At 65.3% G+C, this 57,671-nt stretch carries 47 protein-coding genes, 5 tRNA genes and 1 pseudogene (1 of these 53 cut by a window edge); 19 read left to right on the top strand and 34 right to left on the bottom strand.

All coding sequences use genetic code 11. From position 1 onward, the window contains the following. From lpxD to rpsB, 11 genes are all read right to left on the bottom strand, one after another. Positions 1-146 carry the 5' end (the start) of a UDP-3-O-(3-hydroxymyristoyl)glucosamine N-acyltransferase gene (gene lpxD / locus OKW26_RS26630; RefSeq protein ID WP_429355712.1) on the bottom strand. The gene continues 967 nt to the left of window position 1, outside the view, so the window shows 146 of its 1,113 coding nt (coding positions 1-146); the start codon lies at positions 144-146; the stop codon falls past the left edge of the window. A gap of 142 nt (positions 147-288) precedes the next feature. Next, positions 289-810 carry an OmpH family outer membrane protein gene (locus tag OKW26_RS26635; RefSeq protein ID WP_026225318.1) on the bottom strand — a complete coding sequence of 174 codons (522 nt, stop codon included), beginning with the start codon at positions 808-810 and terminating at the stop codon, positions 289-291. Positions 811-899: 89 nt separating this feature from the next. Then, on the bottom strand, positions 900-3,203 hold the full coding sequence (gene bamA, locus OKW26_RS26640; RefSeq protein ID WP_429355713.1) for an outer membrane protein assembly factor BamA: 2,304 nt from the start codon (positions 3,201-3,203) through the stop codon (positions 900-902). A 67-nt stretch (positions 3,204-3,270) separates the two neighbouring features. Then, positions 3,271-4,665, bottom strand: a complete 1,395-nt coding sequence (gene rseP / locus OKW26_RS26645) for an RIP metalloprotease RseP (protein ID WP_429355714.1) — start codon at positions 4,663-4,665, stop codon at positions 3,271-3,273. A 7-nt stretch (positions 4,666-4,672) separates the two neighbouring features. Continuing rightward, positions 4,673-5,878, bottom strand: a complete 1,206-nt coding sequence (locus tag OKW26_RS26650; RefSeq protein ID WP_184056899.1) for a 1-deoxy-D-xylulose-5-phosphate reductoisomerase — start codon at positions 5,876-5,878, stop codon at positions 4,673-4,675. Between the two features lie 10 nt (positions 5,879-5,888). Then, entirely contained in the window at positions 5,889-6,710 is an 822-nt protein-coding gene (locus OKW26_RS26655; protein WP_184056901.1) for a phosphatidate cytidylyltransferase, read from the bottom strand. Then, positions 6,704-7,483, bottom strand: coding sequence for a polyprenyl diphosphate synthase (gene uppS, locus OKW26_RS26660; RefSeq protein ID WP_184049130.1), 780 nt, complete (start codon positions 7,481-7,483; stop codon positions 6,704-6,706). Before uppS ends, OKW26_RS26655 begins: the two co-directional genes overlap by 7 nt. A 62-nt stretch (positions 7,484-7,545) precedes the next feature. Beyond that, a complete protein-coding gene (gene frr, locus OKW26_RS26665; RefSeq protein ID WP_184049127.1) occupies positions 7,546-8,106 on the bottom strand; it encodes a ribosome recycling factor in 561 nt (186 codons plus the stop codon). A 97-nt stretch (positions 8,107-8,203) separates the two neighbouring features. Further along, on the bottom strand, positions 8,204-8,917 hold the full coding sequence (gene pyrH, locus OKW26_RS26670) for a UMP kinase (RefSeq protein ID WP_090800588.1): 714 nt from the start codon (positions 8,915-8,917) through the stop codon (positions 8,204-8,206). A 222-nt stretch (positions 8,918-9,139) separates the two neighbouring features. Then, positions 9,140-10,021, bottom strand: a complete 882-nt coding sequence (gene tsf / locus OKW26_RS26675) for a translation elongation factor Ts (protein WP_090800589.1) — start codon at positions 10,019-10,021, stop codon at positions 9,140-9,142. Positions 10,022-10,238: 217 nt separating this feature from the next. Then, positions 10,239-10,991 (bottom strand): 30S ribosomal protein S2, encoded by a 753-nt coding sequence (rpsB, locus tag OKW26_RS26680; protein ID WP_013089705.1) that lies wholly within the window; start codon positions 10,989-10,991, stop codon positions 10,239-10,241. Between the two features lie 555 nt (positions 10,992-11,546). Here rpsB and map point away from each other — a divergent pair. The 3 genes from map to OKW26_RS26695 are packed head-to-tail and all read left to right on the top strand — an operon-like array spanning position 11,547 to position 17,194. Beyond that, the gene (gene map / locus OKW26_RS26685; RefSeq protein WP_184056903.1) at positions 11,547-12,356 is read left to right on the top strand and encodes a type I methionyl aminopeptidase; all 810 of its coding nucleotides are present in this window, start codon (positions 11,547-11,549) and stop codon (positions 12,354-12,356) included. Between the two features lie 29 nt (positions 12,357-12,385). Beyond that, complete coding sequence (locus OKW26_RS26690) at positions 12,386-14,965, top strand: [protein-PII] uridylyltransferase (RefSeq protein WP_184056905.1); 2,580 nt, start codon at positions 12,386-12,388, stop codon at positions 14,963-14,965. Positions 14,966-14,971: 6 nt separating this feature from the next. Next, on the top strand, positions 14,972-17,194 hold the full coding sequence (locus OKW26_RS26695) for a pseudouridine synthase (protein ID WP_429355715.1): 2,223 nt from the start codon (positions 14,972-14,974) through the stop codon (positions 17,192-17,194). A 96-nt stretch (positions 17,195-17,290) separates the two neighbouring features. Here OKW26_RS26695 and def read toward each other — a convergent pair whose 3' ends face one another. The 5 genes from def to OKW26_RS26720 all read right to left on the bottom strand — a co-directional run bounded on the left by def (position 17,291) and on the right by OKW26_RS26720 (position 26,248). Next, the gene (gene def, locus OKW26_RS26700) at positions 17,291-17,824 is read right to left on the bottom strand and encodes a peptide deformylase (RefSeq protein WP_090800596.1); all 534 of its coding nucleotides are present in this window, start codon (positions 17,822-17,824) and stop codon (positions 17,291-17,293) included. Further along, complete coding sequence (ligA, locus tag OKW26_RS26705) at positions 17,824-19,887, bottom strand: NAD-dependent DNA ligase LigA (RefSeq protein WP_184056909.1); 2,064 nt, start codon at positions 19,885-19,887, stop codon at positions 17,824-17,826. The genes def and ligA overlap by 1 nt, the downstream gene beginning before the upstream one ends. A 166-nt stretch (positions 19,888-20,053) precedes the next feature. Beyond that, entirely contained in the window at positions 20,054-21,370 is a 1,317-nt protein-coding gene (locus OKW26_RS26710) for a cell division protein ZipA C-terminal FtsZ-binding domain-containing protein (RefSeq protein WP_429355716.1), read from the bottom strand. Between the two features lie 113 nt (positions 21,371-21,483). After that, positions 21,484-25,002, bottom strand: coding sequence for a chromosome segregation protein SMC (gene smc, locus OKW26_RS26715; protein ID WP_429355717.1), 3,519 nt, complete (start codon positions 25,000-25,002; stop codon positions 21,484-21,486). A 184-nt stretch (positions 25,003-25,186) separates the two neighbouring features. Further along, a complete protein-coding gene (locus OKW26_RS26720) occupies positions 25,187-26,248 on the bottom strand; it encodes a DMT family transporter (RefSeq protein ID WP_429355718.1) in 1,062 nt (353 codons plus the stop codon). A 304-nt stretch (positions 26,249-26,552) separates the two neighbouring features. Here OKW26_RS26720 and dapC point away from each other — a divergent pair, with 304 nt between their 5' ends. The 6 genes from dapC to cls all read left to right on the top strand — a co-directional run bounded on the left by dapC (position 26,553) and on the right by cls (position 32,908). Then, positions 26,553-27,773: a succinyldiaminopimelate transaminase gene (dapC, locus tag OKW26_RS26725; protein ID WP_429355719.1), complete on the top strand. Its 1,221-nt coding sequence runs from the start codon at positions 26,553-26,555 to the stop codon at positions 27,771-27,773. A gap of 73 nt (positions 27,774-27,846) precedes the next feature. Next, positions 27,847-28,674, top strand: a complete 828-nt coding sequence (dapD, locus tag OKW26_RS26730) for a 2,3,4,5-tetrahydropyridine-2,6-dicarboxylate N-succinyltransferase (protein WP_090800603.1) — start codon at positions 27,847-27,849, stop codon at positions 28,672-28,674. Then, positions 28,674-29,039 carry an ArsC family reductase gene (locus OKW26_RS26735; protein WP_090800605.1) on the top strand — a complete coding sequence of 122 codons (366 nt, stop codon included), beginning with the start codon at positions 28,674-28,676 and terminating at the stop codon, positions 29,037-29,039. Before dapD ends, OKW26_RS26735 begins: the two co-directional genes overlap by 1 nt. A gap of 141 nt (positions 29,040-29,180) precedes the next feature. Then, positions 29,181-30,320 (top strand): succinyl-diaminopimelate desuccinylase, encoded by a 1,140-nt coding sequence (dapE, locus tag OKW26_RS26740; RefSeq protein ID WP_429346400.1) that lies wholly within the window; start codon positions 29,181-29,183, stop codon positions 30,318-30,320. Positions 30,321-30,334: 14 nt separating this feature from the next. Further along, complete coding sequence (gene prmB, locus OKW26_RS26745) at positions 30,335-31,219, top strand: 50S ribosomal protein L3 N(5)-glutamine methyltransferase (protein WP_090800608.1); 885 nt, start codon at positions 30,335-30,337, stop codon at positions 31,217-31,219. A gap of 201 nt (positions 31,220-31,420) precedes the next feature. After that, on the top strand, positions 31,421-32,908 hold the full coding sequence (cls, locus tag OKW26_RS26750; RefSeq protein ID WP_184056921.1) for a cardiolipin synthase: 1,488 nt from the start codon (positions 31,421-31,423) through the stop codon (positions 32,906-32,908). Between the two features lie 10 nt (positions 32,909-32,918). Here cls and OKW26_RS26755 read toward each other — a convergent pair whose 3' ends face one another. Then, a complete protein-coding gene (locus OKW26_RS26755; protein ID WP_090800611.1) occupies positions 32,919-33,398 on the bottom strand; it encodes a glutathione peroxidase in 480 nt (159 codons plus the stop codon). 166 nt (positions 33,399-33,564) lie between these two features. On the opposite strand from OKW26_RS26755, the gene OKW26_RS26760 reads away from it, so the two are divergent. Next, positions 33,565-35,520, top strand: coding sequence for an ATP-binding cassette domain-containing protein (locus tag OKW26_RS26760; RefSeq protein ID WP_429355720.1), 1,956 nt, complete (start codon positions 33,565-33,567; stop codon positions 35,518-35,520). A gap of 108 nt (positions 35,521-35,628) precedes the next feature. After that, positions 35,629-36,684 carry a CaiB/BaiF CoA transferase family protein gene (locus OKW26_RS26765; RefSeq protein ID WP_429355721.1) on the top strand — a complete coding sequence of 352 codons (1,056 nt, stop codon included), beginning with the start codon at positions 35,629-35,631 and terminating at the stop codon, positions 36,682-36,684. A 70-nt stretch (positions 36,685-36,754) separates the two neighbouring features. Here the strand turns inward: OKW26_RS26765 and OKW26_RS26770 are convergent, their stop codons facing one another. The 3 genes from OKW26_RS26770 to alr form a co-directional block, all read right to left on the bottom strand. Continuing rightward, positions 36,755-37,033 carry a DUF2866 domain-containing protein gene (locus OKW26_RS26770; protein ID WP_090800615.1) on the bottom strand — a complete coding sequence of 93 codons (279 nt, stop codon included), beginning with the start codon at positions 37,031-37,033 and terminating at the stop codon, positions 36,755-36,757. Between the two features lie 153 nt (positions 37,034-37,186). Then, a complete protein-coding gene (gene radA, locus OKW26_RS26775) occupies positions 37,187-38,563 on the bottom strand; it encodes a DNA repair protein RadA (RefSeq protein ID WP_429355722.1) in 1,377 nt (458 codons plus the stop codon). Positions 38,564-38,566: 3 nt separating this feature from the next. Then, complete coding sequence (gene alr, locus OKW26_RS26780; RefSeq protein ID WP_184056929.1) at positions 38,567-39,637, bottom strand: alanine racemase; 1,071 nt, start codon at positions 39,635-39,637, stop codon at positions 38,567-38,569. A 218-nt stretch (positions 39,638-39,855) separates the two neighbouring features. Between alr and lplT the strand changes: the two are divergent. Together lplT and thiD are read left to right on the top strand one after the other, a co-directional pair. Continuing rightward, positions 39,856-41,164: pseudogene (gene lplT / locus OKW26_RS26785) on the top strand (lysophospholipid transporter LplT). A gap of 61 nt (positions 41,165-41,225) precedes the next feature. Continuing rightward, positions 41,226-42,032: a bifunctional hydroxymethylpyrimidine kinase/phosphomethylpyrimidine kinase gene (gene thiD / locus OKW26_RS26790; protein ID WP_187610460.1), complete on the top strand. Its 807-nt coding sequence runs from the start codon at positions 41,226-41,228 to the stop codon at positions 42,030-42,032. A 6-nt stretch (positions 42,033-42,038) separates the two neighbouring features. Here thiD and OKW26_RS26795 read toward each other — a convergent pair whose 3' ends face one another. From OKW26_RS26795 to tsaB, 4 genes are read right to left on the bottom strand one after another with little or no spacing between them, the layout of a single operon-like run. After that, positions 42,039-43,040 (bottom strand): DUF1853 family protein, encoded by a 1,002-nt coding sequence (locus OKW26_RS26795; protein ID WP_429355723.1) that lies wholly within the window; start codon positions 43,038-43,040, stop codon positions 42,039-42,041. Between the two features lie 26 nt (positions 43,041-43,066). Then, positions 43,067-44,050: a uracil-DNA glycosylase gene (locus OKW26_RS26800; RefSeq protein ID WP_429355724.1), complete on the bottom strand. Its 984-nt coding sequence runs from the start codon at positions 44,048-44,050 to the stop codon at positions 43,067-43,069. Further along, positions 44,037-44,531 carry a ribosomal protein S18-alanine N-acetyltransferase gene (rimI, locus tag OKW26_RS26805; RefSeq protein WP_184049061.1) on the bottom strand — a complete coding sequence of 165 codons (495 nt, stop codon included), beginning with the start codon at positions 44,529-44,531 and terminating at the stop codon, positions 44,037-44,039. Before rimI ends, OKW26_RS26800 begins: the two co-directional genes overlap by 14 nt. Next, positions 44,528-45,364, bottom strand: a complete 837-nt coding sequence (gene tsaB, locus OKW26_RS26810) for a tRNA (adenosine(37)-N6)-threonylcarbamoyltransferase complex dimerization subunit type 1 TsaB (protein WP_184056942.1) — start codon at positions 45,362-45,364, stop codon at positions 44,528-44,530. The genes rimI and tsaB overlap by 4 nt, the downstream gene beginning before the upstream one ends. Before the next feature lie 167 nt (positions 45,365-45,531). Between tsaB and OKW26_RS26815 the strand changes: the two genes are divergently transcribed. Further along, complete coding sequence (locus OKW26_RS26815; RefSeq protein WP_184056944.1) at positions 45,532-45,801, top strand: acyl-CoA-binding protein; 270 nt, start codon at positions 45,532-45,534, stop codon at positions 45,799-45,801. A gap of 169 nt (positions 45,802-45,970) precedes the next feature. Here OKW26_RS26815 and OKW26_RS26820 read toward each other — a convergent pair whose 3' ends face one another. Then, positions 45,971-46,294, bottom strand: a complete 324-nt coding sequence (locus OKW26_RS26820; protein WP_184056947.1) for a hypothetical protein — start codon at positions 46,292-46,294, stop codon at positions 45,971-45,973. Positions 46,295-46,302: 8 nt separating this feature from the next. Between OKW26_RS26820 and OKW26_RS26825 the strand changes: the two genes are divergently transcribed. Both OKW26_RS26825 and aceA read left to right on the top strand, forming a co-directional pair. Continuing rightward, entirely contained in the window at positions 46,303-47,916 is a 1,614-nt protein-coding gene (locus OKW26_RS26825) for a DEAD/DEAH box helicase (RefSeq protein WP_184056949.1), read from the top strand. A gap of 401 nt (positions 47,917-48,317) precedes the next feature. Continuing rightward, a complete protein-coding gene (aceA, locus tag OKW26_RS26830; protein ID WP_184057372.1) occupies positions 48,318-49,622 on the top strand; it encodes an isocitrate lyase in 1,305 nt (434 codons plus the stop codon). Positions 49,623-49,891: 269 nt separating this feature from the next. Here the strand turns inward: aceA and OKW26_RS26835 are convergent, their stop codons facing one another. Together OKW26_RS26835 and OKW26_RS26840 are read right to left on the bottom strand one after the other, a co-directional pair. Next, the gene (locus OKW26_RS26835) at positions 49,892-50,326 is read right to left on the bottom strand and encodes a universal stress protein (protein ID WP_184056951.1); all 435 of its coding nucleotides are present in this window, start codon (positions 50,324-50,326) and stop codon (positions 49,892-49,894) included. Between the two features lie 127 nt (positions 50,327-50,453). After that, a complete protein-coding gene (locus OKW26_RS26840; RefSeq protein ID WP_429334782.1) occupies positions 50,454-51,356 on the bottom strand; it encodes a LysR family transcriptional regulator in 903 nt (300 codons plus the stop codon). 151 nt (positions 51,357-51,507) lie between these two features. Between OKW26_RS26840 and OKW26_RS26845 the strand changes: the two genes are divergently transcribed. Both OKW26_RS26845 and aceB read left to right on the top strand, forming a co-directional pair. Continuing rightward, positions 51,508-52,314 carry a haloacid dehalogenase type II gene (locus OKW26_RS26845; protein ID WP_429355725.1) on the top strand — a complete coding sequence of 269 codons (807 nt, stop codon included), beginning with the start codon at positions 51,508-51,510 and terminating at the stop codon, positions 52,312-52,314. Between the two features lie 80 nt (positions 52,315-52,394). Next, positions 52,395-53,987: a malate synthase A gene (gene aceB / locus OKW26_RS26850; protein WP_429355726.1), complete on the top strand. Its 1,593-nt coding sequence runs from the start codon at positions 52,395-52,397 to the stop codon at positions 53,985-53,987. A gap of 127 nt (positions 53,988-54,114) precedes the next feature. Here aceB and OKW26_RS26855 read toward each other — a convergent pair whose 3' ends face one another. Further along, the gene (locus tag OKW26_RS26855) at positions 54,115-54,516 is read right to left on the bottom strand and encodes a gamma-glutamylcyclotransferase family protein (RefSeq protein ID WP_429355727.1); all 402 of its coding nucleotides are present in this window, start codon (positions 54,514-54,516) and stop codon (positions 54,115-54,117) included. 182 nt (positions 54,517-54,698) lie between these two features. On the opposite strand from OKW26_RS26855, the gene OKW26_RS26860 reads away from it, so the two are divergent. After that, positions 54,699-55,598, top strand: a complete 900-nt coding sequence (locus tag OKW26_RS26860; protein WP_429355728.1) for an AraC family transcriptional regulator — start codon at positions 54,699-54,701, stop codon at positions 55,596-55,598. A 48-nt stretch (positions 55,599-55,646) separates the two neighbouring features. On the opposite strand, the gene OKW26_RS26865 is transcribed toward OKW26_RS26860, so the two are convergent. The 6 genes from OKW26_RS26865 to OKW26_RS26890 form a co-directional block, all read right to left on the bottom strand. Beyond that, a complete protein-coding gene (locus OKW26_RS26865; RefSeq protein WP_187615400.1) occupies positions 55,647-56,111 on the bottom strand; it encodes a GNAT family N-acetyltransferase in 465 nt (154 codons plus the stop codon). A 754-nt stretch (positions 56,112-56,865) separates the two neighbouring features. Continuing rightward, positions 56,866-56,942, bottom strand: a tRNA-Asp gene (locus OKW26_RS26870). A gap of 80 nt (positions 56,943-57,022) precedes the next feature. Continuing rightward, positions 57,023-57,098: transfer RNA gene (locus tag OKW26_RS26875), tRNA-Glu, on the bottom strand. A 61-nt stretch (positions 57,099-57,159) separates the two neighbouring features. Then, positions 57,160-57,236 (bottom strand) — tRNA-Asp (locus OKW26_RS26880). A 90-nt stretch (positions 57,237-57,326) separates the two neighbouring features. Then, a tRNA-Glu gene (locus OKW26_RS26885) sits at positions 57,327-57,402 on the bottom strand. Positions 57,403-57,589: 187 nt separating this feature from the next. Then, positions 57,590-57,665 (bottom strand) — tRNA-Ala (locus tag OKW26_RS26890). Between the last annotated feature and the right edge of the window lie 6 nt (positions 57,666-57,671).

Consider the following 57,671-nt stretch of genomic DNA (forward strand, 5'->3'; position numbering starts at 1 on the left):
TGCGACAGATACTTCGGATTGGCGAGGAACGCCAACTGGTCCGGGCCGGCCTGGTCGAGCGGCGCAAGACTGCTCACGCGCTGCGCCCCGTTACCGACTACTTCACCGCCGAACCGCTGGACGATGTCCTCGAGCGTAAATGCCATGCCTATCCTGTCTCCAATGTCGACCAGAGTTGGCGCTTTAGCGCTTACTCTGGTCCCATTCAAATCATTGCGAGGGCACGCGCCGAGGCGTGCGGGGCGACCGTGCGCCGCCCTCAGTCGCCCTCATTGCCCTTAGTTGCCCTCAGTTGCCCGATGCCGCAAGTGCCTTCAGCACCTGGTCGGTGATATCGATGCGCGGGCTCACGTACACCGCTTCCTGGACGATCAGATCGTAGTGCTGCGTTTCGGCGATCTGCTTGATGACCTTGTTCGCGCGATCGAGCACCGCCGCGAGTTCCTCGTTGCGGCGCTGGTTCAGGTCTTCGCGGAACTCACGCTGCTTGCGTTGGAAGTCCGAGTCGAGCTGCGACAGGTCGCGCTGCTTTTGCGCGCGATCGGTCGCCGACATTGTCGCGCCATTCTTGTCGAGTGCATCGGACATCGACTTGAGCTTTTGCGCCATGTCGGCGAGATCCTTGTCCCGCTTCGCGAATTCGGCCTCGAGCTTCAGCTGCGCGGCTTTCGCCGCCGCCGATTCGCGCAAGATGCGGTCGGAATTCACCGCGGCGATCCTCGCCTCCTGCGCGTGCGCCATGCCGACCCCGAGGGTCATTGCCAGCGCCAATGCGCACGCTACACGTTTCGAAAACATACCGGTTAGCAAAGTCATCCTCTCGATACTGTAGTTTGGCCGGGTCCGCCGCCGCAGCCGGCCGCCGGCAACGCCGGCCGCCGGGAACACCCGCCGCCCGATCAGAACGCCGTCCCGATCTGGAACTGGAACTTCTGGTACTGGTCGCCAGTGTGCTTCGTGAGCGGGAAGCCAAGGCTCAACTTGAGCGGGCCGATCGGCGAGATCCACGCGAGACCCACACCGTAGCCGTAACGCAGGCCATTTGCGCCGATGCTGTTACCTTCCGTTCCCCATACGTTACCGGCGTCGAGGAACGTGAACACACGCAGCGTGCGATCGTAGCCCGTGCCCGGCAGCGGGAACGTGAGCTCGATATTGCCGACGAGCAGCTTCGAGCCGCCGATCGGGTCGTTGGTCTTCGCGTCTCGCGGACCGAGCGAGCTCGGCTCGTAGCCGCGCACCGAACCGATACCGCCGGCGAAGTAGTTCTTGAAGATCGGATAAGGCTTGCCGCCGAGGCCGTTACCGTAGCCGCCCTGGAAGTTGAAGCCCAGCACGAAGCCACGCGCGAACGAGTAATAGTACTGCGCGTTGATGTCGGCCTTGTAGTACTGCGTGCCCCCGATCGGCGTGCCGTACTCGGCGTTCACCTGCGTGAAGTAGCCGCGGCTCGGCACCAGCGCGCTGTCACGCGCGTCGCGCGACCAACCGACCGTCAGCGGTACGTTGTTCGACACGCGGCCGAACTGGTTCACGTAGTCGATATAGCTTTGCGGCGTATTCGAGTCGATGTCGAGCTGGTTCTGCTCGAAGCCGACGCCGAAAAACACCGTGTCGACTTCGGAGAACGGAATGCCGAACTTCAGGTCACCGCCGATCGTGACGATCTTGAAGCTCGAATCGGTCGAATAGTACAGCGGCTGGTACGTGCGGTAGTAGACGTCGGTGATCCGCTTGATGCCGTCCACCGTGAAGTACGGGTCGACCTGCGTGACCGTCAGCGTACGGTACGTCTTCGCGGTATTGATGTTCACCGAGAGGCTCGTGCCGGAGCCGAACACGTTGTCCTGCGAGATACCCGCCGACAGCACCACCTTGTCCGTCGATGAGAAGCCCGCGCCAAGCGTGATCGCGCCGGTCGGTTTTTCGGCGACCTTCACGTCGATGTCGACCTGGTCGGGCGTGCCTTCGACCGGCACCGTGGTCACGTCGACGTCGGTGAAGTAGCCGAGACGGTTGATACGGTCCTTCGACAGCGCGAGGCGGTTCGAATCGAACCACGAGCTTTCGAGCTGGCGCATTTCGCGGCGCACCACTTCGTCGCGCGTGCGCGTGTTGCCGACCACGTTGATGCGGCGCACGTACACGCGACGGCTCGGGTCGACCTGAAGCGTCAGGTCGACGGTGTGGTTGTTCTGGTCGATCTGCGGCTGTGCATTGACGGTCGCGAACGCGTAGCCGTACTCGCCGAGCTTGTCGACGATCGCCTTCGTGGTGGCCTGCAGCTTTTCGGCCGAGAAGCGGTCGCCCGGCTTGATCTTGATCAGCTTCTTCAGTTCCGCTTCGCGGTCGAGCAGATTGCCGGCGAGGCGGATGTTCGAAATCGTGTACGGCTGACCTTCATGCAGCGTGACCGTCAGGTACATGTCCTTCTTGTCAGGCGAAATCGACACCTGGGTCGATTCGATGCTGAACTCGAGATAGCCGCGGTTCAGGTAGTACGAGCGGACGTTCTCGAGGTCGCCGGTGAGCTTGTCTTTCGCGTACAGGTCGTTCTTCGTGTACCACGAGAACCAGTTCGGCGTGGACAGCTGCATTTCGTCGCGCAACGTGCCGGTGCTGAATGTCTTGTTGCCGATGAAGTTGATCTGACGGATCTTCGCGCTCGGACCTTCGGCCACCGAGAACAGGATGCCGACGCGGTTGCGGTCGATCGGCGTGATCGTCGTGGTGACTTCAGCCGCGTAAAAACCGCGCGTCAGATACTGGCGCTTCAGTTCCTGCTCGGCCTTGTCGACGAGGGCCTTGTCGTAGTAGCGGCCTTGCGACAGCCCGACCGCGCGCAGCGCCTTGATCAGATTGTCCTTGTCGAACTCGTGGATACCGGCGAAGTCGATCGTGCCGATGGCCGGGCGCTCTTGCACCTGCACGATCACCACGTTGCCTTCGGTCGCGATCTTGACGTCGTTGAAGAAGCCCGTCGCGTACAGCGCGCGAATCGCTTCGGACGCCTTGTCGTCGGAAAAGGTATCGCCTTGCTTGATGGGCAGGTACGCGAACACCGTGCCCGGTTCGACGCGTTGCAATCCCTCAATGCGAATGTCTTGCACCACGAAGGGCGTCGTTGCGTGAGCAACCAGCCCATGCGCGGCGAACGCCGCGGCTACAACCGTCTTTGGACCAAAGCGATGAGGTTTGAACAACGTGCTTCCCCAGTATGTATAGCTGCATCAGGCCTGGCGGCCGCCCTCGTGAACGCCGCCGGACACTTTAAAAATGGATTAAACGAGCCAGATCGTTGAACAGCGCAATCGCCGACAACGCGACGATGCAGGCAAGCCCCGCCCTCTGAAAAACGAGTTGCCAGCGATCGGAGACAACTTTACCGGTCACAGCTTCAACCAAATAATATAACAGATGACCCCCATCCAATACCGGAATTGGTAGCAGGTTCAGCACGCCGAGGCTAATGCTGACAAGGGCCAGGAACGACAGAAACGCGGCAGGACCCAGACGTGCGCTCTTTCCCGCGTAGTCGGCGATCGTCACCGGACCGGACAGATTCTTCAGCGACGCCTCGCCGACGATCATCCGGCCGAACATCCTGACCGAGTACACCGCGAGATCCCAGGTACGGCGCGCGCCGAGGTGGAGGCTCTCGAGCGGCCCGTAGCGCACGTCGATCGACGGCACCTGGGTCGCCAGCTCCGCGCCGATGCGGCCGATCTGCTGCCCGCTCGCCGCATCGCGCTGCAGCTGCGGCACGATGGTGATTTCTTCGAGCGCGCCCGCCGCATGACCGCCGCGGCCCCCGCGCTCCACCCGCAGCGTGACCGGCACGCCGGCGTGCGATTTTACAAAAGCGATGAAGGCCGAGGCATTATCGGTCGGCGTGCCGTTGATCGCGCGCAGCCGGTCGCCGGCGACGAGCCCCGCCTTTTGCGCGGCGCTGCCCGCCTGCACGCCCGCCACCGTCAGCTTGCCGCCGCCGGGCTCGAAGCCGAGGCGCGACATCAGATCGTCGTCGACGTCTTTCTCGCCGAGGCCGCGCAGGTCCATCGGAAAATCGGACGTGCCGTGCGCGTCTTTTGCACTGAGCACGACGCGCTGCTGATCGAACGCGGCGCCGAGCAGTTTCCAGCGCAGATCCGACCACGACCGCACCGGCTCGGTCTCATCGCTATGGCCGGTGCGCACACCGACGATGGTCTCGCCGCCCTCGAAGCCCGCCAGCGCGGCCGGCGTGTTCGGCGCGGGTGTCGCGATCACGGCGGCCGGTTCGGTCACGCCAGTTGCGAACACGAGCGCGAACAGCACGATCGCGAGCAGGAAATTCGCGACCGGACCGGCCGCGACGATCGCGAAGCGCCGCCACACCGACTGGCGGTTGAACGCATGCGGCAGATCCGCTTCGGGAATCGAACCGGGGCCGGTCTCGCGCTCGTCGAGCATCTTCACGTAGCCGCCGAGCGGCAGCGCGGCAATCGTCCACTCGGTGCCCGTCTTCGGACTGACCCACTGAACGAGCGGCTTGCCGAAGCCGATCGAGAAGCGCAGCACCTTCACGCCGCACAGACGCGCGACGCTGTAGTGCCCGTACTCGTGGACTACCACGAGTACGCCAATCGCAACCGCGAAAGCGAGCAGTTCGATCAGCAGATTCATAAACGCCTCACTGGACGGCGCGTTCCGTGCGACGGGCGCCGTCAGGCAGACGCGCGATGAATTCGGTAGCAGCTCGGCGCGCGGCGGCGTCCGCTTCGATGACGTCGTCGAGCGCGTGCGCGCTGCGGTTCGGCAACGCGTTCAGCACCGAGTCGACCGCCTCGGCAATCGCCATGAAGCCGATGCGGCGCGCGAGAAATGCCTCCACCGCGATCTCGTTCGCGGCGTTCAACGCCGCGCTCGCGACGCCGCCTTCCGCAAGCGCCTTCATGGCGAGCGCGAGGCACGGGAAGCGCGCGTAGTCGGGTTTTTCGAACGACAGCGACGCGATCTCCGCGAGATCGAGCTGCGCGACTCCGGAATCGACGCGATCCGGAAACGCGAGCGCGTGCGCGATCGGCGTGCGCATGTCGGGGTTGCCGAGCTGCGCGAGCACCGAACCGTCCGCGTACGACACCAGCGAATGAATCACGCTCTGCGGATGGATCAGCACCTCGATGCGCTCGCCGGGCAGGTTGAATAGCCAGTGCGCCTCGATCACTTCGAGGCCCTTGTTCATCATCGTGGCCGAGTCGACCGAGATCTTGCGGCCCATCACCCAGTTCGGATGCTTGCAGGCTTCGTCAGGCGTCACGTCGACGAGCGTGGCCGGTTCGCGCGTGCGGAACGGGCCGCCCGATGCGGTCAGGATGATCTTTGAAACGCCGCCATGCAGCGACGCTTCACGCGGCAGGCATTGGAAAATCGCGTTGTGTTCGCTGTCGACCGGCAGCAGCACCGCGCCGTGGTCGCGCACCGCGTCCATGAAGATCGCGCCGGACATCACCAGCGCTTCCTTGTTCGCGAGCAGGATACGCTTGCCGGCGCGCGCCGCGGCAAGGCTCGGCGCGAGACCGGCCGCGCCGACGATCGCCGCGACCACCGTGTCGCAGCCCTCGCTCTTCGCGACGTCGACGAGCGCCTGCGGCCCGTACGTGACCTCGGTCTTGCTGCCCGCTTCGCGCAGCTTCGCGGCGACCTTCGCGGCCGTGTCGGCGTCGCCGACCACCGCCACTTCGGGCGCGAACCGCAGGCATTGCCCGACGAGCTTGTCGCCGTTGCGATGCGCGCTCAGCGCGTAAATCGAAAACCGCTCGGGATGACGCGCGACCACGTCGAGCGTACTGTCTCCAATCGAGCCCGTAGAACCGAGCAATGTCAGACGTTTTTGCATATCTCTTTCTCTAGCCGAGCAGCAGCATGGCGAGCGGCAGCACCGGCAACAACGCGTCGATGCGATCGAGCACGCCGCCGTGCCCCGGCAACAGGCCGCTCGAGTCTTTGACGCCGGCCTGACGTTTCATCAGCGATTCGAACAGATCACCGACCACGCTGAAAACCACCAGCAGGGTCAGCGCGAGCACCGTGCGCAGCGCACCCAGTTGCGCCAGCAGCGCAGAATACAGGGTCGGCTCGAACGCGTGCAAAAAGATCGCCGCGGCCGCGACGATCATGACCAGCAGCCAGCCGCCGATCGCCCCCTCCCAGGTTTTACCCGGACTGATCGCTGGCGCCAGCTTGTGCTTGCCAAATGCCTTCCCGGAGAAGTATGCGCCGATATCGGCGAGCCATACCAATAGCAGCAGCGACAGCACGAACGGCACACCCTGCATGCGCGCGGCGACGAGAGCATGCCAGCACGCGATGAAACCGACGATTCCGGCAAGAAACAGAAACGCGCGCCACGCGCCCTGCGCGAGCACGGGCTTGCGCAGCAGCACGAATGGACCGGCGATCACCCAGAAAATCGCCGCCGCCTGGAAGAACGGCCGCGCAGGCTCGGTGCCGATGCCCACCCGCGTACTGGTGACGAGTCCGAGTGCCGCGACGAGCGCGTACAGCACCGGACCCGCGCCACCGAGCTTCAGCAGGCGCGCCCACTCCCACGCGGCGAACACGACGACGAAAGCGATCAGCGCGCCGAATGCGCCGACAGGCGCGAACAGCGTGACAGGCAGGAACACTGCCAGCAACACGATCGCCGTGATGACACGGGTTTTTAGCATGGAAGCGAATCGACGTTCTGCGATTGCGGCTCGAGCTGAGCACTGGTGCGGCCGAAGCGGCGTTCCCGCTCCGTGTACGAAGCGATGGCGTGACCGAGCGCGTCGGCGTCGAAATCCGGCCAGAACGTGTCGGTGAAATAGAACTCGGTGTAGGCAAGCTGCCACAGCAGGAAGTTGCTGACGCGGCGCTCGCCGCCGGTGCGGATGAACAGGTCCGGCTCGGGTGCGTAGGCCATCGACAGGTGCTCGGCGAACGCGTCCTCGTTGACCTCGACCGGCCTGCCCGCCGCCGCTTGCTCGACGAGCTTGCGGGTGGCCTGCATGATGTCCCAGCGCCCGCCGTAGTTCGCGGCGATGGTCAGCGTGAGACGGGTATTGCGCGCGGTCTTGGTTTCCGCGCGCTTGATCAGATCGCGGATCTTGTCGTCGAAACGCTCGAGATCGCCGACCACGCGCAAACGGATCCCGTTCGCGTGCAGCTTGCCGATCTCGCGCTCGAGCGCGGTGACGAACAGGCGCATCAGGAACGATACCTCTTCGTTCGGACGGCGCCAGTTCTCCGAGCTGAACGCGAACAGCGTCAGATATTCGACGCCCCGCCGCGCGCACGCCTCGACGGCCGCCCGCACCGCGTCGACGCCGCGCGTATGGCCCGCCACGCGGGGCAGACGCCGCTGCGTGGCCCAACGGCCGTTGCCATCCATGATGATCGCGATATGTCGCGGCACCGCGGCGACTTCAGGCACGCGCACGGTTGAGCTGGTATAGGTCATGGCCGTCGGGACAGTAATGCCAGTAAAGAAGTGGAAATCAGAAGGTGCTGAGCCGAACGGCGTCAGACCGTCATGATCTCGGCTTCTTTCGTTGTGACGAACTTGTCGATTTCGGCGACGAACTTGTCCGTCAGCTTCTGGACGTCGTCACCGGCACGACGCTCGTCGTCTTCCGAGATTTCCTTGTCCTTGACGAGCTTCTTCAGTTGCTCGTTGGCGTCGCGGCGCAGGTTGCGCACGGCCACCTTGGCCGTTTCGGCTTCGCTGCGAACGACCTTGGTCAGCTCGCGGCGACGCTCTTCGGTCAACGCTGGCATCGGTACGCGGATCACATCGCCATGGGTAGCTGGGTTCAGACCGAGATCCGACTCGCGGATCGCCTTTTCGACGACCTGGACCATCTTCTTTTCCCACGGCTGCACGCCGATCGTGCGCGCGTCGATCAGCGTCAGGTTCGCGACCTGCGAAATCGGCACCGGCGAGCCATAGTAGTCGCACTGGATATGATCGAGCAGGCCCGTGTGCGCACGGCCCGTGCGGATCTTCGACAGGTCGTTCCTGAACGCGTCGATGGAGCGCTGCATCTTCTGTTCAGCGCCCTTCCTGATATCAGCCACAGACATTTTTAAACCTCCGAACCTTCAAAACGGTGCGAGCCGCCCGGCACGCGCGATGCGGCGGCCCGGGCTCGCGTCAAAGCCCACGTAATGTAAACGAAGTTTACACGTGGACGAGGGTGCCCTCGTCCTCGCCTAGCACGATGCGCTTGAGCGCACCGGGTTTGACGATCGAAAACACGCGGATCGGCAGCTTCTGGTCGCGGCACAGAGCGAAAGCCGTCGCGTCCATCACCTGCAGATTGCGGCCGATTGCCTCATCGAAGCTGATCGTGCTGTAGCGGGTCGCGCTCGAATCCTTCTTCGGATCGGCCGAATAGACGCCGTCCACCTTGGTCGCCTTCAGCACCACTTCCGCGCCGATTTCCGCGCCGCGCAATGCAGCGGCCGTGTCGGTCGTGAAGAACGGGTTGCCGGTGCCGGCCGCGAAGATCACGACCTTGCCTTCCTCGAGCTGGCGGATCGCGCGGGGCCGGATGTACGGCTCGACGACCTGGTCCATGCGCAGCGCCGATTGCACGCGCGCCTCGATGCCGGCGTGACGCATCGCGTCCTGCAGCGCCAGCGCGTTCATCATCGTGGCGAGCATACCCATGTAGTCGGCCGTTGCGCGGTCCATACCCGCCGCACCGCCCGCGACGCCGCGAAAAATATTGCCGCCGCCGATCACCACGGCCAGTTGCGTTCCGAGACGGACCACTTCGGCCACGTCCGCCACCATTCGTTCGATGGTTCCGCGATTGATGCCGAAGGCATCGTCGCCCATCAGAGCTTCACCGGAGAGTTTGAGCAGGACGCGTTTATAGGCAGTGGGCATAGGGGTATCCAGATCGCGCAGAACAGGGCAACAACAAGGGACTAATGTAGGGGTGAAATGCTGATTCGGGCAAGCACCGCCAAATTGGCGAACCCTGAGGTTCGCCAGCGGCGGCCGCGCGGCGAGGGTCAACTCGTGCGCGGCCTTGCGGCGCCGCCGACCGCGGCGAGGTCTTGCCTCGCCGCGGGTCCAAACGGTACGGCGGTGAAGCTTAGGTAACGCTTATTGTTGCTTTGCAGCAGCGACCTGGGCGGCCACTTCCGCTGCGAAGTCGTCCTGCTTCTTCTCGATGCCTTCGCCGACCACGAACAGCGCGAACTTCTGCACGCTCGAGTTGCCCGCCTTCAGCATCTGCTCGATCGTCTGCTTGTCGTTCTTCACGAACGTCTGGTTCAGCAGCGACACTTCCTTCAGGTACTTCTGCACGGTGCCGTCGACCATCTTGGCAACGATTTCAGCCGGCTTGCCCGATTCGGCGGCCTTCTGTTCAGCGATGCTGCGTTCCTTGGCGATCAGGTCCGCCGGCACGTCGTCCGACGACAGCGAGACCGGCTTCATCGCAGCGATGTGCATCGCCACGTCCTTGCCGACCTGTTCGTCCGCGCCGGTGTACTCGACCAGCACACCGATGCGCGTGCCGTGCAGGTACGCCGCCAGCTTGTTCGCGGTGTCGAAGCGCACGAAACGGCGGATCGACAGGTTTTCGCCGATCTTGCCGACCAGCGCGAGGCGCACTGCGTCGACGGTTTGGCCGTCGAGCGGCAGGGCTGACAGCGCCGCGACGTCAGCCGGGTTTTGCGTCGCGACGAGTTCGGCGATCTTCTTCGAGAACGCGAGGAAGTCGTCGTTCTTCGAGACGAAGTCGGTTTCGCAGTTCAGCTCGACGAGCGAACCAGCGTTGCCGTTGATGAACGATGCGACGACGCCTTCGGCCGTCACGCGCGATGCCGCCTTGCTCGCCTTGTTGCCGAGCTTCACGCGCAGCAGTTCTTCAGCGCGCGCCAGATCGCCGTCGGCTTCCGTCAGCGCCTTCTTGCATTCCATCATCGGCGCGTCGGTCTTCGCGCGCAGTTCTGCAACCATGCTTGCGGTAATTGCCGCCATCATTTGCTCCTTGAGTTCTGTCTGTCACACGCCGCCCGCATTTCGATGCCGGCGGCAGGAATTCGTTTCAGCGTTTTCGCGCATTTTTTGCGAGCGACGCGCCCGCGTCGCCTCGAGCACTCTGCCAGATGCCCGTTACAACAACTGTCATAGACATCGCGACTTAAAAAAAGGGGGCCTGTAGAAAGCCCCCTTTTATGCCGGACACTGGGCAGCCTTACGCTTCCGGGTTGACCTCGACGAACTCGTCGCCATCGCCGCCACGCGCAGCCTGGACCACTTCGTTGACCGCGTTGGCACGGCCTTCGAGGATCGCATCGGCCACGCCAGCCGCGTACAGGGCGACGGCCTTGCTGGCGTCGTCGTTACCCGGGATCACGTAGTCCACACCTTCCGGCGAGTGGTTCGTATCGACCACGGCGATGACCGGAATGCCGAGCTTGTTTGCTTCGGTCACGGCAATCTTGTGGTAGCCGACGTCAACCACGAAGATCGCGTCCGGAATGCCGCCCATGTCCTTCACGCCGCCGATCGACTTCTGCAGCTTGGCCATTTCACGTTCGAACAGAAGCGCTTCCTTCTTGCTCATGCGCTCGGTTTCACCGGCTTCCAGCGCCGCTTCCATGTCCTTCAGGCGCTTGATCGAAACCTTCAGCGTCTTGAAGTTGGTCAGCATGCCGCCGAGCCAGCGCGCGTTCACGAACGGCATACCAGCGCGCTGCGCTTCCTGGGCGATCGTGTCACGCGATTGACGCTTCGTACCGACGAACAGGATCGTGCCGCGGTTCGATGCCAGCTGACGCGCGTACTTCAGCGCGTCGTTGTACATCGGCAGCGTCTTTTCGAGGTTGATGATGTGAATCTTGTTGCGATGACCGAAAATGAAGGGGGCCATCTTCGGGTTCCAGAAGCGGGTCTGGTGACCGAAGTGGACACCTGCTTCCAGCATTTGACGCATCGTAACTGCCATGAAATTCTCCACGAGGGTTGGGTCTTAAACCGGCTGCCGTATCGGCCGCGCCCGCCTCTACCTTGGCTGGAACGCGACGACACCCTGGGTGCGCCGGCTTGCGAATTGGTTGCCTGACACGACTTTCTCTCACTCACGACACCCAACAACCGGAGTGCCGCGAGAAGCCGTTCCGCCCAGCTGCCATGCGCGAATTTGCGGACTCGCGAACAAAAGCGGACTAGGATCGACTTAGCCAAAGATTATAGCACGCGAGGACCGGCTGACTCAACCGGCCCGACCACCGGCCGATGGTCCTACGCACGGGACCGCGCCGCCGGGCCCGAAGCCCGGCCTGGCGTCCTTTGGGCCGCCAATTTGCCGATTCTGGCGCTTTTCGCCCATTGCCGCCCGATCCAGCGCAACGACCCGGCCCCCACTGCTGTAAAATGGCTCGATTCCGCCACGCGCGGGGGGCATTAAGGATCGACCGGCATTCCGTGCCCGGCAGACGCCCCTCCGCCCGGCCACCGCAACACCCAGCAGGCCTTATCCAGCAAGGCTTCCGAGGAAACCATGGCTATCACCATCAAAAACGAAGACGATATCGCGAAGATGCGCGTCGCCTGCCGGCTCGCGAGCGAAGTGCTCGACTACATCACGCCGTTCGTCAAGGCCGGCGTCACCACTGGCGAGCTCGACCGTCTGTGTCACGAATACATGCTGAAGGACCAGGGCACGGTCCCCGCGCCGCTGAATTACCAGCCGCCCGGCTACCCGCCCTACCCGAAAGCCACCTGCATTTCCGTCAACGACGTGATCTGCCACGGCATTCCGGGCGACAAGGCACTCAAAACCGGCGACGCGCTGAACATCGACATCACCGTGATCAAGGACGGCTATTTCGGCGACACGAGCCGCATGTTCATCGTCGGCGAAGGGTCGATCATGGCAAAGCGCCTCGTGCAAGCCACTTTCGAATGCATGTGGCTCGGCATCGACCAGGTGCGACCCGGCGCGCATCTCGGCGACATCGGCTATGCGATCCAGAAGCACGCCGAAGGCCTCGGCTACAGCGTGGTGCGCGAATATTGCGGACACGGCATCGGCACCGTATTCCACGAAGATCCGCAGATCCTGCACTACGGTCGCCCCGGCACCGGGTTCGAACTGCAGGCCGGTATGATCTTCACGATCGAGCCGATGATCAACGCCGGCCGCCGTGACATCCGCACGATGCCCGACCAGTGGACCGTCAAGACCAAGGACCGCAGCCTGTCCGCGCAGTGGGAGCACACGGTGCTCGTCACCGAGACCGGCCACGACGTGCTGACCGTGTCGGCCGGCACGCCGGCGCGTCCGCCCGTGGTCGCGGCCACGGCCTGACCGATTCCGACCACACCGCCTTCCTGCCAATGAGTAGCGTTCCAGCCGTCGCCCCCTCCCATGCCTCGTCGCTCAAGGCGGACTACAAAGTGGCCAAAGCCCAGTTGCTGGAACGCTTCCGAACGTCCACCAACGTCGACGCGTTGATGGCCGCCCTCGCGCGCGCCACGGACCATTCGCTGCGCGCCGCCTGGGACACCTGCGAGCTGCCCGACGACCTCGCGCTGGTCGCGGTTGGCGGCTATGGGCGCGGCGAACTCGCGCCGCACTCCGACATCGACATCCTGGTGCTGTTGCCCGACGCGCGGCTCGAGCATCTGGACGCGCGCATCGAGCGCTTCATCAGTCTCGCGTGGGATCTCGGGCTGGAACTCGGCAGCAGCGTGCGCAGCGTGTCGCAATGCATCGAGGAAGCGGCCAACGACGTCACGGTGCGTACCTCGCTGCTGGAAGCGCGCCGCATCACCGGCAGCACCGCACTGTTCGACGATTTCGCCCGGCGCTACCGTGCGGCGCTCGACCCGAAGGCGTTCTTCCAGGCGAAGGTGCTCGAAATGCGCCAGCGTCACGCGAAGTTTCAGGACACGCCCTACGCGCTCGAGCCGAACATCAAGGAAAGCCCGGGCGGGCTGCGCGACCTGCAGCTGATCCTGTGGATCACACAGGCGGCCGGCTTCGGCAGCAGCTGGCGCGAACTCGAAGCACGCGGACTCATCACCGAGCGCGAGGCGCGCGAGCTGCGCCACAACGAAGGCTTCCTGAAGTCGCTGCGTGCGCGGCTGCACGTGATCGCCGGGCGCCGCCAGGACATCCTGGTGTTCGACCTGCAGACGCCGGTCGCGGAAAGCTTCGGCCTCAAGCCGACCGCGACCAAGCGCGCGAGCGAGCAGCTGATGCGCCGCTACTACTGGGCCGCGAAAGCGGTCACGCAACTCGCGACGATCCTGATCCAGAACATCGAGGCGCAGCTGTTTCCGAGCACGAGCGGCATCACGCGCGTGCTGTCGGATCGCTTCGTCGAAAAGCAGGGCATGCTCGAAATCGCCTCCGACGACGTGTTCCAGCGCGAGCCGAATGCAATCCTCGAGGCGTTCCTGCTATACGAGCGCACCCCCGGCGTGAAGGGACTGTCGGCGCGCACGCTGCGCGCGATCTACAACGCCCGCGACGTGATGGACCAGCACTGGCGGCGCGATCCGGAAAATCGCCGGCTCTTCATGGAAATCCTGAAGCAGCCGGCCGGTATCACGCATGCGTTCCGGTTGATGAACCAGACGAGCGTGCTCGGGCGTTATCTGCTGAATTTCCGGCGCATCGTCGGGCAGATGCAGCACGACCTGTACCACGTGTTCACGGTCGATCAGCACATCCTGATGGTGCTGCGCAATCTGCGCCGCTTCGCGGTCGCCGAGCATGCGCACGAATACCCGTTCTGCAGCCAGTTGATCGTCAACTTCGACCGGCCGTGGGTGCTGTACGTGGCCGCGCTGTTTCATGACATCGCGAAGGGCCGCGGCGGCGATCATTCCACGCTGGGCATGGCCGACGCACGGCGCTTCTGCCGCCAGCACGGCATCGAAGGCGAGGATGGCGAGCTGGTCGTGTGGCTCGTGCAGCAGCATCTGACGATGAGCCAGGTCGCGCAGAAGCAGGACACGAGCGACCCTGAAGTGATCAAGCGCTTCGCCGAGCTGGTCGGCACCGAGCGCCGCCTGACCGCGCTCTATCTGCTGACCGTCGCCGACATCCGCGGCACCAGCCCGAAGGTCTGGAACACGTGGAAAGGCAAGCTGCTCGAAGACCTCTACCGGACCACGCTCGCCGTGCTTGGCGGTGCCCAGCCGGACGCGCATTCCGAGCTGAAGTCGCGCCAGGAAGAGGCGCTCGCGCTGCTGCGTCTCGAAACCGTGCCGGAAGGCGCGCAACGGGCGCTGTGGGACAAGCTGGACGTCGGCTATTTCCTGCGTCACGACGCGGCGGACATCGCGTGGCAGACGCGCGTGCTGTACCGCCACGTCGAAACGCCGACGCCGCTCGTACGCGCGCGGCCGTCGCCGATCGGCGAGGCGCTGCAGGTGCTCGTCTACGTGAAGGACCAGCCCGATCTGTTCGCGGGCATCTGCGCGTATTTCGACCGCAACGGCCTGTCGGTGCTCGATGCGCGCGTCAGTACGACGCGTCACGGCTACGCGCTCGACAACTTCCTCGTCGCGCACACCGAAGAGGACGTGCACTATCGCGACATCGCCAATCTGGTCGAGCAGGAGCTGACCGCGCGCCTCGGGGGCCACGGCACCTTGCTGCCGGGACCGTCGAAGGGCCGGCTGTCACGGCTGTCGCGCACCTTCCCCATTACGCCGCGCGTCGACCTGCGGGCCGATGAGCGCGGCCAATACTACATCCTGTCCGTGTCGGCGAACGACCGGCCGGGTCTTCTTTATTCGATCGCGCGCGTGCTGGCTGAGCACCGGGTCGGCGTCGCCTCGGCGCGGATCAATACGCTCGGCGAACGCGTCGAGGACGTGTTTCTGCTCGAAGGACACAGCCTGTCGGACAACCGCCTGCAAATTCAGGTCGAGACCGAACTACTGCGCGCGATCGCAATGTGAGATTTCATGCGAATCAAATTAACAGCGAAGCATCCGCGGCCGGCGGCGTCCGAACGCGCCCCTGTCCGCCCCGGCAGCGCGTCGGCGCGTAAGCCGACCCGTCCAGCGCGGCCGAAGCCATTCGAGGCGGAGGCCGGCGCGAAGCGTGAAGGCGCGGCATCGACGGGTGGTGGCGCGAAGCGGCCGGTCGGTGCGAAGCCGGCGGGCGCCGGTGCACGCGCGCCGCGTGCCGAAGGGTCGGGCGTGCGCGAACGGGGCACGGCTGCCGCGGGCGCACCGCGCCGCTTCGAAGGTGCGGCTCAGCGAGGCGAGCGCGGAGAACGCGCGCCGCGTCGTTTTGAGGGCGGCGCCGAGCGTGGCGAACGGGCGCCTCGGCGCGAATTCGGCGAACGGACTGAACGCGCGCCGCGTCGTTTCGAAGGCAGCGCTGAGCGCGGTGAACGGGCGCCTCGACGCGATTTCGGCGAACGGACTGAACGCGCGCCGCGTCGTCTCGAAGGCAGCGCTGAGCGTGGCGAACGCGCTCCTCGACGCGAATTCGGCGAACGGACTGAACGCGCGCCGCGTCGTTTCGAAGGCAACGCTGAGCGTGGTGAACGCGGGCCTCGGCGCGATTTCGGCGAACGGACTGAACGCGCGCCGCGTCGTTTCGAAGGCAACGCTGAGCGTGGCGAACGCGGGCCTCGGCGCGAATTCGGCGAACGGACTGAACGCGCGCCGCGTCGTTTCGAAGGCAACGCTGAGCGTGGCGAACGCGCTCCTCGACGCGAATTCGGCGAACGGACTGAACGCGCGCCGCGTCGTTTCGAAGGCAACGCTGAGCGTGGTGAACGCGCTCCTCGACGCGAATTCGGCGAACGGACTGAACGCGCGCCGCGTCGTTTCGAAGGCAGCGCTGAGCGTGGCGAACGCGCTCCTCGGCGCGAATTCGGCGAGCGTGCAGAACGCGCACCCCGTCGTTTCGAGGGCAATGCGGAGCGCGGCGAGCGCGCAGCGCGCAGTTTTGGTGAGCGCGCACCGGGCCGCGACGCCGGCGAACGCCGTCCGTTCAGCGGTCCGCGCCCAGGCACGGGCAGGCCGCCGGAAGGCGGCGCGCGTGGCGATCGTCCGGTGCGCCGGGAGCGCGAGGCCGCCGACCGTCCGCGCTTCGGTAGCGATCGCGGTGAGCCGCAGGAGCGTCGCAGTGGCGATCGAGGCGCGCGCAGCGACAGCACCTCGCGCCGCTTCGAAAGCGAGCGTGGCGAGCGCAGCTTCGCGAAGCCGGCAAAAGGCGGCTACGGCGAACGCACCGAGCGTCGCGAGCGCCCTGCGCGCGGCTTCGACGACACGTTGCCGGCCGCGAACCGCCGCTTCGGCGACGATCGACCAGCCCGCGCCGCCAAGCCGCGAGCCTCGGCATCAGCAACCGCCCGCCCCGTCGACACCACCATCGACACTCCGCACCCGCCCCGCCGCGATCGCGAAGACGCGCCGGGCATGCTGCGTCTGTCGAAGCTGATGTCCAAGCTCGGCCTGTGCTCGCGTCGCGAGGCCGACGAATGGATCGAGAAAGGCTGGGTCATGGTCGACGGCGAGCGCGTCGATACGCTCGGCACGAAGGTGTTCCCGGATCAGCGCATCGACATCGACCCGGCCGCCGAAGCCTTTCAGTCGAGCCAGGTGACCGTGATCGTTCACAAGCCGGTCGGGCTCGTGTCGGGCCAGGCGGAGGACGGCTATCAGCCGGCCATCACGCTCGTCACGCCGGAGAATCGCTGGGAAGGCGACCGTTCGGGGATCCCCTTCTCGGCGTCGCATCTGCGCCAGCTCGCGCCGGCCGGGCGTCTCGACATCGATTCGACGGGCCTGCTCGTGCTGACGCAGGACGGCCGCATCGCGAAGCAACTGATCGGCGGTCACTCGGACGTGGACAAGGAGTATCTGGTGCGCGTCGCCTACGGCGATCACACGGTCGACGTCGAAAACCATTTCCCGGCCGAAAAACTCGCGCTGCTGCGCCACGGCCTGTCGCTCGACGACGTCGCGCTGAAGCCCGCGCAGGTCAGCTGGCAGAACGGCGAGCAGCTGCGTTTCGTGCTGCGCGAAGGCAAGAAGCGTCAGATTCGCCGCATGTGCGAACTGGTCGGTCTCGAGGTGGTGGGCCTGAAGCGTGTGCGCGTGGGCCAGGTGATGCTCGGCGCGCTGCCGCCGGGACAGTGGCGCTATCTGTCGGAAGACGAGTCGTTCTGAGGTCTGTCCAATGCGCCTCCTTGCTGAGAGCGGGCGCATCGGCACAACAAAAAACCCACGCACTTTGGCGTGGGTTTTTTGTTGGCGGCAGCTGTGTCAGTCGTCGCTATTCGTATCGAGATCCGGGAACAGGACCTCCGTAAAGCCGAACTTCGAGAAATCGGTAATCCGCATCGGATACAGCTTGCCGATCAGATGATCGCATTCGTGCTGCACAACCCGTGCGTGAAAACCCTCGGCGACCCGGTCGATCGGATTGCCGAACTGATCGAAGCCGTGATAACGGATCATCGAAAACCGGCTCACCACGCCGCGCAGCCCCGGCACCGACAGGCAACCTTCCCAGCTTTCTTCCATGTCCTGCGAGACCGGCGTGACGGTCGGGTTGATCAGCACCGTTTCGGGCACCGGCGGCGCGTCCGGATAGCGCTCGTTCGAACCGAAGCCGAAGATCACCACCTGCAGATCGACGCCGATCTGCGGCGCGGCGAGACCCGCGCCGTTCGCCGCGTGCATGGTCTCGAACATGTCTTCCACGAGCCGGTGCAGCTCGGGCGTGTCGAAGTGATCGACCGGCTCGGCGATTCGCAGCAGGCGCGGATCGCCCATCTTCAGAATGTCGTGAATCATCAGTGCCCCTCCAGGAGCTTGCGCATACCATCTTCGTCGAGTACGGGGATGCCGAGTTCCTCGGCCTTCGAAAGTTTGCTGCCCGCGTCGGCCCCCGCCACCACGTAACTGGTTTTCTTCGATACCGACCCCGCCACCTTCGCGCCGGCCGCCTCGAGCATATCCTTCGCGTCCTCGCGCGACAGGTTTGGCAGCGTACCGGTCAGCACGACCGTCTGCCCGGCCAGCACGCCCTGCGGCGCCTTCGGCGCTGGTGGCCCCTCGGGCCACGTGACCTTGCCCGGCGCGCGCAGCTGTTCGATCACCGTGCGGTTGTGGTCCTCGGCGAAGAACTGGTGGATCGATTCGGCGACGACCGGCCCCACGTCGTTGACTTCGAGCAGTTCCTCCAGCGACGCATCCATGATCGGATCGAGCGAGCCGAAGTGCTTCGCGAGATCCTTCGCGGTCGATTCGCCGACATGGCGAATCCCCAATGCGTAGATAAAGCGCGCGAGCGACGTGTGCCTGGCCTTGTCGAGCGAGTCGAGCAGGTTCTGCGCGGACTTTTCGGCGAAGCGGTCGAGTTCCGCGAGCGTCGTGAAGCCGAGATTGAACAGATCGGCCGGCGTGCGCACCAGGTTCTGTTCGACCAGTTGATCGATGATCTTCTCGCCGAGGCCGTCGATATCGAGCGCGCGCCGCTGCGCGAAGTGCCACAACGCCTGCTTGCGCTGCGCCGGACAGAAGAGCCCGCCCGTGCAGCGCGCGATCGCCTCGTCGGGCAGCCGCTCGATCGCCGAACCGCACACCGGGCACTGCGTCGGCATCACGAACTCGCGCGCGTCGGCCGGACGACGCTCGAGCAGCGCGCTGACCACCTCCGGAATCACGTCGCCGGCGCGCCGCACGATCACCGTGTCGCCGATGCGGATGTCCTTGCGGCGCACTTCATCCTCGTTGTGCAAGGTCGCGTTCGTGACCGTCGCGCCGCCGACGAACACCGGTTCCAGCCGCGCGACCGGCGTGATCGCGCCGGTGCGGCCGACCTGCACGTCGATCGCGACCAGCTTCGTCAGCGCTTCCTGCGCGGGGAATTTGTGCGCGAGCGCGAAGCGCGGCGCGCGCGACACGAAACCGAGCGCATCCTGCTCGTCGCGCCGGTTGACCTTGTAGACCACGCCGTCGATGTCGTAGGGGAGCCTGTCGCGCTTCTCGCCGACCGCGTGGAAGAAGCCGAGCAGGCCTTCGGCGCCCTGCACGACCGCGCGCTCGCCATTGACCGGCAAGCCCATCTCCTTGTACCAGTCGAGCAGTTCGCTATGGGTGGCCGGCATCTCGATGCCTTCGAGCACGCCGATGCCATACGCGAAAAACGACAGCGGCCGCTGCGCGGTGATCTTCGAATCGAGCTGCCGCAAGCTGCCCGCCGCCGCATTGCGCGGGTTCGCGAATTCGCGTTGTTCGGCGGTGCGCTGGCGTTCGTTCAGGCGCTCGAAATCGCGCTTGAACATCAGCACTTCGCCGCGCACGTCGAGCACGCGCGGCACGCGCTTACCCTTCAGCTTCAGCGGAATCGAGCGGATCGTGCGGACGTTTTCGGTGACGTTCTCGCCGGTCGTGCCGTCACCGCGCGTGGAGGCCTGCACGAACACGCCGTCGGCGTAGCGCAGCGAGATCGCGAGGCCGTCGAATTTCAGCTCGGCCGCGTAGTCGACAGGAACCGGCGGCTCGCTCGCGTTGTTGCCGAGCGCGTCGCCGATGCGCTTGTCGAACGCGACGATGTCTTCGTCGGCGAAACCGTTGTTCAACGACAGCATCGGCAGATCGTGCACGACCGGCTCGAAACCGCTCGCGGCCTCGCCGCCGACGCGCTGCGTCGGCGAGTCCGGCACGATCAGATCGGGATGCTCGGCCTCGATGCGCTCCAGCTCCTTGAACAGCTTGTCGTACTCGGCGTCCGGCAGGTCCGGTTGATCGAGCACGTAATACGCGTAGTTCGCGCGTTCGAGTTCCGCGCGCAACCACACGGCCCGCTCGGCCGGAGCGCTGGTTGCGGAAGGAGGGACGGAGGATCGGGCCATGCTGTCGGAAGCTTCTCGAGAAGAAAGTCGGACATCGGATTATCGCAGGAAGCGTGCCCCTTTACATCGCTGAATCGGGGCGGGCCGCGCTGCGACGCAAGCCGGAAACGACGACGGCCGCACATCGTGCGGCCGTCGTCAAAACGCGTAGAACGCTGCAAAAGGCTTACTGGCTGAACAGGCGCCGCGTGGCCGGCGAACCCGCCGGAATACCCGCCTGTTCGAGCTTCGCGTACAGCGTCATCAACTGTTTTTCGATCGCGAGCAGCGCGCTTTCCGGCAGCGGCCGGCGACCGTCGTCGACCACGCGTCCGCCGATGCGCTCGGCCAGCGACTTCGCGTAATCGCACATCAGCCGGAACGGCAGGATGTCTTCGTCGGCGACCGGCACGTCGAGCACCAGCGTGATCATCTCGCCGCCTTTGTACGTGAGGTCGTCGCGCAGGAAGTTGGTGTCGCCGAACTGCAGCATGAACACCGGGCTTTGCCGCGAGTCGAGCTTGACGAAGCGCGTGCCGTCGCGCGACAGCAGCAGACCGTCCTGCGACGCGACCGCCTGCACGTAGTTGGCCGACCACGGCGCGCCGTCCGACAGCACGTTGATCGACAACTGCGCGTCGCACTGGGCGGCAAAGCCGTCGAGCTCGCGCGCCATCGCGACGGTTTCGAGCATGTCGGGGAATTCCGGCGCCGCGTCGAGCGCATCGGCGAACTGCTGTACGCCGGTCACGAACTCGGAAAATTCGAGCTCGTTCAGCGCGCCGCTACGGTTCGCGAGCTGCGCGGCCGCGCGCAGCTCTTCATAGCGCGTGCCGTTCTGCAGCAGCTCCCACGAGCCGCCGCCTTCGGGTTTGCCTTCGATGTGCACGGGCTTGCTGCCCGCCCGACGCAAGCGCTGCGCAAGCGGAAGCACCTTGTCGCCGGCCACGGGGCCGTTCAGCCGGATCGGCACGATACAGTCGATGCGTCGATCGACGATCGCGGGCGGCGCCGACGAAATCGTCGTGGCGGCCGGCAGGATCGGTTCGACCCGCTCGTGCCCGGCGGAAGCGGGCTGGGCCGCGGGCGCTTCGGCCGTGGGCCGCTTCGCGTGCGCGCCCGGCGCCGCCGCAGGTTCGCCTTCGCCCACGGTATCGGCGTCCGCCGCTGGATAACCGTTCGGCGACGTCATCTCGGCCTGGATATCGGCCGGTGTATCGAGCGGTGCGGCGCCCGCGCCGAACGTCGGCTCGACGCGCGCCGCGGTCGGGTCCGCGGCCGCCTCGGCGCTCACGCTCGGCTCGCGCCGCGTGGTCGGCCGGGCCGGCTCGATGAACGGGCTCTGCTCCTCATGCTCGTCCCGCGCAAAGCTCTCGGCGGTATCGGCCGGCATCGGCCGCGGCATCTTGCGGCGCACCTTCGCGCCCTGCCACGCGTTGTACACGACCACGCCCCCCACCACCACGGCACCCGCGCCGATCAAACCGAGTGTCAACTCGTCCATGCATGCTCCATCAGCAATTCTTCTATCCGCGCGGGCCTGTCGTCCGCTCCACGTACCGCGCGGCGCTCATCGAGGCCGCTGCGCTGGATGCGGATGCCCGCGAAGGCGTTAACTCACACGATATTCTGGGCGAAACCCGCCGCCGTTTCCATGTCGACCGCGACGATCCGCGAGACGCCCTGCTCCTGCATCGTCACGCCGATCAGCTGCTGCGCCATCTCCATCGCGATCTTGTTGTGCGAAATGAACAGGAACTGGGTTTTGTCGGACATCGCCCGTACCAGATTCGCGAAACGCTCGGTGTTGGCGTCGTCGAGCGGTGCGTCCACTTCGTCGAGCAGACAGAACGGCGCGGGATTCAGCTGGAACATCGCGAACACGAGCGCGGTCGCGGTCAGCGCTTTCTCGCCGCCCGACAGCAGGTGAATCGTCGAATTCTTCTTGCCCGGCGGTTGCGCCATCACCTGCACGCCGGCGTCGAGAATTTCGTCGCCGGTCATGATCAGCTTCGCCTGGCCGCCGCCAAAGAGACGCGGGAACAGCTCGCCGAAATGACGGTTCACTTCGTCGAACGTACTTTGCAGCAGCGTGCGCGTTTCGGCGTCGATCTTGCGGATCGCGTCTTCGAGCGTTTCGATCGCGCTCGTCAGGTCGGCCGACTGCGAATCGAGGAAGCTCTTACGCTCGGTCGCGGCCTTCAGCTCGTCGAGCGCGGCCATGTTGACCGGCCCGAGCGCGGTGATCGCGTTGTTGATGCGCGTGACTTCGCCCTGCAGGTACGACGGCTTCATGTCCGCCGTCAGCTTGGCTTGCAGTTCGGCTTCATCGACACCGGCCGCGGCCAGCTGCTCGACGAACTGCTCGCCGCTGATGCGCGCGGCCTGCTCCTTCAACTGCAATTCATTGATGCGGTCGCGCAGCGGCTGCAGGGCGCGCTCGGCGGTGAGGCGCGTTTCGTCGGCCGAGCGCAGCTTCGCGGTCAGGTCGTCGAGTTCGACGCGCGCGGCGCGCAGCGCCTCTTCTTTCACGGCGCGGATGTCGAGCGCGTCCTGCAGCCCGGTGTGCGCGGTCTGCTCGTTGATCGTTTCCAGTTCGGCGCGCGCGTCTTCGAGCGCGCCCGCGACGCGCTCGCTCTGCTCATGCGCGACCTGGATGCTGCGCTTCAATTCGTCGATGCGGTTCGCCATGTTGCGCGCGGCGAAGCGCGCGTCGGTGGCGGCGCGGTCGAGCTCGCGTGCTTCGCCGCGGGCGGTCGTCAGTTCTTCGTCGAGTGCTTCGAACGCGAGCTGGTGATCTTCGAAGCGCGCCTGCAGTTCGGCGAGCTCGCCGTCGTGACGCTCGAAGTTCGCTTCCGACTCGGCGCGCAGCGCCCGCTGCTCGTCGATCTGCGCGGCGATCTCTTCGAGTTCCTCGCGAATCTGCGTGCTGCGCTGCGTGTAGCGTTCGTGTGCCTGGGTGAGCCTCAGCACGTCCATCTGCAACGCGTGCACCCGCTGCGTCGCGCGTTCGGCCTGCTGGCGCAGCTCGGCGAGCGCCTGCGCGGCTTGCGTGTGCGCGGCTTCGGCGCGGATCGCGGCGGCCTTCGCCTCGTCGGCGAGCAATGCCTGTGCGCGCACCTGGCGGCCGAGGTTTTCGATTTCCTGCTGACGCGCGAGCATGCCGGCCTGTTCGGAATCGGCCGCATACAGCTGTACGCCGACGCGCGTGACCACGTGCCCCGCCTTGACGACGAACGCGCCGCCCTCGGGCAGCTGCGCGCGCATCGAAAGCGCCTGCTGCAGATCGTCGGCGACGAAGGCGAGGCCGAGCCAGTCGGTCAGTACCGCGCGAATGCCCGCGTCCTCGATGCGCACGAGCGACAGCAGCGAGCGCAGCGCGCCCGCCGCCGGGGCAGGCTGACCAGCCGCGGGCGGCGCGTAGAACGCGAGCTTGGCCGGTGGCGCGTCGGTTGCGAACGCCTTGACCCAGTCGAGATTCGACACTTCGAGCGCGGCGAGGCGCTCGCGCAGCACCGCTTCGAGCGCGGCTTCCCAACCGGCCTCGACATGCAGTTTCTTCCACAGACGCGGCAGGCTGCCCAGCTCGTGCTTGTCGAGCCACGGCTGGATCTTGCCTTCGGTCTGCACGTTCTCCTGCAACTGCCTGAGCGCGGCGAGGCGCGCGTCGAGCTGATGGATCTGCGCGCTTTCGGCCTGCACGCGCTCCTGCGCGGCGCGGCGTTCACCGTCGAGCCGCGGCAGTGTTTCCTGCGCGTCGGCGAGGCGGCTCTGCGCGTCGTGAAGGATTTCCTCGTGCTCGGCGAGCTGCATGCGCAATTCTTCGAGCTGCGCCTCGTCGGGCGCGTCGAGGCCACCCTCTTCCGATTTCAGCCGCTCATGGCGCTGCTGCAGCTGCTGCAACTGCTGATCGGCATTGCGCTGATGCGCGGCTTCGAGCTTCAGCGCCTGCTCGGTCTGCGCGATGCCGCCGCGCTCGGTGTTCAGCTCCGCCTGAGCGTCGCGCCAGCGCGCTTCGAGGGCGGGCAGCGCATCGTGCTTCGCGGCGGCGTCCTCTTCGGCGAGCACGGCTTTTTCTTCAGCGACGGCCAGTTGCTCTTCAGCGTCGGCGATATCGTCCTGCGCCTTGTCGGCCTGCGATTGCCACTGCTCGCGCTGCGCGGTCAGCGCGGCGATCTGCGCCTGCACGCGGTTGCGCGATTCGACGATGAAGCGGATCTCGGCTTCCAGCCGGCTCACTTCCGCGTTCGCCTCGTACAGCGCGCCCTGCGCGCCTTGCATCGCGTCGCTCGCCGAATAGTGCGCGACGCGCAGCGTTTCGAGTTCCGCCTCGACTTCGCGCAGCTTCGCGGTTTGCGCCTCGAGGTCGATCTGCGCCTGCTCGATCGCGCGTTGCTGGCGCTGCTGCTCGCCGGCCGCCTCGTTCTTGCGCAGCAACCACAGCAGACGCTGCTTTTCCTCGCCGTCGCTTTGCAGCTCGCGATAACGGGTCGCGACGACCGCCTGCCCCTCGAGCTTCTCGAGATTCGAGCCGAGTTCGCGGACGATGTCCTCGACGCGCGTCAGGTTCTCGCGCGTGTCGTGCAGACGGTTCTCGGTCTCGCGGCGGCGCTCCTTGTACTTCGACACGCCGGCGGCTTCTTCGAGGAACACGCGCAGCTCTTCGGGCTTCGCCTCGATCAGCCGCGCGATCATGCCCTGCCCGATGATCGCGTACGCACGCGGCCCGAGGCCGGTGCCGAGGAAGATGTCCTGGATGTCGCGGCGCCGCGCCGGCAGATTGTTGATGTAGTAGCTCGACGTGCCGTCGCGCGTCAGCACGCGCTTCACGGCGATCTCCGCATACTGGCCCCACTGGCCGGCGGCGCGGCCGTCCGCGTTGTCGAACACGAGTTCGACGCTCGCGCGGCTACCGGGCTTGCGGGCGGTCGAGCCGTTGAAGATCACGTCCTGCATCGACTCGCCGCGCAATTCAGAGGCGCGCGATTCGCCGAGCACCCAGCGCACGGCGTCGATGATGTTGGATTTGCCGCACCCGTTCGGACCGACCACGCCAACCAACTGGCCTGGGACCTGGAAATGCGTGGGATCGACGAAGGATTTGAAACCAGCGAGTTTGATCGAGGTGAGCCGCACGGCGATTTCGCTGTTTGAAAAGAGAGAGTGATAGGTGGCTCGCGAGGTTGCGCCAGTCGTTCACCGCCGCAGCGGGACGGCCCCGCGCAACCTCGCGAGCCTTCGCAATTTGGTTGCCGGCTGCATGCCCTCATGCATATCTGAGGCACACGCAGGTACGCATGCGCCGGCTAATGAGGGGGAATCATACCATCGCGCGTGGACGATTCTTACTGCCCTTTCGGCGGTCGTCACTGTCGCCGTCAGGGCCGTGTTCGTCACCGCGTTGGTCGCCGCGTTTGCTACCGCATTGACCACCGCGTCCATCGTCGCCGCCGGGCCCCTCCGTGTCCCCGATGGCGGGATCGGGCGGCGCCAATTTCGTCCGATGCACCCAGCTCGACAAGGCCGACGCGAGCACGATGCACGCGCCGCCGGCCCATTCGCGCGGGCCCGGTACTTCGCCGGCGAACAGCCACGCCGACAGCGCCGTCACGACGAGTTCGAACAGCATGATGATCGACGCGCGATTGGCCCGCACGCGCGAGAGCCCGTATTGCACGAGCATGTTGTTCGACGCGAGCAGCAGACCGAGACCGAGCACCAGCAGCGCCGCCGTGCCCAGCTGCGCGCCGACGGGCGGCGCGGGCATCGGCTCGAACAGCGACGCGAGCGCGCCGAACAGCGCCGCGCCGCCGAAGATCACCGCGGTGCGCATTTCGGGCTTCATGTCCGGCAGCACGCGGCTCGTCTTCAGGATCAGCACGTTGCTCATCGCGAAGCCCATGCCGCCGGCGAGCCCGGCCCATTCGGCGGGATTGCCGGGTACCGGAATGCCGAGACGCGGTGACCATAGCATCGTCATCGCGCCCGCGAGCGACAGCGCGGCCAGCGCCGCGCCCGACCACGTGAGCCGCTCGTGCAGGATGAAATGCGCGAACAGCGCGGTCCACGCGGGCGTCAGATAGAACAGCAGCAGCACGCGCATCACCTGACCGTGGATCGCGCCCCACACGAAGCCGAGATTCGTGACGCCCGCGGCGAGCGCGAGCGCCGGCAGCAGCCAGTGCCACCGCACGGTCTTCAGCGCGCCATTCCGCACGAGCAGCACGAACAGGCAGCCGGTGCCGCTCGTGAGCGCGCTCGCGGCGGTGCCGGTCACCCCGAGCGCGGCCAGCATCCGCAGCGGATACCAGACCATCCCCCAGACCGACGCGCCCAGCATGATCGCGAGCGTCGGCCAGCCGTTGCGAAGCCAGTTGGTCATGGGGCGGGACTCCGACGGACGTCGTGGGCGGGTCGTATGAGGGTCCAGCCGGCCGTCTCCTGAACTGCTGCGTACATTGCTGCTCCTGCGTATTCTTTTACGCGAACCGTGGCGGATTTCGCGCCGTTCCCGCCGCGGCGCCCCGGTGTGCCGCCTAGCGGATTGCTCCCGCGCCGCGCGCCAGGCTCCCGCCTGGTCCGCGGGCGCGCCACGCTATAATCGTCCGTTCGCCGCCGCCCGCCGGCGCGCGTGCCCGGTTGTCCCGCCATTCGTCCGCGTCCATCCCGATCAGGCCATTTCGTCCGTGAATCCGCTACTCGACTCCCTTCAGCCCTATCCGTTCGAAAAGCTGCGCCTGCTTTTCAAGGACGTCACGCCGCCGGCCGGCCTTGCGCACATCAGCTTCGGCATCGGCGAGCCGAAACATCCAACCCCGCCGCTGATCCGCGACGCCGTCATCGATTCGCTCGGCGGCCTCGCCGCGTACCCGGCCACGCTCGGCTCGGCGCCGCTGCGCGAGTCGATCGCGAAATGGGTCGCGCAACGCTACGACCTGCCGCCGCTCGATCCGCTGACCGAGGTGCTGCCGGTGGCGGGCTCGCGCGAGGCGCTGTTCGCGCTCGCGCAGACGGTGCTCAATCCGCGCCGCGATGCTGACGGCGAGCCTGCGATCGTACTCTGTCCGAACCCGTTCTACCAAATCTACGAAGGCGCGGCGCTGCTCGGCGGCGCGCAGCCGTACTTCGTCAACAGCGACCCGGCGCGCAACTTCGCGTGCGACTACTCGGCGGTGCCCGCCGACGTGTGGGCCCGCACGCAACTGCTGTACGTCTGCTCGCCGGGCAACCCGACCGGCGCCGTGCTCACGCTCGACGACTGGCGCGAGCTGTTCGCGCTATCGGACCGCTACGGCTTCGTGATCGCTTCGGACGAGTGCTACTCGGAAATCTATTTCGACGAGTCGAAGCCGCCGCTCGGCGGACTGGAAGCCGCGCACAAGCTCGGACGCGGCTTCGAGCGCCTCGTGATGCTGTCGAGTCTGTCGAAGCGCTCGAACGTGCCGGGCATGCGCTCGGGCTTCGTCGCCGGCGACGCCGCGATTCTCAAGGCGTTCCTGCTGTACCGCACGTACCACGGCACGGCGCTGTCGACCGTGTTCCAGAGCGCGAGCGTGGTCGCATGGAGCGACGAGACACACGTGCGCGAGAACCGCGCGAAGTACCTGCGGAAGTTCACGACCGTCACGCCGATGCTCGCCGACGTGCTCGACGTGCGGCTGCCCGACGCCGCGTTCTACCTGTGGGCCAACGTCGAGCGCACCGGCCTCACGGACACCGAGTTCGCCCAGCGCCTCTACGCCGACTATAATGTGACGGTTCTGCCGGGCTCGTTCCTCGCGCGCACCGCGCACGGCGTGAACCCCGGCCGCAATTTCGTGCGCCTCGCGCTCGTCGCCGACGTCGACGAATGCACGGCGGGCGCGCAGCGGATCGTCGAATTCTGCCGCTCGCTCAGTGTCAACTGAGTGCAGCCTGAGCCTCGCTCGAGCTACACGGCATCCCCTTCTTCAGACTTCAACCCTTCAGATAATCACGCATATGTCGCAACAACTTCAGAGCATCATCGATACCGCCTGGGACAACCGCGCCGAACTGTCGCCGAAAGCCGCGCCGGCAGAAGTGCGCGAAGCCGTCGCCCATGCGATCGAGCAACTCGATAAGGGGGCGCTGCGCGTCGCCGAAAAGAAGGACGGCGACTGGGTCGTCAACCAGTGGCTGAAGAAGGCCGTGCTGCTGTCGTTCCGTCTGGAAGACAACGCGCCGATGCCGGCCGGCGGCTACAGCCAGTTCTACGACAAGGTGCCGTCGAAGTTCGCGAACTACACCGCTGAAGACTTCGCCGCCGGCGGCTTCCGCGTGGTGCCGCCCGCGATCGCGCGCCGCGGCTCGTTCATCGCGAAGAACGTCGTGCTGATGCCGTCGTACACCAACATCGGCGCGTACGTCGACGAAGGCACGATGGTCGACACGTGGGCCACAGTCGGCTCGTGCGCGCAGATCGGCAAGAACGTGCACCTGTCGGGCGGCGTCGGCATCGGCGGCGTGCTGGAGCCGCTGCAGGCCAACCCGGTCATCATCGAAGACAACTGCTTCATCGGCGCGCGCTCGGAAGTCGTCGAAGGCGTGATCGTCGAGGAAAACTCGGTGATCTCGATGGGCGTGTACCTCGGCCAGAGCACCAAAATTTACGACCGCGAAACCGGCGCAGTCACGTACGGCCGCATTCCGGCGGGATCGGTCGTGGTAGCGGGCAACCTGCCGTCGAAGGACGGCACGCACAGCCTGTACTGCGCGGTCATCGTCAAGAAGGTCGACGCGAAGACGCGCGCGAAGGTCGGCCTGAACGAGTTGCTGCGAGGCGATTGATGGCGCGCGGCACCAAAACCGTCGTCTACGGCATTCCGAACTGCGACACCGTGAAGAAGGCCCGTGTGTGGCTCGAAGAGCACGGCGTCGAGTTCGAGTTCCACGACTTCAAGAAGGCCGGCGTGACCGAGCCGCTCGTGCAGGACTGGCTCAAGGACGTCAAGCTCGAGGCGCTGCTGAACCGCCGCGGCACGACGTGGCGCGCTCTGTCCGACGACATGAAGGCGGCCGCGGAAACGCAGCCGGGCGCGATCGCGCTGATGATCCACAAGCCGTCGGTGATCAAGCGGCCGGTGCTGGTCGTGAACGGGCGGGTGAAGTCGCTCGGCTTTTCGGCGGACGAGTACGCGGCGCTGTTTGTCTGAGCGCGGCGCTGAAGCGCCAGGCTCCAGCACGAGGTAGTCGAACGCGCGGCCTCGCGCCGCGTCGTTCAAAGGCTGTTGCCGGCTGCGGTGGCTCACCGCGAGCCGGCATTTTTTCATTTCAAAGTGGCTTGTACTGAATCCATGTCCGGCACCCTCGCCCTTACCGAACAACTGATCGCGCGCGCGTCCGTCACGCCCGACGATCAGCATTGCCAGCGTCTCCTGATCGAGCGCCTCGCCGCGCTCGGCTTCGAGCACGAGACGATCGAATCCAACGGCGTGACCAACCTGTGGGCCGTCAAACGCGGCGTCGACGGCACGCAAGGCAAGCTGCTCGCGTTCGCCGGCCACACCGACGTGGTACCGACCGGCCCGCTCGAACAGTGGCGCTCGGCGCCGTTCGAGCCGACCCAGCGCGACGGCAAGCTGTACGGCCGCGGCGCGGCGGACATGAAGGCGTCGATCGCCGGCTTCGTCGTCGCGAGCGAGGAGTTCGTCGCCGCGCACCCCGAGCACCGCGGCTCGATCGCGTTCCTGATCACGAGCGACGAGGAAGGCCCCGCCACCGACGGCACCGTCAAGGTCGTCGAAGCATTGCAGCAGCGCGGTGAGCGCATGGACTACTGCATCGTCGGCGAGCCGACCTCGAGCGAGCGTTTCGGCGACATGGTCAAGAACGGCCGGCGCGGCTCGATGTCGGGCAAGCTGATCGTCAAGGGCGTGCAGGGCCATATCGCCTACCCGCATCTGGCGAAGAATCCGGTGCACCTGCTGGCGCCAGCGCTCGCCGAACTCGTCGCCGAGCGCTGGGACGAAGGCAACGAATATTTCCCGCCGACCACCTGGCAGGTGTCGAACCTCCACAGCGGCGCCGGCGCGACCAACGTGATCCCCGGCCACGCGGACGTGATGTTCAACTTCCGCTTCTCGACCGCGAGCACCGTCGAAGGACTGCAAAAGCGCGTGCATGCGATTCTCGACAAACACGGCCTCGAATACGAACTGCAATGGACCGTGAGCGGCCTGCCATTTCTCACCCCGAGCGGCGAGCTGTCGAGCGCGCTCGCGCAGGCGATCAAGGACGAAACCGGCGTGGACACCGAACTGTCGACCACCGGCGGCACGTCGGACGGCCGCTTCATCGCGCGCATCTGCAAGCAGGTGATCGAGTTCGGTCCGCTGAACGCGAGCATCCACAAGATCGACGAACATATCGAAGTCGCCCATATCGAGCCGCTGAAGAACGTGTATCGCCGCGTGCTCGAACAACTGATCGCGTAACCTGGAACTTTGCGATGACGCTTCCTTTTTGCACCGTCCGCGACCTGCTGCGTTATGCAGTGTCGCGTTTTAGCGAGGCCAAACTGTCGTTCGGCCACGGCTCGGCCAATGCCTACGACGAAGCCGCCTATCTGATCCTGCACACGCTGCATTTGCCGCTCGACCTGCTCGAACCGTTTCTCGACGCGCGCCTGACCACGGCCGAAATCGAGGCGGTGCTGAAAGTGATCGAGCGACGCGCCGCCGAACGCGTGCCGGCCGCGTACATCACGCAGGAAGCGTGGATGCACGGCTATCGCTTTTACGTCGACGAGCGCGTGATCGTGCCGCGCTCGTTCATCGGCGAGCTGCTGCAGGACGGCCTGCAGCCGTACGTCGAGGACCCCGAGCAGGTCGGCGCGGTGCTCGAACTGTGCACCGGCTCCGGGTGCCTCGCGATCCTCGCCGCGCACGCGTTCCCGAACGCCGACGTCGACGCGGTCGATCTGTCCGCGCCCGCGCTCGAAGTCGCGACGCGCAATGTGCTGGATTACCACCTCGACGAGCGCATCGCGCTGTTCGAAGGCGATCTGTATGCGCCGCTCGCCGAGCGCCGCTACGATGTGATCATCAGCAATCCGCCGTACGTGAACGCCACGTCGATGCAGGAGCTGCCGGCCGAATACAAGCACGAGCCGGAGATGGCGCTCGCCGGTGGCGCGGACGGCATGGACATCGTGCGCCGGATCATTGCCGACGCGCGCAACTGGCTGACCGAAGACGGCGTGCTCGTCATCGAGATCGGCAACGAACGCGAGCACGTCGAGGCCGCGTTCGGCGGTCTCGACCTCGTGTGGCTGTCGACCAGCGCCGGCGACGACAACGTGTTTCTGATCCAGGCCAGCGACTTGCCGGTCTGAGTCCGGCATGCTGAGCGTTTGATCGTCGTTTCAAGCGCGTTTCTCAGGCAGGGTCACGAGCAATCGCCGCGACAGCGCGTGGCCTTGCCCGCAACCGCAGCCTGAGCCCGTTGCCCGACGCGTTCGCCGCAGACCACGGAGCGAGCCCGTGCCCGCCTCCGTTTCCTGAACCACGGCGCTTCGCCAACTGTTCGCGAGCTTATGTCATTCGACCTGCTTCACGTCGGCACGCTGGTTGCTGTTGCCCACATTCTCGGCATCATCGCGGCCGCTCACGCGATTCTCCATACCCGCACCTCGCAAGGGGCGATCGCGTGGGCCGTGTCGCTGGTCGCGATGCCTTATCTGACGCTCATACCCTACCTGTTCCTTGGCCGCAGCAAGTTCGCCGGCTACGCGGACGCGCGCCGCGTCGAGAACGAGCTGCTGCGCACGCGCGCGCATCCGCTGGAGTGGGACACGCAGGCGTCGTCGGCCGGGGTGCCGACGCAGCAGCTCGGCTCGCGGCTCGTGCAGTCGCTGACGCGCCTCGGCGGCATGCCGTTCCTGCCCGGCAATACCGTGCGCACGCTGGTCAACGGTACGGCGACTTTCGAGGCGATCTTCGAGGCGATCGAGAACGCGCGCCGCTATGTGATCGTGCAATTCTTCATCGTGCGCGACGACGCGCTCGGCGACATGCTGAAGGACGCGCTGATCGCCAAAGCCAAACAGGGCGTGCGGGTCTACTTCCTGTATGACAGTATCGGCAGCTTCGATCTGCCGCACCGCTACGTCGCGGCGCTGCGCGCCGCCGGCATCGAGATGCAGCCGTTCGCCACGAACCGCCTCTTCGTCAACCGTCTGCAACTGAATTTCCGCAATCACCGCAAGATCGTGGCGGTCGACGGCGAGCGCGCGTTTGTCGGCGGTCATAACGTCGGGGTCGAATATCTGGGCGCGAAGCCGCCGCTGTCGCCGTGGCGCGATACGCACATCGAAGTGCGTGGTCCGGCGGTCGCAAGCATCCAGTTCGTCTTCATCGAGGACTGGTACTGGGCCACGCAGCAGTTGCCCAAGTTCGACGCGCCGGCCGCGGATTCCGTGACCCCATCCTTCGACCAGCCCGGCGACCACGGCGCCAACGAGCGCGCCGCGAACAACATGCACTGCCTCGTGCTGCCGAGCGGCCCGGCCGACAAGCAGGAGACCTGCTCGCTGTTTTTCGTCGAAGCAATCAACGCGGCACGTGAACGCATCTGGATCACGACGCCCTACCTCGTCCCCGACGAAGCCGTATTCGCTGCGTTGCGCCTCGCTGCGCTGCGCGGCGTCGACGTGCGCATCCTGATTCCGAGCCGGCGCGATCACCTCGTGGTGTTCGCGGCGTCGAAGCTCTATGCGTACGACTCGCTGCGCGCGGGCATTCGCATCTTCCGCTATCAGCCGGGCTTCCTGCATCAGAAGGTCGTGCTGATCGACAGCAGCGCGGCCGCGATCGGCAGCGCCAATCTCGACAACCGCTCGTTTCGCCTGAACTTCGAGATCATGGTGCTGACCGTCGACCGCGGCTTCGCGCTCGAAGTCGAGACGATGCTGCTCGACGACTTTGCCGAGTCGCGCGAAATCGACCGCGACGAGTACGACAAGTCGAGCGCGCTGCGACGCATGCTGATGCACGTCGCGCGGCTCTTTTCGCCGATCCTGTAGGCGTGCCCGCTTACAGCAGCGCTTCGATATCCCCGGTGATCGCCTCGGGCTTGGTCAGCGGCGCATAGCGCTTGACGACGTTGCCGTCGCGGCCGATCAGAAACTTCGTGAAATTCCACTTGATCGCCTCGAGACCGAGCAGTCCCGGCGCCTCGATCGTCAGATAGCGGAACAGCGGGTGCGCGTTCGGGCCGTTCACGTCGATCTTGTCGAACATCGGAAACGTCACGCCGTAGTTCTTCTCGCAGAAGCTGCCGATCTGCGCAGCGTCGCCCGGCTCCTGCTTGCCGAACTGGTTGCACGGAAAACCTAGCACCGCGAGCCCGCGCGCCGCGTACGCGTCATACAGTTTCTGCAAGCCCGCGTATTGCGGCGTGAACCCGCATTCGCTCGCGGTATTGACGATCAGCATCACCTTGCCTTCGTACTGCGCGAGACTCGCTTCCTCGCCGCCGAGCGTGCGTGCCGAAAACGAAAAGATCGATGTCATGTGCCCTCCCGTGAAAGCCGTCAGTCTATGCCAAAAGCGCTGCCGATACAGTCGGCCGGATGGCCGATGAGCGCTGCGCGCGAAGTGACAGACGGGCAATCGGCGCCGCGCGCCCGGCAACGCGCCGGGCAGTCTAAAATAGCGGTTTTCTTCAGCCGGCCACGTCGTGATCCGCTTCAATCAGTTCAGCCTCGCGCGCGGCACCAAGCCGCTTTTCGACAACACCACGTTCACCTTGAACCCCGGTGAAAAAGCCGGCCTCGTCGGAGCGAACGGCGCGGGCAAGTCGACGCTGTTCGCCGTGCTGCTCGGCGAGCTGCATGCGGACGGCGGCGATTTCTCGATCCCGCCGACCTGGCGCATCGCGCACGTCGCGCAGGAAACGCCCGCCGTCGACAGAACCGCCCTCGCCTACACGCTAGACGGCGACGCCGCGCTGCGCGACATCGAAGCGCGCATCGCTTCGGCCTCCGCGGCGCACGACGGCGCGGCAGAAGCCGAAGCGCACGCCGCGTTCGCCGACGCCGACGGCTACACCGCGCCGGCTCGCGCCGAAGCGTTGCTGCTCGGCCTCGGCTTCACGCTCGAGCAGACCCGCGAGCCGGTCAGCAGCTTCTCGGGCGGCTGGCGCATGCGCCTGAATCTGGCGCAGGCGCTGATGTGCCGCTCCGATCTGCTGCTGCTCGACGAACCGACCAACCACCTCGACCTCGACGCGATCGTCTGGCTGGAAGATTGGCTGAATCGCTATGCGGGCACGCTGATCGTGATCTCGCACGACCGCGAGTTTCTCGATTCCGTCTGCAACGTCACGCTGCATCTCGAGAACCAGCAGATCAAACGCTACGGCGGCAACTACTCGCAATTCGAAGTGCTGCGCGCGCAGCAGATCGCGCTGCAACAGAGCGCGTACGAAAAGCAGCAGCGCACGGTCGCGCATCTGCAGAGCTACATCAACCGCTTCAAGGCGCAGGCCACCAAGGCGCGTCAGGCGCAAAGCCGGGTGAAGGCGCTCGAGAAGATGGAGCTGATCGCGCCCGCTCACGTCGGGTCGCCGTTCACGTTCGAGTTCCGCACCCCTGACTCCGCGCCGAATCCGATGATGGTGATGGAAGACGTGCGCTGCGGCTACCATGCCGAAGACGGCAGCGAGATTCCGATCGTCGAGCGCGTGATGCTGTCGATCCAGAATGGTCAGCGCATCGGCCTGCTCGGCGCGAACGGCCAGGGCAAGTCGACGCTGATCAAGACGCTCGCGGGCACGCTCGAACCGTTGAGCGGCCACGTACGCGAAGGCAAGGGTTTGCGCATCGGCTACTTCGCGCAGCATCAGCTCGAAACGCTGCGTCCGGACGACACCCCGTTGCAGCACCTCGCGCGTCTCGCGCCCGATACGCGCGAGCAGGAGCTGCGCGACTTCCTCGGCAGCTTCAACTTTTCCGGCGACATGGCGACCGCGAAGATCGCGCCGTTCTCGGGCGGCGAGAAGGCCCGCCTCGCGCTCGCGCTGATTATCTGGCAAAAGCCGAACCTGCTGCTGCTCGACGAGCCGACCAACCACCTCGACCTCGAAACGCGCCACGCGCTGACGATGGCGCTCGCGCAATTCGAAGGCACGCTGATCCTGGTCTCGCACGACCGGCATCTGCTGCGCGCGACGACCGATCAGTTCATGCTGGTCGCGAAGCATCGTCTGCAGGAATTCGACGGCGATCTCGACGACTACCGCGACTGGCTGCTGCAGCATGCGGCCGAGCAGCGCGCCGCGCTGAAGGCCAATGCTTCCGGTGCGTCGGACGCAGCGTCCAACGGCGCGGCAAGTGGCGACAGCAACGTCAATCGCAAGGAACAGCGCCGCCTCGAAGCGGAAACGCGGCAGAAGCTCGCGCATCTGAAGAAGCCGCTGCAAAGCCGGATCGCGAAGATCGAAAGGGAAATGGACGCACTCAACGCGGAGAAAGCGACGCTCGATACATTCGTCGCCGATCCCGCGAGTTACGAACCGGAGCAGAAGAGCAAGCTGACGGAGGCGATCCGCCGTCAGGCAGACGTGAACGCGCGCCTCGACACGCTCGAAGCCGAATGGCTCGGGACGCACGAGGAACTCGAACAGATCGGCTAGCGGCACCGCGCCGGCATCCACGGGAGCTTGGCTTTGTCATTTGCGAATTCATCGTCCGGGTTATCGGCCCCAGAATCCGTAGCTGCATCGGCAGCCGATGCGCCGCCGTTGCAAGGACTGCGCGTGCTCGACCTCACGCGTTTGCTGCCGGGTCCGGTGGCCGCGCTGCGCCTCGCCGAGCTCGGCGCCGATGTGCTGAAGATCGAGGCGCCCGGCGCGGGCGACCCGACTCGCACGATGATGCAGTCGTCGAGCGATCGTGTCGCGGGCCGACCCGGCGCGTTTTACCGGATGGTCAATCGCGGCAAGCGCGAGACGCGCCTCGACCTCAAGTCCGAAGCAGGGCGCCAGGTGCTGCGCGCACTCGCGGCTGAAGCCGACGTGCTGATCGAGAGCTTCCGGCCCGGCGTGATGGAGCGGCTCGGCCTCGGCTACGCGACGCTCAGCGCAGCCAATCCGCGGCTCGTCTATTGCGCGATCAGCGGATATGGCGCGAGCGGTCCGTTCGCGGACCATGCCGGCCACGATCTGAATTACCTCGGCTATGCAGGCGTGCTCGATCAACTGGCGAACCGCGACGGTGCGCCGATCCTGCCGAACTTCCAGATCGCCGATCTGCTTGGCGGCGCATTGAGCGCGGTCACGCAGATTCTCGCGGCGCTCTGGCATGTCGCGCGAGGCGGCGCGGGCCGCTTCGTCGATGTATCGATGACGCACACGAGCTATGCGCACAACTTCGTCGCGCAGGTGTCGCTCGTCAACGAAGGTGCGGCGCCCGCCGCGGGCAGTGGTCTGTTGAACGGCGGCGTGCCCTGCTACAACCTCTACCGCACCAGCGATGAACGCTGGCTCGCGGTCGGCGCGCTCGAATTGAAGTTCTGGGAAACGCTCTGCATGGCGCTCGATCGGCCGGAATGGGCGACGCGTCACTGGAGCCTGGGTCAGGCGATCGGCGGTCCCGATGCCGTGGCACTCATTCAGGAAGTCGCCAATCTGATTGCGACGCGCACGCTCGGCGAATGGGTGGAATCGCTGGAATCGCTCGATTGCTGCGTGTCGCCGGTGCTGACGCCCGCTGAAGCGGCGCAGCATCCGCTGTTCAATCCGCACGCGTATGCGGCGGTGGCCGCGAGCGCCGCCGACTCACACGACGACGCGGCCTAATGCGCGTGGCGCAGCCGCGACGCGGGCGCAATGAAGATCAAGGCCCGGTCAATCGAAAAACCCGCCGCCGTCAACGCCGCGTCGGCGTCTGCCTCGGCAGCGTTTGCCGCGGCGACTTTTCGTCGTCGTACAGCAGGTGCTTGCGGCCTTCCACATGGCGGCTGATCGTGGCACGCACTTCGGCGGCCGTTACGTCTTCGGCCACCACCCGCCGCGAGATCTGACCCGCGGTGTCGATCCACTCGACGATCCGGCAAGCGCCGCCCCACGGCTGATGAATCGGTGCGGAGACCCGGCAGCCGCGCACCTGGATGTTATGGTGGGCAGCGGTTTCACGAGACTGTTTCAAGGCGCGATCCTTTTTCGAGCATCAGACGGGATGCATATCATTACAGCTTAGAAAAAAGGTATGGCGACCAGGTTACAGCCAATATGAAGATATTTACCGGGCATTACGGTACCGCAAGCGTACAAAGTACCGGCGAGCCGTCCCGGCCCCCGTCTATTCGAGCGTGCGGACGCGGTCGATGGCCTGTTCGATCCGTTCGACCGCAACGACCTGTAAGCCTTCGATTGGCTGTTTCGGCGCATTGGCCTTCGGAATCACCGCCACCGAGAAGCCGAGCTTGGCTGCTTCCTTCAGGCGCTCCTGACCGCGCGGCGACGGGCGGATTTCGCCGGCGAGGCCCACTTCGCCGAATACGACGAGCCCCTTCGGCAGCGGCTTGTTGCGCATCGACGAATGGATCGCGAGCAATACCGCGAGGTCGGCGGCGGGCTCGGAGATCTTCACCCCGCCCACCGCGTTCAGGAACACGTCCTGATCGAAACAGGCGATGCCCGCGTGCCGATGCAGCACCGCGAGCAGCATCGCGAGCCGGTTCTGTTCGAGGCCGACCGCAAGGCGTCGCGGATTTGGTGCGTTGGCCGCATCGACGAGCGCCTGCACTTCGACCAGCAACGGCCGCGTGCCTTCCTGCGTGACGAGCACACATGAGCCCGGCACCGACTGCTCGTGCTGCGATAAAAACAATGCCGACGGATTCGCGACGCCGCGCAAACCACGCTCGGTCATCGCGAACACGCCGAGCTCGTTGACCGCGCCGAAACGGTTCTTGATCGCGCGCACGAGACGGTACGACGAGTGCGTATCCCCCTCGAAATACAGCACCGTATCGACGATATGTTCGAGCACGCGCGGTCCCGCGAGCGCGCCCTCTTTCGTCACGTGCCCGACCATGATGATCGTCGTGCCCGACTGCTTGGCGATGCGCGTGAGTTGCGCCGCGCACTCGCGCACCTGCGCGACCGAGCCCGGCGCCGATGTCAAAGCATCCGAATAGACGGTCTGGATCGAATCGATCACGGCGACTTCAGGCCGTTGCTCCGTGATCGCCGCCTGAAGTTTTTCGAGCTGGATTTCCGCGAGCAATTGCAACTCGCTTGCCTTCGAGCCGGGTTCGAGCAACGCCAGCCGTTGCGCGCGCAACGCGATCTGCGCGCCAGATTCTTCGCCGCTGATATAGAGCGCGCGTTTGTCCGCCGCGATTTCCGCGAGCGATTGCAACAACAGCGTCGATTTACCGATGCCCGGATCGCCGCCGATCAACACCACGCCGCCCGGCACGAGGCCGCCGCCGAGCACGCGGTCGAATTCGCTGACGCCGGTGGAAAAGCGCGGCACGTCCGACGCGTCGATGTCGGCGAGGCGCCGTACCGGCGTGCTCTTCGCGAGCGACTGGAAACGGTGACCGGACGGCGCCTCCGCGACCGATTCGACGAGCGTGTTCCACGTCTGGCAGGACGGGCATTGACCGGACCACTTCGGCGACTGTCCGCCGCATTCCCCGCAGATGTACAACGTCTTCGCTTTCGCCACGCGTTACTCCGCCCGAACCGGCACACGCGGCGCGACCGCGCACATCAGCTCGTAGCCGATCGTGCCGCAGGCCTGCGCGACGTCGTCGATGGGCAGCGCGGTGCCCCACAATTCCACGCGCGAGCCGACGTTGGCGGTCGGCACCGGGGTCAGGTCGACGGTCAGCATGTCCATCGACACACGTCCAACGACCCGTGTGCGCACGCCATCGACGATCACCGGCGTGCCTTCCGGCGCGACGCGCGGATAGCCGTCCGCGTAACCGCACGCGACCACGCCGATGCGCATCGGAGCGCGCGCAGTGAACCTCGACCCATAGCCGACCGAGCTGCCTTCGCCGAGCGTCTGCACGGCGATCAGTTCCGACGCGAGCGTCATCGCGGGCTGCAGGCCCGTGCCGTCGATCGCGGCCGTCACGCCGGACGGCGACGCGCCGTACAGGATGATGCCCGGACGCACCCAGTCGAAATGCGCTTCCGGATGCCACAGCGTCGCGGCCGAATTCGACAGACTGCGCGCACCGGCGATGCCCTGCGCGCCGCGCTCGAACGCCTCCATCTGATGCGCGATGCCGCGCTCGGCATCGGCATCGGAAAAATGCGTCATCAACGTGATCTGGCCGACGCCCTGACAGGCGCGCGCACGTTCCCACGCGGCACGGAATTTTTCGACCGTGTAGCCGAGCCGGTTCATGCCGGTGTTCATCTTCAACTGAATATTGACCGGTTTCGACAGACGCGCCATTTCGAGCATGCGCAGTTGCTCGTCCGAATGCAGCGCCGTGGTCAAACTGTAGCGGTCGATTACGTCGATGTCGGTCGGCCGAAAAAAGCCTTCCAGCAGAAGAATTGGGCCCGCCCAGCCCAATTCACGCAACTTCACCGCTTCTTCGAGGTCCAGCAGCCCAAAGCCGTCCGTAGCGCGCAAACCGGGAAACGCGCGCGCGAGGCCATGCCCGTAGGCATTAGCCTTGACGACGGCCCAGATTTTCGATTTCGGCGCATAGCGCCGCGCGACAGCGAGGTTATTGGCGAGAGCAGCGGTATGAATCGTGGCGGAAAGGGGGCGCGGCATGGGATTTTTTCGTAAAGACACTTGCGAATCAGCGGCTTACAGGGCGTTTTCAGCGCTCGGCGGCCCGCTGGGCGGTGCGATCAAGGATTCTGCTAGTCCGAATTCAGCTATTTTCATGATATAAAGCCGTGCGCACAACCCATTTCGATCGGCATAAGCCCGGACACATGACAAACGGCCGGGGCGGACAGACCGCAGCGAGGACAGCATCGCATCAGATGAAAAAAGGTTTTTACACCATCATGGCCGCGCAGTTTTTTTCGTCGCTGGCCGACAATGCGCTTCTGATCGCTGCTATCGCTCTGCTGAAAGATCTTCACGCTCCGAACTGGATGACGCCGCTGCTCAAGCTGTTTTTTGTGCTGTCGTACGTCGTTCTTGCCGCCTTCGTGGGCGCATTCGCCGACTCCCGTCCGAAAGGACGCGTGATGTTCATCACCAATACGATCAAGGTGGTTGGCTGCATAACGATGCTGGTCGGCGCGCATCCGCTGATTGCGTACGGCATCGTCGGCTTCGGCGCGGCGGCCTACTCGCCCGCCAAATACGGCATTCTCACCGAACTGTTGCCGCCTGACCGGCTCGTTGCCGCGAACGGCTGGATCGAAGGCACCACGGTCGGCTCGATCATTCTCGGCACGGTGCTCGGCGGCGCGCTGATCAGCCCGCATATCGCCGCGCCGATTCTCAAATGGCACATCCCCACCGTGAACACGCCCGCGGAAGCCGCGATGGTCGTGATCATGGCCATTTACGTGATCGCCGCGCTGTTCAATCTGCGCATTCCCGACACCGGCGCGCGCTATCCGCGACAGGAGCACGGGCCGATCCGCCTGATCACCGATTTCGCCGACTGCTTTCTCGTGCTGTGGCGTGACAAGCTCGGACAGATTTCGCTCGCCGTGACGACGCTGTTCTGGGGTGCGGGCGCGACGCTGCAATTCATCGTGCTGAAGTGGGCCGAAGTGTCGCTGGGCATGTCTCTGTCCGAGGCGGCGATCCTGCAGGCGGTGGTCGCGGTGTGGCGTCGCGTTCGGCGCGATTTTCGCGGCTTCGCGTGTGCCGTTGAAGAAGTCGCTGTCGGTCTTGCCGGTCGGCATCATGATGGGTATCTCCGTGATGCTGATGGCGTTCTACACGCGCGATCTGTTTCCCCCGCACTGGGGCGTGTATTTTGGCCGCATGCACGTGTCGGGCTATCTGATTTTCGCGTATATCTTCCTGATGTTCGTGGGCGGCCTGTCGGGCTTTTTCGTCGTGCCGATGAATGCGCTGCTGCAGCATCGCGGGCACGTGCTGCTGTCGGCGGGCCATTCGATCGCCGTGCAGAACTTCAACGAGAATCTGTCCGTGCTCGTGATGCTGTGCCTGTACGCGGTGCTCGTGTGGCTCGACGTGCCGGTCACCATCGTGATCGTGCTGTTCGGCACCTTCGTCTGCCTGATGATGTGGCTCGTGATGCGACGCCATCAGGCGAACCAGCGCGCCTTCGATTCGGTCGCGCTGATCGGCGAAGCCAAGCACTGATCGGCTGCCCCGGGCCGGCCGCGGCACACACGAGCGCGCCCCCCTTCTTCCTCGCTCGACCATGACTCAATCGATTCCCAATGTGCTGACGATCGCCGGTTCCGACTCCGGCGGCGGCGCCGGCATCCAGGCCGATCTGAAGACCTTCTCCGCGCTCGGCGCCTATGGCGCGAGCGTGATCACCGCGCTGACCGCGCAGAACACGCGCGGCGTGACCGCGATTCACGCGCCGGACCCGGGCTTCGTCACCGCGCAGCTCGACGCGGTGTTCGACGACATCCGCATCGACGCGGTGAAGATCGGCATGCTCGCGAATGCGCCGATCGCGCGAGCGGTCGCCGACGCGCTGCGCCGTCATCAGCCCAAACACATCGTGCTCGATACGGTGATGATCTCGAAGAGCAATCACGCGCTATTACTACCCGATGCGGTCGCGGTGGTACGCGACGAACTGCTGCCGCTCGCCGATCTGCTGACGCCGAATCTGCCGGAAGCGGCCGCATTGCTGGGCATGCAACCCGCCGCCGACGAAGCCGGCATGGTCGAGCAAGGCGAAGCGTTGCGCGCGCTCGGCGCGCGCGCGGTGCTGATGAAGGGCGGCCATCTGAGCGCGACCGATAGCCCCGACTGGCTCGTGCAGGAAAGCGGCACGCTGCGTCTCGGCGGTCCGCGCGTGCCGGTGAAGAACACGCACGGAACGGGCTGCACGTTGTCGTCGGCGATCGCGGCCTTGATTGCGCAGCGCGACGATCTCGCTAGCGCCGTCGCCGATGCGAAGGTTTATCTGACGGGTGCGTTGCAGGCGAGCGAGCGGCTCGACGTCGGCCACGGCGTGGGGCCGGTGCATCACTTTCATCGGTGGTGGTGAGCGACGTCATTGCTTCGCGTAACGCCGCGCGTGCTCGGGCCAGTCGTCGGGCACGATAAAACCGCGCGAGCGTTCAAGTACACGCCCCGTGTTGTCTTCGATGAATCCGGCGACCATCGTCGGGCCGTGTTGCGGTGAGATCCGCGCGGCGAGCGTGTTTGCGTCGACGTAGCACGTGTCGTCCGCACCGGCTTGCGTTCGATATTGCGGCGCGAGCCATTCGAGCCGCGCCAACACCCGCCACCTGTGCGCATGCGCGCACGCGAAAGCCGGCCAGTCGCGATGCGTGACCCACCAGCCGCGACCGTGCGCGGGATCGAGTTCGGCAGGATCGGTGGGCATCTCGCCATGCCGGTAAAACAGCCAGCCTTTGACGAACATCTGCGGCGTCCACGCGCCCGCATAGCCCGTCGAGGCAAATTCCTCGCGTGCGCTGAGCGGCAACTGATGATCGAGCAAATGCGCGAGCTTCAGATCGAGGCGGTCTTTCAGATTGGGGCCGACGTAATCGGCGAGACGCGCCGCCTCTGCCCCATTCGCATCGCCCGCATGCAGATAGCACTTCACCGCGAGTTCCCAATGCAGTCGCGCGCCCTGGCGCGTGCGCACGAGGAAATCGCATTCACCGAGCGTGAAGCCCGCATGTCGTAGCGGCACACCCGCTGCGATCAGTTGCGTCGCCGGTCCATGACGAAGGAAAAAGCCCAGCAGGCGTTCGGCGTAGCGGCCAAGGCGCGTGATACGCGTTGCCGCGAGATCCTGACGCAGAAGTGCCGGCGCGGCGTCGAGCGCGCGCAGCCAGTCGAGCGTGGCCTGCAATTCCTGCGGCGTGCCGAAAGGATCGGCGAGCGCGCCTGTGGGAAGCTGAGGGCGCAACAGATCGGGACTGAGCAGCAGCCACGCGAGATCGCGGACAGCGGGATCGCGCAGCGCATCGACTGAAGCATCGCCACGCAAACCCAGCAAGGTATCGAGAAGCGCCGCGCGGCTGACAGACGCGGCGGGCATGCGCGCCGCCGGTCCCTCGGGCATCGTCACTTTGATTGGTTCGACGGCACGCCGCCGTTCGCGAGCCACGTGGCACGCGCGAGGCACAGATCCGCCCAGGCCTTGGCCTTGTCGGGCAGGCTACGCAGCAGATAGGCCGGGTGATAGGTGACGATCACCGGTACGCCCTCGTACGTGTGCACGCGGCCGCGCAACGACGAAATGCTCGCGTCGGTCCTGAGCAGACTTTGCGCGGCGAAACGGCCGAGCGCGACGATCAGCATCGGCTTCACGAGCGACACCTGACGCTGTAGATAAGGTTCACAACGCGCGACTTCGTCCGGCTGCGGATTGCGATTGCCAGGCGGCCGGCACTTGATCACGTTCGCGATATACACGTTGGTGCCGCGCGCGAGCGCGAGCGAGTGCAGCATGTTGTCGAGCAGCTTGCCGGCCTGGCCAACGAACGGTTCGCCTTGTCGGTCCTCGTTCTCGCCGGGCGCTTCGCCGATCAGCATCCAGTCGGCCTCGCGATCGCCGACGCCGAACACCGTGTTCGTGCGCTTCTCGCACAGCCGGCACGCCTCGCATCCGGCGACGCGCTCGGCGAGCGCGTCCCAGTCGAGTGTGTGGATAGACGGCAGCGCGGGCGCGTCGCGGCGCGCTTCGGCGGGCGCGGCGGCCGATGCGGTCGGATCGTCGAACCACGCGAAGTCGTCCTCGGAAGGGGCGTCGAAAGTCGGCGGGGCTGAAAAGTCAGTTTGCGGTTCTGATGTTTCGCGCCGCGCTGCAGTTTCGTCGAAGCGCGGCGTGGATTCGCGCTGCACTTGCGGCGGCTGCACCTCGGCGGACGCGCGCAGCGGTTCGCGCGAGGTCTGCGTCGCAGGCTCCGCGCGACGCAAGTCTGCCGCGTGTTCCCGCGGCGACTGCAGCGCATCGCTCTGCCCGGCCTCCTCTCGCGCCGCGAGTCCGCGACGCACCCACAACGGCGCGAGTCCGAATTCTTCGAGCACCGATTCATGCAGCGCCATCTGCGCCCTCCGTGGCTAACGACAGACGCATCACGATCGCGTCCTCCCGGCCGCGATGCCGCGCCGGATAATAATTTTTGCGCCGGCCGATCGACGCGAAGCCGAAGCGCTCGTACAACCGGATCGCCCGACGATTCGACGGCCGCACTTCGAGCAGCAGCCCCTCGAGCCTCTCCGCGTGCGTGATGCGCACCGCCTCGCGCAGCAGCGCGAGGCCTGCGCCGGCGCCTTGTGCTTGCGGCGTGACGCACAGATTCAGCAGATGCATTTCATCGACGACTGGCATCAGCACGCAGTAGCCGATCAACGTCCCCGTCACGTGACGCAGACAGACGCCGAAATAGCCATTGCGCAGCGAGTCGCCGAAGTTGCCGCGGCTCCACGGAAACTCATACGCAAGTTTCTCGATCGCGGCGACTTCGTCCAGGTCGCTTTCGGTCATCGGCGACATGTAGCGGTCCGTGAGCAGCACGCCGCTCATGGGCGCGCCTCGTCGTGGGACGGTTGGCCGGAGCCGCCATCGGGCGCGTGCTGCGCGGACTGCTCGGCGCTATGAGCCGCTTTGGCTGATTTCGCCGCTTTGTCGGCCATGCGCTCTGCGGTCGTCTGCGCGACCTTGTCGCGCACGTACTCGGGTGCGGCCTGATCGGCGCGCACCGTGCGGCCCGCATGAAACGCGCGCAGCGCCGCGTACGCGAGCGGCAACGCATGCGGCAACGCTTGGCCATCGACGCTCCGCGCGGCCGCGACCGCCGGCAAGCGCTCGCCGAACGCGGCGGCCGCGTTGCCGGCGAGTGTGAACGGCACGTCGGGCAGCACGAGCCGCTCGGGTGCATCGAGCGTCGCCGTCTGCACGGTGCGCCATTCGTGTTGCGTGTCGTCCCACGCGTAGTCGGCCCAGTAGATTTCGTCCATGCGCGCGTCGAGCGCGGCGAGCACGCGCGTCGTCGACGGATCGCGCAGGCGGGCGCTCTCCGCGCACGCGAGCAGCGTGCCGATCGGTACGACCGGCAGGTTCAGGCCGAACGCGAGGCCTTGGGCGACGCCGGTCGCCGTACGCAGTCCGGTGAACGAACCCGGACCCGAGCCGAACGCGATCGCGTCGCAATCCGCCAGCGTGAGGCCGGCTTCGTCGAACAGTTCGCGGATCGCCGGCAGCAGGCGGGTACTGGACACCGCGCCGGTTTGTTCGTGACGAACCCAGACGCGCGGTTCGGCGCTGGGCTGACCGGCGGCATCGACGGACGCGGACACGAGCGCCGCCGAGCAGAACTCGGTCGATGTATCGAGGGCAAGGAGCACTGTTTGAGTCATGGACCGTATTGTAATCGGCGCGGTGCGCCTGAATCGTGGTTTGCGCGGCCGCGCTGCCCGGCTTCGCGGCCGTCATCGTTTGGAATAAGCCCTCGGTCCCGGGGCGGCGGGCAATTGCTATGATTTTCGGCCGATCTCATCTATCCCGCCACGCGGGCCAAACGACCATGACCGACATCAATTCCCAGTTCGAGCAAGCCCAGCAAGACGTCAAGCAACTGCCCGAGCGTCCGGGCAACCTGACGCTGCTGCGTCTCTATGCGCTCTTCAAGCAGGCGAGCGAAGGCGACGTGCACGGCGACAAGCCGGGCTTCACCGACATCGTCGGCAAATACAAGTACGATGCGTGGGCGGCGCTCAAGGGCACCGCGCAGGACGCCGCGAAGCAGCAATACGTCGAACTCGTCGAATCGCTGAAGAGCGGCACCGCGGCCTGAGTTTCCGGCGCGCCAATCATCTGCCGAAATGGCCGTCTGGCAATGCTGCGACCGCCTCGCGGCAGTTTCGGACACGAAGCTCCGGCCCGCCGCCCTCACTCGCCTACTTCATTCCGACACTTTCTTCCGTCGGAATTGCCTGAATGGTGGCGCAGTGCAGCAAATGTCGCTACAATGCCGCCTGCGCTTCACTGCTTTGCCCGTTTTTTCCAGCGGTCCTCGCGGCGCAGCGTCCATAGCGTTTGCTCCAATCCAGTTTAGAACCTGTCCCCTTCTGCCTAGCCCACTCCGGGCTCAAGTCCCAGGCTGGCGACTCGCCATGTTGGCACGTCGCATCCGATACAGCTTCTAACGAAAAACTCGCCTTCATTGTCGCGAGTTGCCCCCGTTTTTCGATTTGCTCGCTGCTGTTTTGCTCGCTGAATCCGACGACTTGGGTATGCCGATTGGCGTTGACGTTTTCATCCGATGAACCACCCAGGATCGTTTTCAAGGATTCACATGACTTTGAGCAACACCCCCAGCAGCCCGTTGAACGCCGTCGCCGACGAAGCACTCGGTCTTACGCCCGCCGCTCCCGAAGCCGTCGCGCAGGCTGACGCCAAGCCGACCTTCGCGTCGCTCGGCCTGTCCGCGGACGTCGTCTCCGCGCTGACCGCCGCCGGCTACGAGCACCCGACGCCGGTGCAGCAACGCGCGGTGCCGGCAGCGATCGCCGGCCGCGACCTGCTGGTTTCGAGCCCGACCGGCTCGGGCAAGACCGCCGCGTTCATGCTGCCCGCCATCGAGCGTTTCTCGCAGCTGCAAAAGACGCAGGCGAGCCAGCCGCGCGAGCCGCGCCCGGCCGACGGTGGCCGCGGCCGCCGTCCGCAGCCGGTCGCGCGTCCTACCATGCTGGTGCTGACCCCGACCCGCGAACTGGCGATGCAGGTCACGACCGCCGCCGCGACCTACGGCAAGCACCTGAAGCGCCTGCGCACCGTCAGCATTCTCGGCGGCGTCGCTTATGGCCAGCAGCTGATGCTGCTCGCGAAGAACCCTGAAATCCTCGTCGCGACGCCGGGCCGTCTGATCGACCACCTCGAGCGCGGCCGCATCGATCTGTCGCAACTGCAGATCCTCGTGCTCGACGAAGCCGACCGCATGCTCGACATGGGCTTCATCGACGACATCGACACGATCGTCGCCCAAACGCCGGCTACGCGTCAGACCATGCTGTTCTCCGCCACGCTCGACGGCAAAATCGGCTCGCTGACCGGCCGTCTGTTGAAGGACCCGGAGCGGATCGAGATCGTCCAGCGCTTGGAACAGCGCACCAACATCGCGCAAACCGTCCACTACGTCGACGACCGCGATCACAAGGACCGTCTGCTCGACCATCTGCTGCGTGACGACGGCCTCGACCAGGCCATCGTCTTCACGGCCACCAAGATGGACGCCGACCAGTTGGCGGGCCGTCTGGCCGACGCCGGCTTCGAATCGGCCGCGCTGCACGGCGACCTGCCGCAAGGCGCGCGTAACCGCACGATCCGCGCACTGCGCGAGCGCCGCGTGCGCGTGCTGGTTGCGACCGACGTCGCCGCTCGCGGTATCGACATCCCGGGCATCACGCACGTGTTCAACTACGACCTGCCGAAGTTCGCCGAAGACTACGTGCACCGTATCGGCCGTACCGGCCGTGCGGGCCGCTCGGGTATCGCCGTGAGCCTCGTGCATCACGCCGAACAGGGCGCGTTGAAACGCATCGAGCGCTTCGTGCGCACGCCGCTGCCGGTCAACGTCGTCGAAGGCTTCGAGCCGCGCAAGGCGGCGCCCTCGGGCAATGGCCGTCCTGGCTTCGGCGGCCGCGGCCGTCCTGGCGGTGGTAATGGCCGTCGCTTCGGCAGCGGCTCGGGCAAGCCGGGCGGCTACGGCGGCTCGCGCAACGGTAACGGCACTGGCAACAGCAACAGCAACGGCGGCGGCTGGGGCAACAAGTCGGCCGGCGGTTCGCGCGAAGGCTTCGGCTCGCGCGAAAGCCACGGCGGTTCGCGCGAAGGCTTCGGCGGTGGCTCGCGTGACGGCTACGGCGCGCGCCGCAACGACGGTCCCCGTTCGGCACGTCGCGGCAGCTAATAGCGACCCACCTGACCGACCGGATGGCTTCGCGCCGTCCGTGACACAGAAGAAAACCGGCGCTCGGGCGCCGGTTTTTTTTCGTCTATCGACTGGCCGCCCCAAATTTCACGATGTAAAAAATTTTTTTGCGTCGTAAAAAATCATGCTGCAAAGCACAAGAAGGACTATTGCAACAGGGAAAATATCGTTTCTTATCGCGAAAAGCAGGCATCAAGTCATTGATTTTATATAAAAATAAATATTGGAAAAACGCTTTGCGGCGTCTATTGTGCGTCCTTCGATTTGCCTAGACTCTTATATAAGACTTCACGAAACAGAACGCCTCTCCGGGCCCCACGCTTCGAGAAGACAGAGTCACCCATCCTCCATAACTGGCATCGAAGGAGCACATCATGACCATGACCCGCGAACAGCAAGTGCAGCAACTCAAGCAGCAATGGGAATCGGACCCGCGTTGGAAAGGTGTCAAGCGCACCTACTCGGCCGAAGACGTGGTGCGTCTGCGCGGCTCGGTGCAACCTGAGCACACGCTCGCGAAGCGCGGCGCGGAAAAGCTGTGGGCCGCCGTCAACAACGAGCCGTTCGTCAACTCGCTCGGCGCGCTGACCGGCAACCAGGCGATGCAGCAGGTGAAGGCTGGTCTGAAGGCAATCTATCTGTCGGGCTGGCAGGTCGCGGGCGATGCCAACGTCGCCGGTGAAATGTACCCGGACCAGTCGCTGTATCCGGCCAACTCGGTGCCCCTCGTCGTCAAGCGCATCAACAACACGCTGACGCGCGCCGACCAGATCCAGTGGTCGGAAGGCAAGAACCCGGGCGATGAAGGCTACGTCGATTACTTCGCGCCGATCGTGGCCGACGCGGAAGCCGGTTTCGGCGGCGTGCTGAACGCATTCGAACTGATGAAGGCGATGATCGAAGCGGGCGCGTCCGGCGTGCACTTCGAAGACCAGCTCGCATCGGTCAAGAAGTGCGGTCACATGGGTGGCAAGGTGCTCGTGCCGACCCGCGAAGCCGTCGCGAAGCTGACAGCCGCGCGTCTGGCCGCCGATGTGTCGGGCGTGCCGACCGTGCTGCTCGCCCGCACCGACGCGGAAGCCGCCGACCTCGTGACCTCGGACATCGACGACAACGACCGCCCGTTCCTGACCGGCGAGCGTACCGTCGAAGGCTTCTACCGCACGAAGCCCGGTCTCGAGCAGGCAATCTCGCGCGGCCTCGCCTATGCGCCGTACGCAGACATGATCTGGTGCGAAACCGGCAAGCCGGACCTCGAGTTCGCCAAGAAATTCGCCGACGCGATCCACAAGGAGTACCCGGACCAACTGCTGTCGTACAACTGCTCGCCGTCGTTCAACTGGAAGAAGAACCTCGACGACGCGACGATCGCGAAGTTCCAGCGCGAACTCGGCGCGATGGGCTACAAGTTCCAGTTCATCACACTGGCCGGCTTCCACGCGCTGAACTACTCGATGTTCAACCTCGCGTACGGCTATGCGCGCAACCAGATGACCGCGTTCGTCGAAATGCAGCAGGCGGAGTTCGCGGCGGCCGAAAAGGGCTTCACCGCGGTCAAGCATCAGCGCGAAGTCGGCACCGGCTACTTCGACGCGGTCACGCAGACGGTCGAGCGCGAAGCATCGACGACCGCGCTGCACGGTTCGACGGAAAACGAGCAGTTCTTCGACAAGAAGGTCGCCTGAGATCAGCCAGTCGGGTTATGCAGTCCCGTGGCCTGAGCGCAGGAACGATCGGCAAACGTCGAGCGGCACCACCAGAGTGCCGCCGACGCAGGGAGGGCCGTGCCGTGCTGGATTGGCAGGAGCGTCAGCGCGAACGCCGACGGCCGGAGAGTCTCAAAGAGCCAGCACGCGGCAAGCGTGCGGCGAACCTGAACGCGCCGGCAGCGCCGCCGGCGCGCTTTTTTTCGAAGGCGGTGCATGCCGGCACGCTGCCGGCAGTGCCAGGCGATTCAGCGATAGACGATCACAGGAATTTTCGTATGCGTGAGCACGCGCTGCGTTTCACTGCCGATCAACAGGCTGCCGAGCCCGCGCCGCCCATGCGATGCCATGAAGATCACGTCGCAGCGCCCCTGCTCGGCCGCTTCGATGATGCCGAGATACGGCGCCGGATGCACGCTCGTGCGGCTCTCGACACTGACGCCGACGCGGCGCGCCGCATGCTCGACTTCGCGCAGATGCACGCGCGCCTCGCGCTCGCTGCGTTGCAGGAACTCGCCGGGCGGTTCGACCACGACATCGGAGAACGGCGAGTACGGATATTGCGGCAGACAGGCGTATGCGGTAACGCGGGCGCCCACGGCCTGCGCGAGGTCGATCGCGCCCGCTATCGCCTTGCGTGACAGATCTGAACCATCGGTCGGAACCAGGATGTGCCTGAACATGATCCCCTCCGTCGCCGGCTGCCCGCAGCACGGCGTCAGCGTCCAACACAGCCCAGGGTGCAGGCTGCTCGAAACGATTGTAATGCGTATGAATGCGGGTATTCGCGTCTGTCTGGAGATTGGCGCATCAGTCCCAGTAACCGGGTTCGCCGTACGTATGCTTGAGAAAGTCCAGAAACAGCCGCACCCTCAGCGGCAGATGACGGCGCTGCGGGAACACCGCGTGGATGCCGATCGGCGGCGCGGCGAATTCGTCGAGCACGCTGACGAGGCGGCCCGCCGCGATCTCCGCGCCGACCTCCCACCACGAGCGCCACGCGAGCCCGTGTCCGGCGAGACACCATTCGTGCAGCACCGCGCCGTCCGAGCACTCCATCGTGCCGGACACCTTGATCGACACGACCTTGCCGTCGTGCTGAAACATCCAGCCGCGCTGCTGGTTCGCGCTGGCGCCGAGCGCGAGGCAGTTGTGGCGCGCGAGATCGGCCAGGCTGTGCGGCGCGCCGCGCCGGCTCAGATACGCGGGCGACGCGACGCATACGCGCCGGTTTTCCGCGAGCTTCAGCGACACCAGCGACGAATCGGGCAACTCGCCGAGCCGCACCGCGCAATCGAAGCCTTCGTTGACGAGGTCGACGAGGCGGTCGGACAGATCGAGCGTGATCGACACGTCCGGATGCGCGACCGTGAACGCGGGCACCAGTGGCGCCACGTGCCGGCGCCCGAAGCCGGCCGGCGCCGACAGCCGGAGATGGCCGCTCGCCTTCACGCCGCCCGCCGACACGCTCGCCTCGGCGTTCTGCATGTCGTGAAGAATGCGCTGGCAGTCTTCGAGAAAGGCCGAGCCTTCGAAGGTCAGCGTGATCTTGCGCGTCGTGCGCACGAGCAGCTTGACGCCGAGGCGCTCCTCCAGTGCGTCGATGCGCCGGCCGATGATCGCGGGCGCGACGCCCTCGGCGAGCGCCGCCGCGGACAGGCTCCCTTTGGCCGCGACAGTGGCGAAGGTCTCGATCTGCTTGAAACGGTCCATGAACGATACGCGCCGCGGCGAGGCGGAAAAGTGAGCAGTGCGCGTCAGATTAGGTACGTAAAAGTAAAAGATCAAGTGATCTTTAGCCTATTTTTTAGCACCTAAGGTCAGCAATACAATCGATCCCGACCTCTGACAGGAGCGCATGGCAATGTCGGCCACAACGACACCTTCCCCGCGAGCAGTGATTTTCGACGCCTACGGCACGTTGTTCGACGTGCATTCGGTGATCGCCGCCGCGGAGCAACTGTTCCCCGGCCACGGCGACGCGCTGTCGCAGCTGTGGCGCCAGAAGCAGATCGAATACACGCAATTGCGCACGCTCGCCGCGCGCAGCGACGCCCCCGGCGAACACTACCGCCCGTTCTGGGACATCACGCTCGACGCGCTGCGCTTCGCCGCGAAAAGACTGCAGCTCACGCTCGGCCGCGCGGCCGAAAAGCGGCTGATGGACGAATACGCGTGCCTGTCCGCATTTCCCGACGCGGTGCCCGTGCTGCGTGCGTTGCGCGAGGCCGCCGCCGTGCCACGCGTGGGGCTCGCGATTCTGTCAAACGGCAATCCGCAAATGCTCGACATCGCGGTCAAGAGCGCCGGCATGAACGCCCTCTTCGATCACGTGCTGTCGGTCGACGCCGTGCGCGCATACAAACCCTCGCCTGCCGCGTATGCGCTCGGCCCCGACGCGTTCGGCGTGGCCGCGCGCGAGATCGCGTTCGTGTCGTCGAACGGCTGGGACGTCGCGGGCGCGACATGGTTCGGCTTCACGACGTTCTGGCTGAACCGGCAGAACCTGCCCGTCGAAGAGCTCGGCGTGACGCCGCATGGCACCGGTAGCGGCATGAACGATCTGCTGGACTTTCTGCACACACTCGCGACGTCGCCACGCTCGAGCGGCGGCGGTCGAACGAAAGTTCCTGGCAGTGGCAGTCGCAAGCGCGCCGGCCCGCGCGTATGACGGCGCCCCTCGCATTCGGCAATCCACTTCCCCCTTTTCAACCTTCGCATTTTTGCAATCTGACCGACCAAGGAGACAACATGGCTAATTCGCTGTCGTTGCCGCAAGGCATGGAAATCACCGGCGACATCAAGCCCGGCTTTGAAGCGATCCTCACCCGCGAAGCGCTGGAACTCGTCGCGGCCTTACACCGTACCTTCGAGCCGCGCCGTCAGCAGTTGCTGCAGGCGCGCGTCGAGCGCGCGAAGCGGCTCGACGCGGGCGAGCGGCCCGACTTCCTCGCCGCCACGAAGAGCGTGCGCGAAGGCGACTGGAAGATCGCGCCGCTGCCGCAGGATCTGCAGTGCCGGCGCGTCGAGATCACCGGCCCCGTCGAGCGCAAGATGATCATCAACGCGCTCAATTCGGGCGCCGACTCCTACATGACCGACTTCGAGGATTCGAACGCGCCGAGCTGGGACAATCAGATCACCGGTCATATCAATCTGAAGGACGCGGTGCGCCGTACGATCTCGCTCGAACAGAACGGCAAGTCGTACCGGCTCAACGACAGGACCGCGACGCTGATCGTACGTCCGCGCGGCTGGCATCTCGACGAGAAGCACGTGAAGGTCGACGGCCAGCGCGTGTCGGGCGGCATCTTCGATTTCGCGCTGTACATGGTGCACAACGCGAAGGAGTTGATCGCACGCGGCTCGGGTCCGTACTTCTATCTGCCGAAGATGGAGAGCCACCTCGAAGCGCGGCTGTGGAACGACCTCTTCGTCGCCGCGCAGGAAGCGGTCGGCGTGCCGCGCGGCACGATTCGCGCGACGGTGCTGATCGAGACGATCGTCGCCGCGTTCGAAATGGACGAGATCCTGTACGAGCTGCGTGAACATAGCTCGGGCCTGAACGCGGGCCGCTGGGACTACATCTTCTCGGCGATCAAGAAGTTCAAGAGCGACCGCGACTTCTGCCTCGCCGATCGCTCGCAGATCACGATGACCTCGCCGTTCATGCGCGCGTACGCGTTGCTGCTGCTGAAGACCTGCCATCGCCGCAACGCGCCGGCGATCGGCGGCATGAGCGCGCTGATTCCGATCAGGAACGATGCGGCCGCGAACGACAAGGCGATGGCCGGCGTGCGTTCAGACAAGGCGCGCGACGCGGGCGACGGCTACGACGGCGGCTGGGTCGCGCACCCGGGCCTCGTGCCGGTCGCGATGGAAGAGTTCGTCAAGGTGCTCGGCGATCGGCCGAACCAGATCGGCAAGCAGCGCGTCGACGTGCTCGTGAGCGCGACCGACCTGCTCGACTTCCGCCCGGAAACGCCGATCACCGAAGCGGGCTTGCGCAACAACATCAACGTCGGCATTCACTACCTCGGTTCGTGGCTCGCGGGCAATGGCTGTGTGCCGATTCACAACCTGATGGAAGATGCGGCCACCGCCGAGATTTCGCGCTCGCAGGTCTGGCAGTGGATCCGCTCGCCGAAGGGCAAACTCGACGACGGTCGCAAGGTGACGGTCGAACTGGTGCGCGAGCTCGCGGCGCAGGAGCTCGACAAGGTCAAACAGACGGTGGGCGGAGATACGATGCCGTATGAGCGTGCCGCGCAGATCTTCGAGCAGATGTCGACCGCGGAGCAGTTCACCGATTTTCTGACGCTGCCGCTTTACGAAGAGATTTGATGGTGTTGATGATGCGGGCTCGAGCGCCTTGGGCCTGCTCGAGCCAGGGGACCCCATCGGCTTGAACGACGGCACGCCGCGGACATACGTGGCGCGCCGTTTTTTTTGCTCGCCTTCGTGGACCAGCTCAGCGCGTGCGCCGATGTTCGACCCAATCTCCTGAACGGATCTCGGGCAACCCTTTTACCGCGCTCGGCGCGACCGGATAGAAGCGGCAATTCACGACGTTGCCGTCCACTTTGACCATCACCTCACGTGCCAGAAAATGATCCTCGACGCCCGGATACACGGCTTCGATTTCGTCGAGCACCGCGACGAGCGCATCGTCGATTTCATAGACGTCGCCGAGCACGTCGATACCCGCTTCGTCGACGACGAGACCCGGATAGTCGCCAAAATCGAACAGATGGCCGCGCACGGTGGTACTGCCGAGCAGGCTCGGTGCGGGGATGTCGTTGCGCGCGGCGGCTTCGCTGATGTCGTTGGTTTCACCGGCACGCAGCGTGCCGTAGACAAAGACGGTCTGCATCGTCGTTGAGTCTCCATGGTCAGAGGTGATGTCGGTGGCTCGGAGGCCATCGGGACATTATGCAACGGCGGCCCGTCGGCAACAGAAACTGGGCACGGCCTACAATGCTTGATGCCCGCGGCGGTGAATGGCCTCGACCGCGCTTCGCCGTTGCCAGCTCCGTGATCCGAACCGACCTTGCCATGACCTCGTCCTCCGACTCCGACTTGTTGAGCCGCGTGCGTTTCGCCGACATACCGCCCGAGTTCGCGCCGAACGAGATGCATCCGATCCGCGTGCGCTCGCGGCCAATGCCGGCGGGCTGGCATATCGCGCGTCATACGCATGCCTGGGCGCAGGTCGCGTATGCGTCGCGCGGCGTGCTGCGGGTCGCAACGACGGGCACGACATGGATGGTGCCGCCATCGCGCGCAATCTGGTTGCCGCCGCATGTGACGCACGAAGTGGTCGCCGTCGAGGATGCGTTCCTGCGCACGCTGTACATCACCGAGAGTACGGTGCCGGCCGGGCTCGATACGCCGCGCGTCGTCGAAGTATCGAACCTGTTGCGCGAGGTGATTGCCGCGCTCGATACGCCTGGCCTGTCCGCCGCGCGCGAGCAGCTGCTCGGCGCGCTCGCGCTCGATGAACTGACGCGCTCCGAGCCGTTGCCGCTGTCCGTGCCGATGCCCAGCGAAAAGCGCCTGCGCGCGCTGTGCGAGGCCGTGATCGCCGACCCGATGCATGGCGAGTCGCTCGAGCAGTGGGCATCGACGGTGGGCGCGAGCACGCGCACGATCGCGCGGCTGTTCCGCCAGGAGCTGGGTGTGAGTTTTTCGCAGTGGCGTCAGCAGGCGATTCTCGCGCGCGCCATTCCATTGTTGAGCCAGGGACGACCGCTGTCGCACGTCGCGCAGGAACTGGGCTATCAGAGCCAGAGCGCCTTCTCCGCGATGTTCCGGCGTGCGTTCGGCGCGAGTCCACGCGCGTTTATCGAGCGAGGCGCCGAACATCGCGCGAGCAACGGCGAGCATGATGACGCGCAAGCGGATGATGAAACGGCACAGGATCAAGCCGGTTCGACGGACGTCGCCGAGCGGTGAATGGCGACAACTAGCGCTGCGCGTCGGCCATCCAATGCGGGGCACGCCTCAAACCCGCCGCGCCAGATGACGGATTGCGCCTAGCTGCGCGAGCCGCGGCCCGGTGAGCTTATAGCCCTTGCGCTGATAGAGCCGCGCCGCCGGATTGTCGACGAACACGCGCAACTGCAACTCGCGCAGCCCGCGCTCGCGCGCCCATTGATGCGAGATGTCGAGCAGGAACGTACCGGCGCCAAGCCGACGATATCCTTCGGCGATCTGCACGTCGCGGATATGCAGCGAATCACCCTCTTCGGTGATACGCAGCACGCCCATCGGCACGCCATCCACTTCGAGAATGAAATTCTCCGATTCGCGCCAACTGCCGAGAAACAGATCGCTGCGCCACACCAGATGATGCCGGCGATAGTAGCCGCCCATGTTGTTGCGGGTCAGCGCCTCGGCAAACTCGAAATCGTCCATGCTGGCCGTGCGCAGATGAAACGGTGACGGAGCTTCGGTGGGATCGAACATGGCAGGACCGCGAGGATGAGTCGGATAAACGGTAAAACAGGCCGCGCGCGCTGGCAATGGCTGTTTGTCCCGAGCCTTCCGGGGGGCGGCCGGCAACGGCAGTAGAAACGGAGCGGTTACGGTCCTATGTGCAGGCGCCATCAACCGCTCACCAGCACGACGGCTGCGGATATACACGTTCGCATCGTCGGCACAGCGCACGAAGCAGTGGCCGCGCCGTTCCAGTTCCTTGTCCACCACGTCGAGCAACACGTTGGCCAGCAACGGCGGATCAGCCGGATCACGCTGGCCTCCCCAATTCGTTTTCTGTAGACGGTCAATCAGGATGTCGTGGTTGACCTCCGACCGGTTTGGGGATCGTCACCCGACATACCGGAGCGGGCCGGTACGTCCCCTCTGCAACTGTTCATAAATCGCCGCGTCGTGCGCACGCCGTCCGGGCCGGAAGCCGTAGGTAAGAGCGCACTCCTTCATGGCACAGCCGCCGCATTTACGCCGCTTCGTCCTGGTCACGAGAGCTTCGCGGTCTATTACCCGCCCGCCCTGCTTGGCAACGCCTTCTATGCGGTTCTTGTTTATCGGCTCGCGACTTACGCTCCACGCTTCCTTCCCACATTCGGCCGCCGTCATGCAGTTGCGCTTCACTTCATTCGCTGTGACCAGCTCATGGCGGGACTTGCACTCGCAGGAGTGCGCCCATGCTGGGCGCACAATAAAAAAAGCCCACTTCTTGCGAAGTGGGCTTTCTCAAATCTGGCGGAGCGGACGGGACTCGAACCCGCGACCCCCGGCGTGACAGGCCGGTATTCTAACCAACTGAACTACCGCTCCAGATTTTGCATCGCAGCCTGCGAGCCATACTCTCAGCTTGCTGCACCGTTCAAACTTCCAACCGAACGACGCCGATGTTCTGGCGTCCCCTAGGGGATTCGAACCCCTGTACTCACCGTGAAAGGGTGATGTCCTAGGCCTCTAGACGAAGGGGACAACGTACTGCTTACACCTTTAATGAAAAAGCCCGTTCAAGTATGTGTGAACGGGCTTTGTCTGGCGGAGTGGACGGGACTCGAACCCGCGACCCCCGGCGTGACAGGCCGGTATTCTAACCGACTGAACTACCACTCCAGTCTTTACACCCTGCTTGCGAGCGTCGGTTAATTCTCTGCAAGCTGCGCTGCTTTACTACTACTCGAATACTAAAGCGACGCTGATGTTTGGCGTCCCCTAGGGGATTCGAACCCCTGTACTCACCGTGAAAGGGTGATGTCCTAGGCCTCTAGACGAAGGGGACAAAATCTTTTCAGATCCGTCTCAATTCGCTTTTGACTTGATCAACTCGCGCTAACTTTTCAGTTAATTCGCCAAGCTATTTTCAGGTCAACAGCGAAGACCGCTACTTTAACTACATTTCAGCGATTTGTGAAGTCTTTTTTCTACAACTATCAGACTTCTTAACCACTTTCACCTCTTTGCTCTGTTGGTGGAGGTAAGCGGGATCGAACCGCTGACCTCTTGCATGCCATGCAAGCGCTCTCCCAGCTGAGCTATACCCCCGCGCAC

It is taken from the genome of Paraburkholderia sp. 32 (assembly GCF_050435345.1).
Lineage (GTDB): Bacteria > Pseudomonadota > Gammaproteobacteria > Burkholderiales > Burkholderiaceae > Paraburkholderia > Paraburkholderia tuberum.

Coding starts and splice junctions, on each gene's coding strand:
- rseP (WP_429355714.1), bottom strand. CDS start 4,665: ATGAATCTGCTGATCGAACTGCTCGCTTTCGCGGTTGCGATTGGCGTA.
- OKW26_RS26650 (WP_184056899.1), bottom strand. CDS start 5,878: ATGCAAAAACGTCTGACATTGCTCGGTTCTACGGGCTCGATTGGAGAC.
- OKW26_RS26655 (WP_184056901.1), bottom strand. CDS start 6,710: ATGCTAAAAACCCGTGTCATCACGGCGATCGTGTTGCTGGCAGTGTTC.
- uppS (WP_184049130.1), bottom strand. CDS start 7,483: ATGACCTATACCAGCTCAACCGTGCGCGTGCCTGAAGTCGCCGCGGTG.
- frr (WP_184049127.1), bottom strand. CDS start 8,106: ATGTCTGTGGCTGATATCAGGAAGGGCGCTGAACAGAAGATGCAGCGC.
- pyrH (WP_090800588.1), bottom strand. CDS start 8,917: ATGCCCACTGCCTATAAACGCGTCCTGCTCAAACTCTCCGGTGAAGCT.
- tsf (WP_090800589.1), bottom strand. CDS start 10,021: ATGGCGGCAATTACCGCAAGCATGGTTGCAGAACTGCGCGCGAAGACC.
- rpsB (WP_013089705.1), bottom strand. CDS start 10,991: ATGGCAGTTACGATGCGTCAAATGCTGGAAGCAGGTGTCCACTTCGGT.
- map (WP_184056903.1), top strand. CDS start 11,547: ATGGCTATCACCATCAAAAACGAAGACGATATCGCGAAGATGCGCGTC.
- OKW26_RS26690 (WP_184056905.1), top strand. CDS start 12,386: ATGAGTAGCGTTCCAGCCGTCGCCCCCTCCCATGCCTCGTCGCTCAAG.
- OKW26_RS26695 (WP_429355715.1), top strand. CDS start 14,972: ATGCGAATCAAATTAACAGCGAAGCATCCGCGGCCGGCGGCGTCCGAA.
- def (WP_090800596.1), bottom strand. CDS start 17,824: ATGATTCACGACATTCTGAAGATGGGCGATCCGCGCCTGCTGCGAATC.
- ligA (WP_184056909.1), bottom strand. CDS start 19,887: ATGGCCCGATCCTCCGTCCCTCCTTCCGCAACCAGCGCTCCGGCCGAG.
- OKW26_RS26710 (WP_429355716.1), bottom strand. CDS start 21,370: ATGGACGAGTTGACACTCGGTTTGATCGGCGCGGGTGCCGTGGTGGTG.
- OKW26_RS26720 (WP_429355718.1), bottom strand. CDS start 26,248: ATGACCAACTGGCTTCGCAACGGCTGGCCGACGCTCGCGATCATGCTG.
- dapD (WP_090800603.1), top strand. CDS start 27,847: ATGTCGCAACAACTTCAGAGCATCATCGATACCGCCTGGGACAACCGC.
- OKW26_RS26735 (WP_090800605.1), top strand. CDS start 28,674: ATGGCGCGCGGCACCAAAACCGTCGTCTACGGCATTCCGAACTGCGAC.
- dapE (WP_429346400.1), top strand. CDS start 29,181: ATGTCCGGCACCCTCGCCCTTACCGAACAACTGATCGCGCGCGCGTCC.
- prmB (WP_090800608.1), top strand. CDS start 30,335: ATGACGCTTCCTTTTTGCACCGTCCGCGACCTGCTGCGTTATGCAGTG.
- cls (WP_184056921.1), top strand. CDS start 31,421: ATGTCATTCGACCTGCTTCACGTCGGCACGCTGGTTGCTGTTGCCCAC.
- OKW26_RS26755 (WP_090800611.1), bottom strand. CDS start 33,398: ATGACATCGATCTTTTCGTTTTCGGCACGCACGCTCGGCGGCGAGGAA.
- alr (WP_184056929.1), bottom strand. CDS start 39,637: ATGCCGCGCCCCCTTTCCGCCACGATTCATACCGCTGCTCTCGCCAAT.
- thiD (WP_187610460.1), top strand. CDS start 41,226: ATGACTCAATCGATTCCCAATGTGCTGACGATCGCCGGTTCCGACTCC.
- OKW26_RS26795 (WP_429355723.1), bottom strand. CDS start 43,040: ATGCCCGCCGCGTCTGTCAGCCGCGCGGCGCTTCTCGATACCTTGCTG.
- OKW26_RS26800 (WP_429355724.1), bottom strand. CDS start 44,050: ATGGCGCTGCATGAATCGGTGCTCGAAGAATTCGGACTCGCGCCGTTG.
- rimI (WP_184049061.1), bottom strand. CDS start 44,531: ATGAGCGGCGTGCTGCTCACGGACCGCTACATGTCGCCGATGACCGAA.
- tsaB (WP_184056942.1), bottom strand. CDS start 45,364: ATGACTCAAACAGTGCTCCTTGCCCTCGATACATCGACCGAGTTCTGC.
- OKW26_RS26815 (WP_184056944.1), top strand. CDS start 45,532: ATGACCGACATCAATTCCCAGTTCGAGCAAGCCCAGCAAGACGTCAAG.
- OKW26_RS26825 (WP_184056949.1), top strand. CDS start 46,303: ATGACTTTGAGCAACACCCCCAGCAGCCCGTTGAACGCCGTCGCCGAC.
- aceA (WP_184057372.1), top strand. CDS start 48,318: ATGACCCGCGAACAGCAAGTGCAGCAACTCAAGCAGCAATGGGAATCG.
- OKW26_RS26835 (WP_184056951.1), bottom strand. CDS start 50,326: ATGTTCAGGCACATCCTGGTTCCGACCGATGGTTCAGATCTGTCACGC.
- OKW26_RS26840 (WP_429334782.1), bottom strand. CDS start 51,356: ATGGACCGTTTCAAGCAGATCGAGACCTTCGCCACTGTCGCGGCCAAA.
- OKW26_RS26845 (WP_429355725.1), top strand. CDS start 51,508: ATGTCGGCCACAACGACACCTTCCCCGCGAGCAGTGATTTTCGACGCC.
- aceB (WP_429355726.1), top strand. CDS start 52,395: ATGGCTAATTCGCTGTCGTTGCCGCAAGGCATGGAAATCACCGGCGAC.
- OKW26_RS26855 (WP_429355727.1), bottom strand. CDS start 54,516: ATGCAGACCGTCTTTGTCTACGGCACGCTGCGTGCCGGTGAAACCAAC.
- OKW26_RS26860 (WP_429355728.1), top strand. CDS start 54,699: ATGACCTCGTCCTCCGACTCCGACTTGTTGAGCCGCGTGCGTTTCGCC.
- OKW26_RS26865 (WP_187615400.1), bottom strand. CDS start 56,111: ATGTTCGATCCCACCGAAGCTCCGTCACCGTTTCATCTGCGCACGGCC.